This window comes from Homoserinimonas sp. A520 (assembly GCF_054489245.1).
Map to the genome: position 1 here is coordinate 1 of NZ_JBTMWX010000008.1, position 57671 is coordinate 57671.

At 65.3% G+C, this 57671-nt stretch carries 46 protein-coding genes and 1 tRNA gene (1 of these 47 running past the window's edge); 37 read left to right on the forward strand and 10 right to left on the reverse strand.

Going from position 1 to position 57671, the window contains the following annotated elements; genetic code table 11:
- Nucleotides 1-429: 429 nt before the first annotated feature.
- The gene (locus ACX3PH_RS14940) at nucleotides 430-972 is read right to left on the reverse strand and encodes a hypothetical protein (protein WP_459093489.1); all 543 of its coding nucleotides are present in this window, start codon (nucleotides 970-972) and stop codon (nucleotides 430-432) included.
- A 203-nt stretch (nucleotides 973-1175) separates the two neighbouring features.
- Here ACX3PH_RS14940 and ACX3PH_RS14945 point away from each other — a divergent pair, with 203 nt between their 5' ends.
- Complete coding sequence (locus tag ACX3PH_RS14945; protein ID WP_459093490.1) at nucleotides 1176-1592, forward strand: hypothetical protein; 417 nt, start codon at nucleotides 1176-1178, stop codon at nucleotides 1590-1592.
- Between the two features lie 813 nt (nucleotides 1593-2405).
- On the opposite strand, the gene ACX3PH_RS14950 is transcribed toward ACX3PH_RS14945, so the two are convergent.
- A tRNA-Arg gene (locus ACX3PH_RS14950) sits at nucleotides 2406-2478 on the reverse strand.
- A gap of 81 nt (nucleotides 2479-2559) precedes the next feature.
- On the opposite strand from ACX3PH_RS14950, the gene mgtE reads away from it, so the two are divergent.
- The gene (mgtE, locus tag ACX3PH_RS14955) at nucleotides 2560-3897 is read left to right on the forward strand and encodes a magnesium transporter (RefSeq protein WP_459093491.1); all 1338 of its coding nucleotides are present in this window, start codon (nucleotides 2560-2562) and stop codon (nucleotides 3895-3897) included.
- Between the two features lie 3 nt (nucleotides 3898-3900).
- Here mgtE and ACX3PH_RS14960 read toward each other — a convergent pair whose 3' ends face one another.
- Nucleotides 3901-4503, reverse strand: a complete 603-nt coding sequence (locus tag ACX3PH_RS14960) for a hypothetical protein (RefSeq protein ID WP_459093492.1) — start codon at nucleotides 4501-4503, stop codon at nucleotides 3901-3903.
- Nucleotides 4504-4569: 66 nt separating this feature from the next.
- Here ACX3PH_RS14960 and argS point away from each other — a divergent pair, with 66 nt between their 5' ends.
- From argS to prmC, 9 genes are all read left to right on the forward strand, one after another.
- Nucleotides 4570-6219, forward strand: a complete 1650-nt coding sequence (gene argS / locus ACX3PH_RS14965) for an arginine--tRNA ligase (protein WP_459093493.1) — start codon at nucleotides 4570-4572, stop codon at nucleotides 6217-6219.
- A 2-nt stretch (nucleotides 6220-6221) separates the two neighbouring features.
- Complete coding sequence (locus ACX3PH_RS14970) at nucleotides 6222-6938, forward strand: LmeA family phospholipid-binding protein (protein WP_459093494.1); 717 nt, start codon at nucleotides 6222-6224, stop codon at nucleotides 6936-6938.
- Nucleotides 6939-7059: 121 nt separating this feature from the next.
- Nucleotides 7060-8490 carry a diaminopimelate decarboxylase gene (gene lysA, locus ACX3PH_RS14975; protein WP_459093609.1) on the forward strand — a complete coding sequence of 477 codons (1431 nt, stop codon included), beginning with the start codon at nucleotides 7060-7062 and terminating at the stop codon, nucleotides 8488-8490.
- Nucleotides 8487-9806, forward strand: coding sequence for a homoserine dehydrogenase (locus ACX3PH_RS14980; protein ID WP_459093495.1), 1320 nt, complete (start codon nucleotides 8487-8489; stop codon nucleotides 9804-9806). The genes lysA and ACX3PH_RS14980 overlap by 4 nt, the downstream gene beginning before the upstream one ends.
- Complete coding sequence (gene thrC, locus ACX3PH_RS14985; RefSeq protein ID WP_459093496.1) at nucleotides 9806-10888, forward strand: threonine synthase; 1083 nt, start codon at nucleotides 9806-9808, stop codon at nucleotides 10886-10888. The genes ACX3PH_RS14980 and thrC overlap by 1 nt, the downstream gene beginning before the upstream one ends.
- Nucleotides 10885-11832 carry a homoserine kinase gene (thrB, locus tag ACX3PH_RS14990; protein ID WP_459093497.1) on the forward strand — a complete coding sequence of 316 codons (948 nt, stop codon included), beginning with the start codon at nucleotides 10885-10887 and terminating at the stop codon, nucleotides 11830-11832. The genes thrC and thrB overlap by 4 nt, the downstream gene beginning before the upstream one ends.
- A gap of 213 nt (nucleotides 11833-12045) precedes the next feature.
- Nucleotides 12046-14247 (forward strand): transcription termination factor Rho, encoded by a 2202-nt coding sequence (gene rho, locus ACX3PH_RS14995; protein WP_459093610.1) that lies wholly within the window; start codon nucleotides 12046-12048, stop codon nucleotides 14245-14247.
- Between the two features lie 2 nt (nucleotides 14248-14249).
- Nucleotides 14250-15329, forward strand: coding sequence for a peptide chain release factor 1 (gene prfA, locus ACX3PH_RS15000; RefSeq protein ID WP_459093498.1), 1080 nt, complete (start codon nucleotides 14250-14252; stop codon nucleotides 15327-15329).
- An 85-nt stretch (nucleotides 15330-15414) separates the two neighbouring features.
- Nucleotides 15415-16299 (forward strand): peptide chain release factor N(5)-glutamine methyltransferase, encoded by an 885-nt coding sequence (prmC, locus tag ACX3PH_RS15005; protein ID WP_459093499.1) that lies wholly within the window; start codon nucleotides 15415-15417, stop codon nucleotides 16297-16299.
- Nucleotides 16300-16413: 114 nt separating this feature from the next.
- Here prmC and ACX3PH_RS15010 read toward each other — a convergent pair whose 3' ends face one another.
- A complete protein-coding gene (locus ACX3PH_RS15010; RefSeq protein WP_459093500.1) occupies nucleotides 16414-17790 on the reverse strand; it encodes an L-serine ammonia-lyase in 1377 nt (458 codons plus the stop codon).
- A 161-nt stretch (nucleotides 17791-17951) separates the two neighbouring features.
- Between ACX3PH_RS15010 and ACX3PH_RS15015 the strand changes: the two genes are divergently transcribed.
- The 12 genes from ACX3PH_RS15015 (at nucleotide 17952) to ACX3PH_RS15070 (ending at nucleotide 28093) form a co-directional block, all read left to right on the forward strand.
- Nucleotides 17952-18605: an L-threonylcarbamoyladenylate synthase gene (locus ACX3PH_RS15015; RefSeq protein ID WP_459093501.1), complete on the forward strand. Its 654-nt coding sequence runs from the start codon at nucleotides 17952-17954 to the stop codon at nucleotides 18603-18605.
- Nucleotides 18602-19831 (forward strand): MraY family glycosyltransferase, encoded by a 1230-nt coding sequence (locus ACX3PH_RS15020; protein WP_459093502.1) that lies wholly within the window; start codon nucleotides 18602-18604, stop codon nucleotides 19829-19831. Before ACX3PH_RS15015 ends, ACX3PH_RS15020 begins: the two co-directional genes overlap by 4 nt.
- Nucleotides 19828-20265 (forward strand): hypothetical protein, encoded by a 438-nt coding sequence (locus tag ACX3PH_RS15025; protein ID WP_459093503.1) that lies wholly within the window; start codon nucleotides 19828-19830, stop codon nucleotides 20263-20265. The genes ACX3PH_RS15020 and ACX3PH_RS15025 overlap by 4 nt, the downstream gene beginning before the upstream one ends.
- Before the next feature lie 94 nt (nucleotides 20266-20359).
- Nucleotides 20360-21190, forward strand: coding sequence for a F0F1 ATP synthase subunit A (gene atpB, locus ACX3PH_RS15030; RefSeq protein WP_459093611.1), 831 nt, complete (start codon nucleotides 20360-20362; stop codon nucleotides 21188-21190).
- Between the two features lie 46 nt (nucleotides 21191-21236).
- Nucleotides 21237-21470: an ATP synthase F0 subunit C gene (gene atpE / locus ACX3PH_RS15035; RefSeq protein WP_459093504.1), complete on the forward strand. Its 234-nt coding sequence runs from the start codon at nucleotides 21237-21239 to the stop codon at nucleotides 21468-21470.
- A 9-nt stretch (nucleotides 21471-21479) separates the two neighbouring features.
- The gene (locus ACX3PH_RS15040; RefSeq protein ID WP_459093505.1) at nucleotides 21480-22064 is read left to right on the forward strand and encodes a F0F1 ATP synthase subunit B; all 585 of its coding nucleotides are present in this window, start codon (nucleotides 21480-21482) and stop codon (nucleotides 22062-22064) included.
- Nucleotides 22065-22066: 2 nt separating this feature from the next.
- Nucleotides 22067-22864: a F0F1 ATP synthase subunit delta gene (locus ACX3PH_RS15045; protein WP_459093506.1), complete on the forward strand. Its 798-nt coding sequence runs from the start codon at nucleotides 22067-22069 to the stop codon at nucleotides 22862-22864.
- Between the two features lie 52 nt (nucleotides 22865-22916).
- Entirely contained in the window at nucleotides 22917-24554 is a 1638-nt protein-coding gene (gene atpA, locus ACX3PH_RS15050) for a F0F1 ATP synthase subunit alpha (protein WP_459093507.1), read from the forward strand.
- A gap of 34 nt (nucleotides 24555-24588) precedes the next feature.
- The gene (locus tag ACX3PH_RS15055; protein WP_459093508.1) at nucleotides 24589-25488 is read left to right on the forward strand and encodes a F0F1 ATP synthase subunit gamma; all 900 of its coding nucleotides are present in this window, start codon (nucleotides 24589-24591) and stop codon (nucleotides 25486-25488) included.
- 25 nt (nucleotides 25489-25513) lie between these two features.
- Nucleotides 25514-27022: a F0F1 ATP synthase subunit beta gene (atpD, locus tag ACX3PH_RS15060; RefSeq protein ID WP_459093509.1), complete on the forward strand. Its 1509-nt coding sequence runs from the start codon at nucleotides 25514-25516 to the stop codon at nucleotides 27020-27022.
- Nucleotides 27023-27024: 2 nt separating this feature from the next.
- Complete coding sequence (locus ACX3PH_RS15065; RefSeq protein WP_459093510.1) at nucleotides 27025-27291, forward strand: F0F1 ATP synthase subunit epsilon; 267 nt, start codon at nucleotides 27025-27027, stop codon at nucleotides 27289-27291.
- A gap of 37 nt (nucleotides 27292-27328) precedes the next feature.
- Nucleotides 27329-28093 carry a YaaA family protein gene (locus ACX3PH_RS15070; protein WP_459093511.1) on the forward strand — a complete coding sequence of 255 codons (765 nt, stop codon included), beginning with the start codon at nucleotides 27329-27331 and terminating at the stop codon, nucleotides 28091-28093.
- Nucleotides 28094-28181: 88 nt separating this feature from the next.
- Here ACX3PH_RS15070 and ACX3PH_RS15075 read toward each other — a convergent pair whose 3' ends face one another.
- Nucleotides 28182-28685, reverse strand: a complete 504-nt coding sequence (locus ACX3PH_RS15075) for a methylated-DNA--[protein]-cysteine S-methyltransferase (RefSeq protein WP_459093512.1) — start codon at nucleotides 28683-28685, stop codon at nucleotides 28182-28184.
- A gap of 156 nt (nucleotides 28686-28841) precedes the next feature.
- On the opposite strand from ACX3PH_RS15075, the gene ACX3PH_RS15080 reads away from it, so the two are divergent.
- Nucleotides 28842-29816 (forward strand): aldo/keto reductase, encoded by a 975-nt coding sequence (locus ACX3PH_RS15080; RefSeq protein ID WP_459093513.1) that lies wholly within the window; start codon nucleotides 28842-28844, stop codon nucleotides 29814-29816.
- Nucleotides 29817-29847: 31 nt separating this feature from the next.
- Here ACX3PH_RS15080 and ACX3PH_RS15085 read toward each other — a convergent pair whose 3' ends face one another.
- Nucleotides 29848-30747: an NADP-dependent oxidoreductase gene (locus ACX3PH_RS15085; RefSeq protein ID WP_459093514.1), complete on the reverse strand. Its 900-nt coding sequence runs from the start codon at nucleotides 30745-30747 to the stop codon at nucleotides 29848-29850.
- Nucleotides 30748-30843: 96 nt separating this feature from the next.
- Here ACX3PH_RS15085 and ACX3PH_RS15090 point away from each other — a divergent pair, with 96 nt between their 5' ends.
- From ACX3PH_RS15090 to ACX3PH_RS15100, 3 genes are read left to right on the forward strand one after another with little or no spacing between them, the layout of a single operon-like run.
- On the forward strand, nucleotides 30844-31449 hold the full coding sequence (locus ACX3PH_RS15090; protein ID WP_459093515.1) for a TetR/AcrR family transcriptional regulator: 606 nt from the start codon (nucleotides 30844-30846) through the stop codon (nucleotides 31447-31449).
- A complete protein-coding gene (locus ACX3PH_RS15095) occupies nucleotides 31449-33182 on the forward strand; it encodes an ABC transporter ATP-binding protein (protein WP_459093516.1) in 1734 nt (577 codons plus the stop codon). The genes ACX3PH_RS15090 and ACX3PH_RS15095 overlap by 1 nt, the downstream gene beginning before the upstream one ends.
- Nucleotides 33179-35176: an ABC transporter ATP-binding protein gene (locus ACX3PH_RS15100; protein WP_459093517.1), complete on the forward strand. Its 1998-nt coding sequence runs from the start codon at nucleotides 33179-33181 to the stop codon at nucleotides 35174-35176. The genes ACX3PH_RS15095 and ACX3PH_RS15100 overlap by 4 nt, the downstream gene beginning before the upstream one ends.
- A 187-nt stretch (nucleotides 35177-35363) precedes the next feature.
- On the opposite strand, the gene ACX3PH_RS15105 is transcribed toward ACX3PH_RS15100, so the two are convergent.
- From ACX3PH_RS15105 to ACX3PH_RS15120, 4 genes are all read right to left on the reverse strand, one after another.
- Nucleotides 35364-36428: a hypothetical protein gene (locus ACX3PH_RS15105; RefSeq protein WP_459093518.1), complete on the reverse strand. Its 1065-nt coding sequence runs from the start codon at nucleotides 36426-36428 to the stop codon at nucleotides 35364-35366.
- A gap of 74 nt (nucleotides 36429-36502) precedes the next feature.
- Nucleotides 36503-37840 (reverse strand): NAD(P)/FAD-dependent oxidoreductase, encoded by a 1338-nt coding sequence (locus ACX3PH_RS15110; protein ID WP_459093519.1) that lies wholly within the window; start codon nucleotides 37838-37840, stop codon nucleotides 36503-36505.
- Nucleotides 37841-37854: 14 nt separating this feature from the next.
- The gene (locus tag ACX3PH_RS15115; RefSeq protein ID WP_459093520.1) at nucleotides 37855-39285 is read right to left on the reverse strand and encodes an aspartate aminotransferase family protein; all 1431 of its coding nucleotides are present in this window, start codon (nucleotides 39283-39285) and stop codon (nucleotides 37855-37857) included.
- Nucleotides 39286-39287: 2 nt separating this feature from the next.
- Complete coding sequence (locus ACX3PH_RS15120) at nucleotides 39288-39761, reverse strand: Lrp/AsnC family transcriptional regulator (protein WP_459093521.1); 474 nt, start codon at nucleotides 39759-39761, stop codon at nucleotides 39288-39290.
- A gap of 121 nt (nucleotides 39762-39882) precedes the next feature.
- Here ACX3PH_RS15120 and ACX3PH_RS15125 point away from each other — a divergent pair, with 121 nt between their 5' ends.
- The 10 genes from ACX3PH_RS15125 to ACX3PH_RS15170 all read left to right on the forward strand — a co-directional run.
- Entirely contained in the window at nucleotides 39883-41319 is a 1437-nt protein-coding gene (locus ACX3PH_RS15125) for a gamma-aminobutyraldehyde dehydrogenase (RefSeq protein WP_459093522.1), read from the forward strand.
- Between the two features lie 39 nt (nucleotides 41320-41358).
- Complete coding sequence (locus tag ACX3PH_RS15130; protein WP_459093523.1) at nucleotides 41359-41898, forward strand: FHA domain-containing protein; 540 nt, start codon at nucleotides 41359-41361, stop codon at nucleotides 41896-41898.
- A gap of 2 nt (nucleotides 41899-41900) precedes the next feature.
- Nucleotides 41901-42692 (forward strand): PP2C family protein-serine/threonine phosphatase, encoded by a 792-nt coding sequence (locus ACX3PH_RS15135; RefSeq protein ID WP_459093524.1) that lies wholly within the window; start codon nucleotides 41901-41903, stop codon nucleotides 42690-42692.
- Nucleotides 42693-42887: 195 nt separating this feature from the next.
- Nucleotides 42888-44306 carry a serine/threonine-protein kinase gene (locus ACX3PH_RS15140; RefSeq protein WP_459093525.1) on the forward strand — a complete coding sequence of 473 codons (1419 nt, stop codon included), beginning with the start codon at nucleotides 42888-42890 and terminating at the stop codon, nucleotides 44304-44306.
- 6 nt (nucleotides 44307-44312) lie between these two features.
- Nucleotides 44313-50180, forward strand: coding sequence for an Ig-like domain-containing protein (locus tag ACX3PH_RS15145; RefSeq protein ID WP_459093526.1), 5868 nt, complete (start codon nucleotides 44313-44315; stop codon nucleotides 50178-50180).
- 28 nt (nucleotides 50181-50208) lie between these two features.
- Nucleotides 50209-51180, forward strand: a complete 972-nt coding sequence (locus tag ACX3PH_RS15150) for an AAA family ATPase (RefSeq protein WP_459093527.1) — start codon at nucleotides 50209-50211, stop codon at nucleotides 51178-51180.
- Nucleotides 51181-51239: 59 nt separating this feature from the next.
- Nucleotides 51240-52592 (forward strand): DUF58 domain-containing protein, encoded by a 1353-nt coding sequence (locus ACX3PH_RS15155; protein ID WP_459093528.1) that lies wholly within the window; start codon nucleotides 51240-51242, stop codon nucleotides 52590-52592.
- Nucleotides 52592-54937, forward strand: coding sequence for a transglutaminase domain-containing protein (locus ACX3PH_RS15160; protein WP_459093529.1), 2346 nt, complete (start codon nucleotides 52592-52594; stop codon nucleotides 54935-54937). The genes ACX3PH_RS15155 and ACX3PH_RS15160 overlap by 1 nt, the downstream gene beginning before the upstream one ends.
- Complete coding sequence (locus ACX3PH_RS15165) at nucleotides 54934-56040, forward strand: double zinc ribbon domain-containing protein (protein ID WP_459093530.1); 1107 nt, start codon at nucleotides 54934-54936, stop codon at nucleotides 56038-56040. Before ACX3PH_RS15160 ends, ACX3PH_RS15165 begins: the two co-directional genes overlap by 4 nt.
- Nucleotides 56041-56133: 93 nt before the next feature.
- Nucleotides 56134-57671, forward strand: the 5' portion of a protein-coding gene (locus ACX3PH_RS15170; RefSeq protein WP_459093531.1) for an FtsK/SpoIIIE domain-containing protein. It continues 1399 nt past the right edge of the window; only the first 1538 of its 2937 coding nucleotides appear in the window; it begins with the start codon at nucleotides 56134-56136; its stop codon lies off the right edge, out of view.

Consider the following 57671-nt stretch of genomic DNA (forward strand, 5'->3'; position numbering starts at 1 on the left):
GCCATCCTGGTTCGGGACAACCTCTCCGAACTCGACGGGCTTGAACCACGACAGCCGATGAGGGCTGGTTGTCCGAACTACAAGGCAGAAGTCCGGAATAGCGGGTCACGCGACACAAGGTGTCGCGTGACCCGCGGGGTTCGGACAATTTGCCAATCTCGGACAACTGAAGAACCGGGGATTTGAAGCATCGCCCCTCTCGGAATCTTGCCAACCTACTTCGGACAAGGTCTTCCTAAGACTAGACAGCCTGCTTCTAGCGGCTTCGCTCGTCCCCCAGAACTGCATGAGAGCACTGATAGACGTTAAATCCGACTCAGACTTCTTCACCATCGCGGTGCAGGAACATCTGGATCTATCGACATGACCAATCAGAATTGCAGGCGACAAGGTCGTTCCTCCAGCGAGGTGGACCTACAGCGCAGAGCGTTACTTCCCCAGCATTCTGAGGATCAAGTCCTGCAGCCATGCAGGTTCAGGTTTTTCTCCTTCGAAAATATTCATAGTGGCCGCGTAGAGCGTGCCTAAGGGGTTGGCAGGCCAATCCGGATCCTCAAGTACTAGCAGCGTTTTGCCGTTGCGGTAGTCTCGCGCTTCCCCTTGATAGATGGCCCAGCGGGCATGGGGAGACTCGCTCAGAAGAACATCGGCCATGTAGGCGTGTACTTCGTCGATCAGCCGCAGCTGCTGTGCTGTGAACGGACCGTCCCCATCGGAGCCGGTACCGGCGGGCGGGAACTGAGGGTCCCACCAGACCGGCACGTCATTGTGGCCATCTTCCTTGCTTGCGAGCAACTGATCAACGAACCATTCGCCAAGCGGCTTGAGGCTTGCCAAGCTTCCATCGAGCCGTACCTCGGGCCGATTGCCTATTTTCTCCCGCAACCGATCGAGCGCGATTGGTAACTGCTGAAGGTAGCTTCGGTTGTACTCATCGATCTCCTCCGAGGAGGCGTACGTCAGGTACTTCATTTGCTCACGGTACAGCGTTGAGCAAAACTTTGAACGATGGATCAACGGTCACGCGTTGATCCCGTAGCGCGAATCTCGCTTCCACGCCTCGGCCCCTGAACGGTTGTAACGATCGGTTCTCCCACTTGTGTGAGCGGCTGTCATTGTTCAATGTAGGCGGAAGCGCCACACTTGCCGTATCGAGCGAAAGGCTGGTAGGTGAAATGGCACAGCAGTTTTCAGTGCTTCGAGGCCCATTCCATCGGTTTTTTGAAGGAGATCTCAGCAAGATTCCGGCCCTGAACGAGCGTCAGCTGAACAGACTTGCGTCCGAACTGGGGGTCCGTCTGTACGACTCCCAGGGCGACGAGGGCATCATGGATAGGGCCTCCGTATTTTGGGACTTCACAATCATGCGCACCGAGGACGGCAAGGCCCGCGTGCTGACCGGAGACTTACACATCCAATCTAATGCTGGCGCAGAACAGATCCGGGAAATCCTGAGCGATCTTGTGCGCTTGGCTCACAATCTAAAAGCCCGGTTGTGGCACGGCTTCGGAGCAGACGACGACGAATACGGAATCGTCACTCCGGAATACATCCAACTGCACGCTGCCGGCGACCCTCGGGCCACTTCGTAGGGCGGGCAAGCGGGTCCCCATGCTGCGCTGCATTGGTTCTCCGACCTCTTGCGGGACGGTGAAGCACGCACGTTCCACCTCGGCTTTGCCAGAGAGGCAGCGCCGTGATCGAATCCGCAACCTTCGTGATTAGTGCATGGCACCATGTCGTTGACTTCGTCATAGCGCCCTTTCCTCCGGCAGACCCGGTAGCTGCCCTGCAGGCGTCGATACGCGGCGACATGCACGAGTCTGCGCTGATGGTGCCGTTGGTTTTCACGGGCGTATATTCAGGTCCCATCTATTTGACTGTCGAGGTCCTCGACGCGAGGCCGGAGGCAACCGCGCCAGAGTGGGAAGACATCCACGAGTTGTCGCTGATGCTTCCGGAGGGACGTGCCTACTTCAACCGGTCGGCAAGCTTCGAGAGGAAGGACGTCGGGACCATCATGGGTGATGAGAAGGGCAGCTATCGTGCGCGACTCCACGCCAGCGGCCGGGACGTAGCATGGGACGGGGTTGTGGAATCGCCCGTTGAGCGGGCACCTCGTCCAGTTCTGGAAAGAACCGCAAGCACCCGTGTCAGTTCTTTCCTCGCAATCACAAAGCGGGAAAAGCCTGCCCCGGTTCATCGAGATGTGGCAGGAACCTGCCGCCGACATGAGTCCCACCGAACCTCGTCCCAAAACTCGCGAGCCTCGCGTTGTTCCAGTACTGCCCAGTGATCGACTCATGGACGCCCGCAACCGCGAACTTCCGTTGAGCGACGGATGAACGCCCAATTGTCCGAACTAGGTGGCAAAAGTCCAAACTAGGCGGTCACGTGACACAAGGTGCCCCCAGCAGGATTTGAACCTGCGGCCTTCTGCTCCGGAGGCAGACGCTCTATCCCCTGAGCTATGGGGGCCAGGAGTGCCTGAACAGGTTACCAGCACTGACCCGGCACAGTGGCCATTCACCCGGCTACCCTGTCACAGGGGAGGCTGCCATGGTCGCGGATGACGCACTCAAGATTCTCAGCGACAACTCCGGGCGCGATCTGCTCGCGCAGTCCCGGGCGCTGGAAGAACTTCGCACCAGCGAGATCGTGTCGCTGCTGGGGCGGGTGTCCGCCAAACGACGCGCGCTGCTCTTCCGGCTGTTGCCGAAGGCGCGGGCCTTTGCGGTCTTCGAGTCACTGGACGCCCGGCTCGCCTCCGCGCTCCTCACCGAACTCAAGGACGAACGGGTCGGCCAGCTGATCGAGCGCCTCGATCCGGATGATCGCGTGCTCCTGCTGGACGAGCTGCCCGCGAACGTGGCCGGCAGGCTCCTGCTGGGGCTCTCACCCCGAGAGCACGAGCTCACCGCTGCCCTGCTCGGGTACCCGGTCGGAAGCGTCGGGAGGCGCATGAGCCAGGAGTACGTCAAGGTGCTGGAGTCGATGACCGCCGGTGAGGCGCTCGACCACATTAGGGCGACCGGCGCTGAAGCGGAGACTATCTACTTCCTTCCGGTCGCCGGGGACAACCGGCAGGTGGTCGGCGCCATCGAGTTGCGGGATCTTCTCCTCGCCGAGCCGGCTGCCATCGTCGGCGACCTCATGCACGAGCCCATCCTGATCCGTGCCGACGACCCGGAAGAGGATGCCGCGCGCCTGGTCATCGAGGCGAACGTCATCGCCACCGCAGTAGTCGACTCTGAGGGCCTGCTGGTCGGCCTGTTCACTTTCGATGACGCGGCTGCGATCCTGGGGCGCGCCGAAGCTGAGGACGCCGCTCGCACCGGCGCATCCGAACCGCTGCGTCGTCCCTACCTGGCCGCACGAGTGCTGGACCTGGTGCGCTCCCGAGCTGTGTGGCTGCTGGTCCTGGTGGCGACGTCGACCCTCACTGTCGCGGTGCAGGACGTGTTCGCCCCCACACTGGAGAAGTCGCTCGCGCTCGCGTTGTTCATCCCGATGCTGATCGGCACCGGCGGGAACATCGGCTCTCAGGCAGCAACAACACTCACGCGGGCGCTCGCCCTCCACGAAGTACGGCCGCGGGATCTGGCACGCGTGGCATTCCGGGAACTCCGGGTTGGAGTGCTGCTCGGCGCCACCCTGGGACTCCTCGGCTGCATCCCGGCCGCAATCCTGGTCGGGCCGGAGATCGCGCTGGTGCTGCTCTTGACGGTGACGTGCATCGGCGCCGTGGCCGCCACAGCCGGTGGTGCTATCCCGCTTGCAGCACGCGCCGCGGGGGTGGACCCGGCGATCGTGTCCGCACCGTTCATCAGCACGCTGGTCGACGCATCCGGCCTGGTGATCTACTTCCTGATCGCGCGGGCCGTGCTCGGCATCTGACCGCTAGCCCGCCAATGCAGCCAATGCGGCTTCCACCAGCGGCTTCGGCTCGGCTACCTCGTAGAACGCGGCGGACGTAGCGACCACCCAATACGGCCCGTCGAAGACCTGGGCCACGCCGACACCACCGGATGTCGTGAAATAGGCGGCGTCGCCGATCCCCGAGACAGCGGTACTCCCAGCAGCCACGTCTGCCTCGACGGTTGCCAGGTCATCTGCCGCCAGTTGGGCGACCGCGACGACGAAGGTCACCCCACTCGTCTGGTTCACCCAGTTGCAGGCAACACCCTGGTTCGCCACGATGGTGGCGACATCCGTATTGGCGGGCGCCGTGAACGCCGGCTGGTGACCGTAGTTCGGGTTGTAGTCGTACACGGCCTGCGGCGACACCAGCTCGTTGCAGTCGATCGTCACCGGCGTAGAGCTGAAGCCATCCGCCGGCACCTCGGTTACCGCCGGTTCTGGTGTATCCGCTGGTGGCGTGGGCCGCTCGTACTCGGCCGGACCAGAGGAATCAACGGGTTCCGGCGCTCCCTGCGGGACGCACCCCGAGAGCCCCAGGACCAGGACGGCGGCAACGGTGAGGGTGGCGGGGAGTGAACGCATGGGGTCCATCCTTGCCGATTATCGGCAGGGTCCGGATGCCGAAACGCCTCCCGGTAGAATTCTGAAGTGACTCCAGCCGAACTTTCCGCCGCAATCCTCCGCATCGTGGCCCCCGCGGTCGCAGCCCGTGACGACTCGATCACCATAGCCATCGACGACGTGCTGCTGGAGCGGCCCAAGAACCGCGACCACGGCGACTGGGCCTCCAACATCGCGATGAAGCTTGCCGGTCGCCTCGGGATCAACCCGCGCGAGCTCGCCGCTGAGTTCGCTGAAGGCATCCGCACCATCGATGCCGTCGCATCCGTCGACGTCGCGGGCCCCGGTTTCATCAACATCACGCTGGATGCCGCTGCGGCAGGTGCCGTCGCGAAGGCGATCGTGGAGGCTGGCGACAGCTACGGCAACAACGACGCACTCGCCGGCCAGACCATCAACCTCGAGTTCGTGTCCGCGAACCCGACCGGGCCGCTGCACATCGGGCACACCCGCTGGGCCGCCCTCGGCGATTCGATCGCCCGCGTGCTGACCGCATCCGGTGCCCGCATGGTCAGCGAGTTCTACATCAACGACGCCGGCAACCAGATGGACAACTTCGGAGCATCCATCACCGCGGCGCTGAAGGGGGAGCCGACCCCCGAGAACGGCTACCCGGGCCAGTACATCGCCGACCTGGCCGCGAAGGTCAGCGAACTGCACCCGAACATCCTGGAACTGCCGGCGGATGACGCACTCGCCATCGCGCGCGAAACCGGCTACCAGCTTCAACTGGCCGAGATCCGTGAATCCCTTGAGCGGTTCAACGTGAACTTCCACGTCTGGTTCAGCGAGCGCAGCCTGCACGAAGGCGATCCCAGCCCGGTGCAGTCCGCCGTCAAACGGTTGCGTGCACAGGGCCACGTCTACGACAAGGACGGTGCGGTCTGGGTTCGCACCACCGAATTCGGCGACGACAAAGACCGGGTGATCCGCCGCGCCAACGGCGTCTACACCTACTTCGCCTCGGACGCCGCCTATTACCTGGACAAGGGCGACCGCGGCTTCGCGCACAAGATCTACCTGCTCGGCGCCGACCACCACGGCTACGTGCACCGCCTCAAGGCGCTCGCCGGTGCTGCCGGGGATGACCCGGAAACCGACGTCGAGATTCTCATCGGGCAGCTGGTGAGCATCAACGGGGCGCGCCTGTCGAAGCGCGCCGGAAACGTCATCGAGCTGAACGACCTGCGGGAGTGGCTGGGCACGGATGCCCTGCGCTACTCGCTCGGACGCTACCCGGCGGACTCTCCCCTCACCCTCGACCCCGAACTGCTGCGCAAGCGCACCAACGACAACCCGGTCTTCTACGTGCAGTACGCTCACGCGCGCACCCATTCGGTCTCGAAGAATGCGGCGTCGCTCGGCGTTGACCGTTCGGTGTTCGTCCCTGAACAGCTCACCCACGAGACCGAGAACAACCTGGTAGGCATCCTGGCCGGGTTCCCGCGCGTCGTCGCCCAGGCGGCGGAGCTGCGCGAACCGCATCGGATCGCCCGTTACAGCGAAGAGCTCGCTGCCGCCTACCACCGCTGGTACGACGTCTGCCGCGTTACGCCACTGGGTGACGAGGCGGTCAGCGACCTGCACCGCACCCGACTGTGGGTCAACGACGCCACCGGTCAGGTGCTGAGGAACGGTCTCCGCCTGCTCGGCGTCAGTGCACCGGAGCGGATGTGACTGTGAGCGAAAGGGCCGGCGGCAGAAGCGGCAGTGCTGTCGACGACGGTGACTTCGGCGGACTGTTCGTCGAGTCGGACGTGCGAGTGTCGCGCAAGCGACGTGGTGTGACCGCGATAGTCGTCGTCGTGATCCTCGCCATCCTGGCGGGTATAGCGGTCTGGGCGGACGGTGCGGCCAGGGCTGCTGCGGAAGACGTGGTCGCATCGGAGCTTGCAGACCGTCTTCCGGCTAGCGCCGGGCCCACGCAGGCGACGATCGGCGGATTTGCCTTCTTACCGCAGTTCTTCTCCGGCACCCTGGACGAACTCGACGTATCGTTCTCGCTCGACGCGGAATCCATCCTCGCGCTCGCCGGCGGAACTGACGCGGCGTCAGGGTTGCAGTTCGCCGACGGTGTCATGACCAAGGTGGGCACGGTTGCGTTCCTCGGACTCGAGATCGGGTACACGGTCACACTGGAACCCAGCGTCGAGGGAGGAGCGATCGTGCTGACACCGACCGCGGTCGAAGCGAACGCCGATAACGCCTCAGTCGACCTCAGCCAGCTCATCGACCTGAGTGCGCTCACCGTCCGTGCCTGTGCCGCCAGCCGCCTGCCGGAAAGCCTGGACCTGACCAGCGTCGAGGTTGTCGGCTCCGAGCTGCACTTCGCGGTGTCCGGCCAGGAGGTTCCGGTCAACCTGTCCGAGCTGCGCACGCGCGGCAGCTGCGAATAACCCCGCCCCAGCTAACCCGGGCACGGCTCCAGCCCATACAATTCATAGGGTCAGGAACCACGCCCGGTTCACCACAACAAACCGCGACAGCTTCGAGGTTCCCCTTTTGTCCGAAGACTTGCTGCACGGCAACCCCCTTGCCCCCCAGTGGCTTCAGGTTCCGTCGGACCCGAACGCGTTGGCACCGGCTGTGTGGTCACGGAACGCCGCCCGCAACGGGGTGGGCGCGATCGACGTCGCCGGCGTTTCGGCAGTCGAGCTGGCCAGGCAGTTCGGCACGCCGCTCTACGTCATCGACGAAGCGGATGCCCGTGCCCGCGCCCTTCACGCTCGCACCGCGTTCGACCGGGAGTTCGCCCGCGTCGGCAGCGCCGCCCGCGTCTACTACGCGGGTAAGGCGTTCCTCTCATCCGAGGTCGCCCGCTGGGTGACTGAGGCGGGACTGCACCTGGATGTCGCCAGCGGGGGAGAGCTGGCCGTCGCCCTGGCCGCCGGTGTGGACCCGAGCCTGATCGGGCTTCACGGCAACAACAAGTCGGTCGCCGAGATCGACCGCGCCGTGGCATCCGGTGTCGGCGTGATCATCATCGACAGCCTCATCGAGATCGAGCGGATCGCGGATGCCGCACGGCACCATGGCAGGCACCAGCCCGTTCGCCTCCGGGTCAACAGCGGCGTGCACGCCCACACCCACGAATACCTGGCCACCGCGCGGGAAGACCAGAAGTTCGGGATCGCGCTGACGGATGCCCCGGATGCGGTGGCGATCATCCGCGCCCACAGCGAACTGGAATTCCTCGGGCTCCACTGCCACATCGGCTCCCAGATCTTCGAGACCGACGGATTCGCCGAGTCGGCCAGGCGGCTCATGGCCGTGCACGCCCAACTTCTGCAGGACGGGCCGGTTCCGGAGCTCAACCTGGGCGGTGGTTTCGGTATCGCCTACACGAACTCTGATGCGGCCCTGTCTTTCGACGAGATCGCCGCAGCCCTGGCGAACATGGTCGCGGCCGAGGCCGAGCGCCTCGGCGTGCCGGTGCCGGTCGTCGCCGTGGAACCCGGCCGGGCGATCATCGGCCCCGCCGGTTTCACGCTGTACGAAGTCGGCACCATCAAGGACGTGCTCGTCGATGGCTCGGCCGTCAGGCGGTATGTCAGCATCGACGGCGGCATGAGCGACAACGCCCGAACCGCCCTCTACGGCGCCGACTACTCGGCGCGCATCGCCAACCGGGTGTCGGATGCCGCACCTGCCTTGTCGCGCGTGGTCGGCAAGCACTGCGAGAGCGGCGACATTGTGGTCGACGCCGAGTACCTGCCGGCCGACGTCACACCAGGCGACCTGCTGGCAGTCCCGGCGACCGGTGCGTACTGCTTCTCCCTGGCGAGCAACTACAACTACCTCACCCGGCCCGCGGTCGTCGCGGTCCGCGACGGATCCGCTCGCGTGATCGTGCGCGGCGAGACCGAATCCGACCTGCTGGCCCGCGACGCCGGCATCCAGCTGGTCGAGCTTGTCGAGACCCCAACCCCGAACGGAATGACCACATGATCGAGTACCGGAACCTGCGAATCGCCGTCTTGGGAGCAGGTGCGGTCGGCGCTCAGGTGGTGCGCCTGCTGCTCGAGCAGGGTGACGACCTTGCCGGTCGCGCCGGTGCCGGGCTGGAGCTGGTCGGCGTCGCGGTGCGCAACCTCGACGCGCCCCGCACCGCGGACATCCCGCGCGACCTGCTGACCACCGACGCCGAGTCGCTGATCCTCGGAGCCGACGTGGTCATCGAACTGATGGGCGGCATCGAGCCGGCCCGCAGCCACATCCTGCAGGCGCTCAACTCCGGGGCGGATGTCATCACCGCCAACAAGGCGCTCATCGCCACCCACGGCCCTGAACTGTTCGCGGCCGCCGAGCAGGTCGGCGCGCAGATCTACTACGAGGCAGCAGTTGCCGGTGCCATTCCGATCATCCGCCCGCTGCGTGACAGCCTGGCCGGCGACCGGGTCAAGCGCATCCTCGGCATCGTCAACGGCACGACCAACTTCATTCTTGACCGGATGGACTCGGAGGGCGACAGCATGGAGGCCGCACTGGCTGCTGCGACCGAGCTCGGCTATGCCGAGGCCGACCCGACCGCAGACGTGGAGGGCTATGACGCCGCGCAGAAGGCGGCCATCCTCGCCAGTCTGGCGTTCCACACGACCGTGCCGATCGAGAGCGTCCACCGGGAGGGAATCACCTCGGTGACGGCCGACCAGGTCGCGGCCGCCCGCAGCGCCGGTTACGTCATCAAGCTCCTCGCCATCTGCGAGCGGCTGACGGATGCGAGCGGCACCGAGGGCGTGAGCGCGCGGGTGTACCCGGCGCTGGTTCCCCGCTCCCACCCGCTCGGCAACGTGCGTGAGGCGAAGAATGCGGTGTTCATCGAGGCGGAATCGGCTGGCGACCTGATGTTCTACGGCGCGGGCGCCGGCGGCAAGGAGACCGCATCCGCGGTTCTCGGCGACCTGGTCTCCGCCGCCCGTCGTCACGTGGTCGGTGGCCCAGGCGTCGCAGAGTCGACCCATGCCAACCTGGCAGTACTCCCGATCTCCAGCGTCACCACGCGCTACCAGATCACCCTCGAGGTGATCGACCAGCCCGGAGTGCTCTCCCGCATCGCCGCGCTGTTCAGCGACCATGGGGTCTCGGTGGAGACGGTGGCGCAATCGGTTCGCCCGGTCGGTCGTGGAGAGGCCGCGGCCACCGCTACCCTTGTAATCGGTACTCACGAGGCATCCGAAGCAGACCTGTCGGCCACAGTCGAAGGTCTCGAGCGCAACGACGTTGTCAGCTCTATCACTTCTGTTTTGCGAGTGGAAGGTTTGTAATGGCCCACCAGTGGCGCGGAGTCCTCCGCGAGTATGCCGATCGTCTCGATGTGACGGATGCCACGCCGATCGTCTCGCTGGGGGAGGGCGGCACACCGCTCATCCCGGCACCCGCGCTGTCCGCGCGCACCGGCGCGAAGGTCTTCGTCAAGTACGAGGGCATGAACCCGACCGGGTCGTTCAAGGATCGTGGCATGACCATGGCGGTGTCGAAAGCCGTAGAGGCCGGTGCCCGCGCGGTCATCTGCGCGTCGACCGGAAACACCTCGGCATCGGCCGCCGCCTACGCCACCCACGCCGGCATCACTTCTGCCGTCCTGGTGCCGGAAGGCAAGATCGCGATGGGCAAGCTGGCTCAGGCCATCGCCCACAACGCACAATTGCTGCAGGTGCAGGGCAACTTCGACGACTGCCTCGAGATCGCCCGCGAGCTGGCGGACAACTACCCGGTGCACCTGGTCAACTCGGTCAACAATGACCGCATCGAGGGGCAGAAGACGGCGGCATTCGAGGTCGTCGAAGTGTTGGATGACGCACCGGACTTCCACATCGTGCCGGTCGGGAACGCGGGCAACTACAGCGCATACTTCCGCGGTTACAGCGAAGAACTCGAGCGCGGACGCACCACCAGGCTGCCACGGATGTTCGGATTCCAGGCCGAGGGCAGCGCACCGATCGTACTGGGCCACATCGTCACCGAGCCCGACACCATCGCCAGCGCCATCCGCATCGGAAACCCGGCATCCTGGCAGTTGGCGATCCAGGCACATGAGACCAGCAATGGCTACTTCGGCGCCATCTCCGACAAGCTGATCCTGGAAGCACACCGCATCCTCTCCGCCGAGGTCGGCATCTTCGTGGAGCCGGCCTCCGCGATCAGCGTCGCCGGCCTCCTGGAGCGGTCGGCTGCAGGCGAGATTCCGCAGGGAGCGACCGTCGTGCTCACCGTCACCGGGCACGGGTTGAAAGACCCGCAGTGGGCGTTGCGTACAGCAGACGGCTCCGACGTCACGCCGACGATCGTGCCGGTCGACACGGACGAGATCGCCGGCGTGCTCGGCTTGGCGAAGAACAGCGCATGACCACCACCGTTTCGTCGCTCATTGGGCGAACGGTCACGGTGAAAGTCCCGGCAACCACAGCCAACCTCGGTCCAGGGTTCGACACCCTAGGCCTCGCGCTCTCCTTGTACGACGAGCTGACCGTGACGGTTCGCGAACAGCCGGGCGTCCTGGTTCGGGTGAGCGGTGTCGGCGAGGGTGAGGTGCCGACCGACGAGACCAACCTCGTCGTGCAGTCGATCGGAGCCACACTGGCCAGGTTCGGCCAGGAGCTCCCCGGCCTCGACGTCGTGGCCACCAATTCGATTCCGCATGGGCGGGGACTCGGGTCATCCGGTGCCGCCATCGTCTCCGGCGTCATGGCGGCCAAGGGCCTCCTCGACGGCATCGTGGAGTTGGATGCCGAAACGCTGCTCGCGATCGCCAGCGAACTCGAGGGGCATCCAGACAACGTCGCCCCGGCCCTGTTCGGTGGGCTCACCATCGTGTGGACAGCGGATGATCGGCCACAGCACAAGAAGCTGATGGTGCACCGTGGTGTCTCACCACTGATCTGCGTGCCGGAGAGCACGATGTCGACCGCTCTCGCCAGGAGCCTGCGCCCGGCATCCGTCCCGCACGAGGATGCGATCTTCAATGTCTCGCGCTCGGCACTGCTGATAGCGGCACTCATCCAGAGCCCGGAACTGCTGCACGCGGCGACCGAGGACAAACTGCACCAGAGCTACCGGGCCAGCGCCATGCCCGATACGGCTGCCCTGATCGACGAGTTGCGGTCGGCCGGTCACGCCGCGGTGGTTTCCGGCTCAGGGCCGTCCATCCTGGTGCTGTGCAGCGACCCTGCCCAGCGCCTGCAGGCGGCCGAAATGGTGCGGCAACACACCGCAGCGCGCTGGCAACCGCTCATGCTGGCCGTCGACTTCAAAGGTGCTACAGTGAATTTGCACCCAGCCGAATCCGGCTAGTCGCGGCCAGCGGGCAACAGCCAACTGGCCAGGCCCAGGGTTGCACAATCACTAGCATCGCCTCATCTGTCGCTTACCCTGCGCATCCGCACAGACCAGTAGCCGCGATGGGCGTCTAGCTCTCCGACAAATCCCCCCGCGCGTTCATTGTTCACGCTGGCGGAAAGCTCGGAGAAAGGAATCCTCTTAGTGACTGATCCCACTGCTCGTGCCATGAGGCCGAGTTCACGCGCCGAACTGGCTGCCCTGCGCCTTCCTGAGCTTCAGGCTCTGGCTGCAGAACGCGGTATCACCGGCGCATCCAAACTTCGTAAAGGAGACCTCGTGAACGCAATCGACGAGAACCAGAACACCCCGACGGATGGCGCAGCAAGCGCCGCCGATTCAGCAGGCACCACCACCACTGCAGACCCGCAGCAGGCTCCGGCAGCATCCGCTGCGCCGGCCACGAAGCGTGCACCGCGCCGCGCCACGGCGACCGCTGGTGTCGTGACCACGACAGTGCAGCCGACGAAGGCCCAGCCTGCCGAGTCGGCACAGCCTGTCGAGTCAGCGCAGCCGTCCGAGGCGGCTCAGTCGCCTGCACCGGCACAGGCGCCGGCCGGCGACGAGCCGGCAGCGACCGATACCGCCGACGCTGCGCCCAAGCGCACCCGCAAGGTCGCGCCGAAGCGGGCCGCAGAGCACGCCAACGGTGGCGAGACCGCCGCCCCGACCCCGGTTGCCGCCAGCGGCTCGGAGTCTGCCGACGACACAGCCGGCCAGGCAGCGTCGTTGAACGAAGCCAAGCACGACGACGCCAAGCAGGGCATCAAGCAGGGCACCAAGCAGGGGGCCGGCCAGGACAAGCGCGATTCGGCGAAGAAAGACTCGAAGCAGGCCAAGCACGACGACCAGGTCTCCGATGAGGCCGGCTCGCGCGACTTGTCCGAAGATGACGGTGCTAACCAGAACGGCGACAGCCACGGCGATGAGGACGGTTCCGATCGTCCTTCGCGCAACTCCCGTGGACGCGGCCGTGGCCGCAACGGTGGCGACCGCCAGAAGTCGGATGGCGACGACCAGCAGGGCGAGGGCGGCCGTCAGCGTCGTCAGCAGGGTGACCGTCAGCAGGCTGATCGCCAGCAGGGTGACCGTGACCGCCAGGGTGACCGTGACCGCCAGGATGGCGACGAGCGCGGAGGCCGCGGACGCTACCGCGACCGCAAGCGGCGCGGCCAGGGCGGCGGCGACGAGTTCGAGCCGGAGATCACCGAAGATGACGTGCTCATCCCGGTGGCCGGCATCCTCGACGTCCTCGACAACTACGCCTTCGTGCGCACCAGTGGCTACCTGCCCGGAAACAACGATGTCTACGTCTCGCTCGGCCAGGTCAAGAAGTACAACCTGCGCAAGGGTGACGCCGTCGTCGGCGCCATCCGCCAGCCGCGCGACAACGAGAACAGCGGTCGCCAGAAGTACAACGCGATCGTCAAGATCGACTCGATCAACGGACTCCCAATCGAGCAGGCCGGTGAGCGGGTCGAATTCGGCAAGCTCACACCGCTCTACCCGTCGGAGCGCCTGCGCCTCGAGACCGAGCACCAGAAGCTGACCACCCGCATCATCGACCTGGTGTCGCCGATCGGCAAGGGCCAGCGCGGACTCATCGTGTCGCCCCCGAAGGCGGGCAAGACGCTCGTGCTGCAGGCGATCGCCAACGCCATCGCCAAGAACAACCCCGAGGTGCACCTCATGGTCGTGCTGGTGGATGAGCGTCCAGAAGAAGTCACGGACATGCAGCGCACCGTCAAGGGTGAGGTCATCGCATCCACCTTCGACCGTCCGGCAGAAGACCACACCATGGTCGCCGAGCTCGCCATCGAGCGTGCCAAGCGCCTCGTCGAGCTCGGCCACGACGTTGTCGTGCTGCTCGACTCGATCACCCGACTGGGGCGTGCATACAACCTGGTCGCGCCGGCATCCGGTCGCATCCTCTCCGGTGGCGTCGACTCTGCGGCCCTCTACCCGCCGAAGCGTTTCTTCGGTGCCGCGCGCAACATCGAAGACGGTGGCTCGCTCACCATCCTCGCCACCGCGCTGGTCGAGACCGGCTCCAAGATGGACGAGGTCATCTTCGAGGAGTTCAAGGGCACCGGCAACATGGAGCTACGCCTGTCGCGCCAGCTGGCCGACAAGCGCATCTTCCCTGCCGTGGACGTGAACGCATCCGGAACCCGCCGCGAGGAGATGCTCATGGGCGTCGACGAGGTCAAGGTCACCTGGAAGCTGCGGCGCGCACTTGCCGGCCTCGAGCAGCAGCAGGCGCTCGAGATCGTTCTCGGCAAGCTCAAGGAGACCAACTCCAACGTCGAGTTCCTCATGCAGATCCAGAAGTCCCTCCCGGGCGCCGCGAGCGCGGGCAAGGACGACTAACCGTGTTCGAGTCAGTAGCGGTGCTGCTGGCCGAGCATGAGGATCTGCAGACGCAGCTGTCGGATCCCGCCGTTCACGCGGACGCGGCCAGGGCCAAGAAGATCAACCGGCGGTATGCCGAACTGAGCCAGATCAAGGCAGCGCACGAGCATTGGCTGCAGGCGGCCGACGACCTCGCGGCAGCGCGGGAACTGGCGAAGGAGGACGACGCTTTCGCCGCCGAGATCCCGGCCATGGAAGAGTTGCTGGTGACTACGCAGGAGAAACTGCGCCGCCTGCTCATCCCGCGTGACCCAGACGACGGTCGCGACGTGATCATGGAGATCAAGGGTGGCGAGGGCGGCGCCGAGAGTGCGTTGTTCGCCGCCGACCTGCTGCGCATGTACCTGCACTACGCGGAGTCGAAGGGGTGGAAGACGGAACTGCTGGAGCGCACCGAGAGTGACCTCGGTGGCTACAAGGATGTTCAGGTCGCGATCAAGTCGAACGCCTCTGACCCCTCGCAGGGCGTGTGGGCGCACCTCAAGTACGAGGGCGGCGTTCACCGTGTGCAACGGGTGCCTGCCACGGAGTCGCAGGGGCGTATCCACACCTCCACCACTGGCGTTCTGGTGTTTCCCGAAGTGGACGCCCCGGAGGAGGTCGAGATCAGTCAGAACGACCTGAAGATCGACGTCTACCGCTCCAGCGGTCCCGGTGGGCAATCAGTCAACACCACGGACTCCGCCGTGCGGATCACCCACCTTCCGACCGGCATCGTCGTCGCCATGCAGAACGAGAAGAGCCAGCTGCAGAACCGTGAAGCCGGCATGCGGGTCCTCCGTGCGCGCATCCTGGCCAAGCAGCAGGAAGACCAGGCGGCCCTCGACAGCGTCGCGCGCAAGAGCCAGATCCGCACCATGGACCGGTCCGAGCGCATCCGCACCTACAACTTCCCGGAGAACCGCATCGCGGACCACCGCACCGGGTACAAGGCGTACAACCTCGACACCGTGATGGACGGCGCTCTTGAGCCGGTCATCCAGTCGTGTATCCAGTTCGATGAGGAAGCACGCCTGGCCGACATCGGCGATCAGTCCTGACCGAGCATCGGTCAGGCAACTCAGGCTGGTCGATCCGAAAGGCTGGTCGAGCTTGTCGAGACCCGCGGCCAAGGAGAATCAGCCTGTGACTACCACCATCGCCGTACTCCGCACCGAGGCGCTCGAGCAGCTCGCCATCGCCGGCATCGAATCCGCTGACGTTGATGCCGAGCTGCTGATCGGCCACGCGCTGGGCGTCAGTCGCGGCGAGGTGCAGGCGAAAGCGGTGACCGGGGCGGCCGTCTCCGCTGAGGACGCAGCGAACATCCGGATGCTGGTGGCCCGTCGCGAGGCACGCGAACCGCTGCAGCACATCACCGGGCGTGCGCCGTTCCGCAACCTCGAACTGGCGGTCGGTCCCGGCGTCTTCGTGCCCCGGCCCGAGACCGAGCAGGTCGTGCAGTTCGCGATCGATGCGCTGTGGGCGATCCCGTCCGAGCATCCGATCGCTGTCGACCTCGGTTCTGGCAGCGGGGCGATCGCGTTGGCCATGGCGACGGAGGTTCCGCACTCCGTTGTCTACGCAGCGGAGAACTCCCCGGAGGCGTTCCCGTGGACGTCCAGAAACTTCGAGGAGACCGGCGCAGTGAACGCACACCTCGTGTTCGCCGACCTTGCGGATGCCTTCCCAGAACTCGATGGAACCGTCGACGTTGTCATCTCCAACCCTCCCTACATTCCGGCGGAGGCGATTCCGCGCGACCCGGAGGTTCGACTGTTCGATCCGGAGCACGCCCTCTACGGGGGAGCCGATGGTCTGGATGCTGTGCGCAAGGTGTCACAGACCGGACTCCGACTCCTGCACAGCGGTGGCACCCTGGTGATCGAGCATGGCGAGCTTCAGGCCGCGGAAATCGCCGCACTGCTGCGCGCCGACGGCTGGGCTGCCGTCGCTTCACACCGCGACCTGCTCGGTCGCGACCGCGCAACGACCGCCCTCCGCCGAGCCGCGACTCCCTCGCAGCGTTGAGTCGATCTGCCGCTCGTGCCAAGGAGGGAAAACGTCACCGACCTGGGAAAAAGTTCCCTCTTTCGCTGAGGTCTTCGCAAAAGAGCCCTCAATTGCGCCAGGCGAAAGAGCGACTCAGCACTCGACGACGTTGACGGCGAGTCCGCCCTCGCTGGTCTCCTTGTATTTGGTCATCATGTCCACCCCGGTCTGGCGCATGGTCTCGATGACCATATCGAGGGAGACGATGTGGGTCCCGTCGCCGTGCAGTGCGAGCCTTGCCGCCGATACCGCAGTGGAGGATGCGATCGCGTTCCGTTCGATGCAGGGGATCTGGACGAGTCCGCTGACCGGGTCGCAGGTCAGCCCCAGGTGGTGCTCCATGGCGATTTCGGCGGCATTCTCGACCTGCTCAGGCGTTCCGCCGAGCACCGCACAGAGGCCGGCGGATGCCATCGCGCAGGCGGAGCCGACCTCGGCCTGACATCCGCCCTCCGCACCGGAAATCGAGGCGTTCGCCTTGGCCAGCGACCCGATTGCAACAGCGGTGAGCAGGTAGTTGCGGATGCCTTCCGCGTCTGCCCCTGGAACGAACCGAAGGTAATAGTGGCCGACAGCGGGGATGATCCCGGCGGCCCCATTGGTGGGTGCGGTGACGACTCGCCCGCCCGCGGCGTTTTCCTCATTGACCGCCAGCGCGAACGCGTGGAGCCACTCGGTGGAAGTGTCCCGTTCGCGCTGCGGCAGCTTGTCGTAGAGGTCCAGGGTGGCGCGCACCGCGCCGGCCCGCCGTTTAACCCCGAGTCCGCCCGGGAGTGTGCCGTCGGCATTCAGCCCGGTCTCGACACAGGTGTGCATGGCCGCCCAGATGGCGTCCAGCCCGGCGTTCAGCTTCTCGGCGCCGTGGACGGCTTCCTCGTTCGCCCTGGCGATACCGCTGATGCTCAGTCCGGTCTCGCGGCAGAGCGCGAGCAGTTCGGCACCGGAAGAATAGGGGTAGGGCTGGGAGATGGGCGACTCGGTGGTGGTGGGGTCCCCGTCGCGGCGGATGAAGCCGCCTCCGATGGAGTAATAGGTCTCCTCGTAGATGGGGAGCGCATCCGACTCGCTCCAGGCCGACAAGGTCAGGGCGTTGGGGTGGCCCGGCAGCCGGGTGCGCGGGACGAGCGACACGTCGTCCTTGCTGATGGCGATTTCGTGGACTCCGGCGATCTTGAGGGTGGCGCCCTCCGCGAGGTTCACCCACGCTCCTCGCACGTCATCCGGTTCGCAACTTTCGGGGCGGAATCCGGCGAGGCCGGCCAGCACGGCATCCGGGGTGCCATGCCCCAGCCCGGTCGCGCCCAGGGAACCGTAGAGGGAGCAGGTGACTCGCGTTACGGACTGGAGGTTGCCGGTGGCGACCAGGTTCTCGGCAAACGCTCGCGCCGCCCTCATCGGGCCCACCGTGTGGGAGCTGGATGGACCGATCCCGATGGAGAACAGGTCGAGGGCAGAGACATACGCGGTCATGGCTGTATCGTACGGCGGCTGCCATTGCGGTTTTCTTGCTGGGATGGCGGTTTCTTGCGTGACGACCGATTTTCCGCCGTTTATCGTCCGTGCCTTCGACACTGGCAACGCCCGCGGGCTCAGGGTCGCGTTCTCGGCGGCCAAGTAGGATGGCTACCGACATGGCGACCATTCACGACTGCTCGAACCCCGACGAGCTCCTCACCGGCATGCGGCTCGCCAGAGTGGCGATCGGTCGCGGGGAGCTCGTGGTACTGCCGACCGACACGGTCTACGGTGTTGCAGCCGACGCCTTCAACCCGGCCGCTGTCCAGCGCCTTCTCGACGCGAAGGGGCGCACCAGGCAGTCCCCGCCGCCGGTGCTGATTCCGGGCATTCCGACCCTGGATGCCCTGGCCAGCGAGGTGCCGGACCAGGTGCGTGCCCTGGTTGCCGCGTTCTGGCCGGGCGGCCTGACGGTCATCCTCCCCGCCAGGGACTCGTTGCAATGGGACCTCGGCGAGACCGGTGGCACGGTGGCGTTGCGGATGCCCGACAATCGTGTCGCGCTCGAACTGCTCTCGGAGACCGGCCCGCTCGCCGTCTCCTCCGCCAACCTCACCGGCGAGCTGGCTGCAACGACCGCCGCAGCGGCGCAGGCGATGCTGGGCGACTCCGTCGCCGTCTACCTCGACGGCGGTGCCGGGGGAGCGGCCGGCTCGACCATCATCGACGCGACCGGCCTGCTCAAGGAGGGTGGCGAGCTGACGATCGTGCGCCACGGCGTCATCTCGGACGAAGCCATTTCGGAGGTCATCGGCAGGGCGGACGAATGAGAATCGTCTTCTACGCGCTCGCCGGCGGAATCTCCGCCATCGTGACCTTCAGCCTTGCCATCGCCATCTACAAGCTGAGCAACCGGTACCGCCTCTACCCCAAGATCCGGGAACGCGACGTCCACACCAGCCCGACTCCGAGGCTGGGTGGAGTGGCGATGTTCCTCGGCATCCTGGTCGCGTTCGGTGTGGCGTCCCAGCTCCCGCAATTCCAAGTGGTCTTCGCCAACCCTGGTCCGGTCCTGGCCATCCTGGCTTCCGCGGCACTGATCGTGATCATCGGTGTGGCCGACGACCTCTGGGACCTCGACTGGCTCACCAAGCTCACCGGCCAGATTCTCGCTGCGGGCATCCTCGCCTGGCAGGGCGTTCAGCTCGTGACGGTGCCCATCGGCGGAGTCACCGTGGTGCCCCCGGTGATCGGCCTCGTGGTGACGGTGTTCGCGGTCGTGCTGGTGATGAACGCGGTCAACTTCATCGACGGCCTCGACGGCCTCGTCGCCGGTGTCGCGATCATCGCCAACATCGTGTTCTTCGTCTACTGCTACATCCTCACCACCAGCATCGGCGAGTCGGAGTACTTCAACATCGCATCCCTGATCACCGCGGTCCTGATTGGTGCGTGCGTCGGCTTCCTGCCGCTCAACTGGCATCCGGCGAAGATCTTCATGGGGGACGCCGGCGCCCTACTCGTCGGGCTCATGATGGCAGCGTCGGCGATCTCGGTGACCGGGTCAGTCGACCCATTCACCCTCGTCTCTTCGCGGCAGCTGCTTCCCGCGTTCATCCCGATCCTCCTGCCACTGGCGATCCTGGTGATGCCGCTGCTCGACTTCTCCCTGGCGGTCAGCCGCCGACTGCGTGCAGGCAAGTCGCCGTTCTCCGCCGACCGCAAGCACCTCCACCATCGCCTGCTTGACATGGGCCACACCCACTTCCAGGCGGTACTCATCTTCTATAGCTGGACGGCCGTCTTCGCTATCGGCACCCTGCTGTTCGTGTTCGTCCCGAACGTCCACAACGGGGTGGCGATCGGCTTCATCGCCGTCGGGTTCATTGTCAGTGCCTGGTTCACCGTCGCACCGATGACCAAGCGCAAACGGCAGGAACTCGACGTCCAGTCGATGAGTGCCGACCAGCCTGGTTCGATGATCGCCGCCCAGCTCGACCCACTGGATGCCGCATCCGCGAATTCCCCAACACCTTCCCACAAGGAGAGCCCATGACCGCCGCCCCCATCCTGAAGAAGGTGCTCCTCTACGGCGCCATCCTCGCCGTCGCCATTGCCGTGATCGGTTCGATCGTCGGCTACGTGACCGTCGGACCGGTCGGGATCTCCAGCGCATTGATCGGCACCGTGATGGCGGTCGTCTTCCTCGCCATCACCGCGCTGAGCATCCTGGTGGCGGGGAAGTACAGCCTGGGGGCCTTCTTCGGCATCGTCATGGGTGCCTGGTTGCTCAAGTTCGTGCTGTTCCTCGTGCTCATCTTCATCCTCAAAGACCAGCCGTGGCTCAACGCCCAGGTCATGTTCCTGAGCATCGTCGCAGCAGTCGTCGGGACGCTCGTCGTTGACGTCGTGGTCGTGGCCAGGTCGCGGATGTCGTACGTCAGCGACATCGAACTGCCGGGCGACGACAAGCCGGCCCAGCGGGGCTGACGACCGTTCATGGGCGCCGAAATCTCTTGATAGAGTTTCTAACGGACATCCCACCCATTCTCTCGCCGCGTGGTTGCACGCCCCGATCTTGGAGATAGAGCTGCTAGTAAACGCTCTCACCGCATTGATCCCGTTCGCCACCGATGGCGGTCACGAGGATGGTGGCTTCCACCCACCCACGATCATGGAGTTCTTCCCCGACGTGGTGCTCTTCGACGGCACGATCTTCGCCATGAACCGCATCATGATGATGCGCTTGCTGGTCGCCGTCCTCATCTGCGTGCTCTTCTGGCTCGGCACCCGCAAGATGACCCTGGTGCCCGGCCGCGGCCAGTCTCTGGTGGAGATGGGGCTCTCCTTCGTGCGCAAGAGCATCGCTCACGACCTGCTGGGTGAAAAAACCGGCGACCGCTTCCTGCCGGTCCTGACGACCATTTTCTTCATGGTACTTGGGATGAACCTCACCGGAATCATCCCGGGATTGAACATTGCCGGTACATCCGTCATCGGCATTCCCCTGCTCCTGGCCGTGATCGCCTATGGCGTGTTCATCTACGCGGGCCTCAAGCAGAACCCGAAGGCGTTCATCCGCAACTCCCTGGTCCCGCCCGGGGTTCCCAAAGCCCTGATGCCGCTGATCGCCGTGATCGAATTCATCTCGACCTTCATCCTGCGACCGATTACGCTCACCCTTCGACTTTTGATGAACATGGTGGTCGGACACCTCCTGCTGGTGCTGTTCTTCGCTGCCACGCAGTTCTTCATCTTCACAGCGGGGGGCTGGTATTCCCTCTTCGGCATCGGCACCTTCGCCTTCGGCCTGGCATTCACGTTGTTCGAGATCCTGATCATCGTGCTGCAGGCATACATCTTCACCCTTCTCACTGCCGTCTACATTCAGTTGGCAGTGCTCGAAGAACACTAGATCCGGCACCCGTCGAATCTGCTCATTACGGAAGGAAACACCCAACGTGGATGTAACTAACATCGCTGAACTGTCCGGCAATATCGCGACGGTCGGTTACGGTCTCGCCGCTGTCGGCCCCGGTATCGGTATCGGCATCGTCGTCGGCAAGACCATCGAGTCCGTCGCACGCCAGCCAGAACTGCAGGGTCGCCTCACGGTGCTCATGTACATCGGTATCGCCTTTACCGAGGCGCTGGCGTTCATCGGCATCGCGACGTACTTCATCTTCACCAACTAAGGAATCTCTATGCTTCACGCACTGATTCACGCCGCAGCCGAAGGGGAGGCGGCGCCCAACCCGCTGTTCCCTGCGGCCTATGACATCTTCTGGTCGGCGATCTGCTTCCTGCTGATCCTCGGCGTCTTCTGGTGGAAGGTGCTGCCGGCGCTGAAGAAGCTGCTGGATGAGCGTGCCGAGGTCATCGAGGGCGGCATCGCCAGGGCTGAGAACGCCCAGGCCGAGGCCGCCGAGCAACTGGAGAAGTACAACGAACTCCTCAAGGAAGCTCGCTCCGAAGCAGGCAAGATCCGCGAGCAGGCGCGCCTTGACGGCACCAAGATCCTGAGCGAACTGAAAGAGCAGGCATCCGCTGAGGCTGCCCGCATCACCTCGTCAGCAGTTGCGCAGATCGAGGCGGAACGTCAGGCAGCCCTCGTCTCCCTCCGAGCCGAAGTGGGCAGTCTTGCTCTCGACCTCGCCTCCGGCGTGATCGGGCAGAGCCTGTCCGACGACAAGAAGGCATCGAAGCTCGTTGACAGCTTCCTGGCCGACCTTGAGTCGTCCGACAGGCGTGCAGTGAGTTCATCCTCGACGAGCAAGGTGAGCAAGTAGTAATGGGATCAACGACCAGGGACGCTCTTGCCGCGTCGAAAGCGGCTCTGGCCGCGATCAGCGGCACGGTAGATCTGGCCATCGCGGAACAACTCCTGTCCGCCGGTCGCATCATCGGGGACTCCAGCCAGCTCCAATCGGTCCTGAGCGACCCGGCCACCGAGCCAGACACGAAGGTCGCTGCGTTGAAGGCCGTCTTCGGATCGTCCATCAGCTCACCGGTTTTCGGGATTCTCGGCACGGTGGCGGCAAACCGCTGGTCGTCAGAGGATGACCTGCTGGCCGGCATCGAGGAACTCGGACTGCGTGCGGCGGCGGACTCCGCCGAGGCGGGCACCGACATCGAGGGCGAGCTCTTCGCGTTCGGCAAGACGGTCGCCTCCAGCGCGGAACTCGAGTTGGCCATCAGCAGCAAGCTCGGCGACGCGACCTCCAAGGTCACGTTGATCGACCGCTTGCTCTCGGGCAAGGTGTCCCCGCAGTCGTTGACCATCCTGCGCCACCTGGTACGCCAGCCCCGAGGCCGTCGCATCAACTCGCTGGTGCGCAACGCAGCGGCAATCGTGGCGGACCAGACCGGTCACGCCATCGCCACCGTCACCACGGCAACGCCCATTGCTGCAGATCAGCTCGCACGGCTGCAGTCCGGCCTCTCGGCCAGCTACGGCCGTCAGCTGAGGGTCAACCTGGTCGTGGACCCGTCCCTGGTCGGCGGCGTCCGTGTGCAGATCGGTGACGACGTCATCGACGGCAGCGTCGCATCCAGGCTCAAGGAACTCAGACTTCAACTCGCTGGCTAACAGCGCCACATCCGTCGGTGCTGGATTGCACCGCGAAGACAAGGAAACGCAAATGGCAGACGTAACGATCAGCCCGGACGAGATCCGCGATGCTCTGAAGGACTTCGTCAAGTCCTACGACCCCACCAAGGCAACCAAGACCGAGGTCGGGTATGTGGTGGATGCCGCGGACGGCATCGCCCACGTCGAGGGCCTTCCCGGCGTGATGGCCAACGAGCTCATCAAGTTCGCCGACGGCACGCTGGGCCTCGCCCTGAGCCTCGACGAGAGCGAGATCGGTGTCGTCATCCTCGGTGAGTTCAGCGGCGTCGAGGCCGGCCAGGAAGTCACCCGCACCGGTGAGGTTCTCTCCGTGCCGGTCGGCGACAGCTACCTGGGCCGCGTGGTCGACCCGCTCGGCAACCCGATCGACGGCCTCGGCGAGATCAAGACCACCGAGCGCCGTGCGCTCGAGCTCCAGGCCCCGGGCGTCATGGCCCGCAAGTCGGTGCACGAGCCGATGCAGACCGGCATCAAGGCGATCGACGCGATGATCCCGATCGGCCGCGGACAGCGCCAGCTGATCATCGGTGACCGCCAGACCGGAAAGACCGCCCTGGCGATCGACACGATCATCAACCAGAAGGCCAACTGGGAGTCAGGCGACACCAACAAGCAGGTTCGCTGCATCTACGTCGCCATCGGCCAGAAGGGCTCGACGATCGCCGCCGTCCGCGGTGCGCTCGAGGCCGCAGGCGCCATGGAGTACACCACAATCGTCGCCTCGCCGGCCTCCGACCCGGCCGGCTTCAAGTACCTCGCTCCGTACACCGGTTCGGCCATCGGCCAGCACTGGATGTACGACAGCAAGCACGTGCTCATCGTCTTCGATGACCTGTCCAAGCAGGCCGAGGCCTACCGTGCCGTGTCGTTGCTGCTGCGTCGTCCGCCGGGCCGTGAAGCCTACCCGGGTGACGTCTTCTACCTGCACTCCCGCCTGCTCGAGCGTTGCGCCAAGCTGTCCGACGAGCTCGGTGCCGGGTCGATGACCGGCCTGCCGCTCATCGAGACCAAGGCGAACGACGTGTCCGCCTACATCCCGACCAACGTGATCTCGATCACCGACGGCCAGATCTTCCTCCAGTCCGACCTGTTCAACGCCAACCAGCGTCCAGCGGTCGACGTGGGAATCTCGGTTTCCCGTGTCGGTGGTGACGCGCAGGTGAAGTCGATCAAGAAGGTCTCCGGAACCCTGAAGCTCGAGTTGGCCCAGTATCGCTCGCTGCAGGCGTTCGCGCTGTTCGCGTCCGACCTGGATGCGGCCAGCCGCCGCCAGCTTGCACGCGGTGAGCGACTCACCGAGCTGCTCCGCCAGCCGCAGTACTCGCCGTATCCGGTCGAAGACCAGGTCGTCGCCATCTGGGCCGGCACCAACGGCAAGCTGGATGAGGTTCCGGTGGAAGACATCCTGCGTTTCGAGCGCGAGCTGCTCGACTACCTGGGTCGCAACACCAAGGTGCTCGACACGCTGCGTGAGACGAACGTCCTCACCGACGAGACCGTCGCCGACCTGGATGCCGCCGTCGACAAGTTCAAGCTGGAGTTCCAGACCGGTGAGGGCAAGCCGCTTGCCTCAGCCGGCAAGGAGGTCTTCGAAGAGCTTGAAGAAGAAGACGTCAACCAGGAGCGCATCGTCAAGGGCAAGCGCTAAGCGCTGACCGCAGAACCAGGACAGAGAGAGAAACATGGGATCGCAACTTCGGGTCTACCGGCAGAAGATTCGTTCTGCCCAGACGACCAAGAAGATCACCCGAGCCATGGAGTTGATCGCAGCATCGCGCATCAACAAGGCGAAGGCCCGGATGGCAGCATCCGCTCCATATTCGCGCGCCATCACGCGCGCGGTATCCGCTGTCGCCACCTTCTCGAACGTCGACCACGTGCTCACCACCGAGCCGGAAACGGTCGAACGGGCAGCTGTCGTCATCTTCTCGTCCGACCGCGGACTGGCCGGCGCGTTCAACGCGAACGTGCTGCGTGAGGCTGAGGAGCTATCGACACTGCTGCGCAGCCAGGGCAAAGACGTCGTCTACTACCTGGTCGGGCGCAAGGCGGTCGGGTACTTCAACTTCCGCAAGCGCGCATCGGTCGACAACTGGGTCGGTGGAACAGACAACCCGGAGTTCGATACGGCGAAGGAGATCGGTGACGCCCTGGTGTCGTCCTTCGTGACTCCGGCGGCCGAGGGTGGTGTCGACGAGATCCATATCGTCTACAACCGCTTCGTCAGCATGCTCACGCAGACGCCGGAAGTCGTGCGGCTGCTTCCGCTCGAAGTGGTCGAGGGGATCGAGGAGCCTGAAGGCAACGAGATCTTCCCGCTGTACGAGTTCGAACCGGAGGTCGGCGATGTGCTCGACGCACTCCTGCCGGTGTACATCGAGAGCCGTATCTTCAACGCCATGCTGCAGTCGGCGACGGCCAAGCACGCCGCCACCCAGAAGGCGATGAAGTCGGCCAGCGACAATGCTGACAAGCTCATCACGGACTACACGCGCCTCGGAAACAACGCCCGCCAGTCCGAGATCACGCAGCAGATTTCAGAAATCGTGGGCGGAGCAGACGCCCTTTCAAGCTCGAAGTAAGTATCAGGAGAAACAGGGAAGCCCTATGACTACTACAACCCCAGCTTCAAAGAAGCCGGCAACCCGCAAGGCGCCGGCCAAAAAGGCCGCTGTGCCCGCGAAGCCGGTTGCCCCGGCCGCAATCGGTCGCGTCGCCCGAGTCAACGGCCCGGTCGTCGACATCGAGTTCGCACACGATGAGATCCCCGGTATCTACAACGCGCTGAAGTTGACGATCACCATCGCCGGCGAATCGCACGAGATCACCCTCGAGGTCGCACAGCACCTCGGTGACGACCTGGTTCGTGCCATCGCACTGAACCCGACCGACGGCGTCGTCCGTGGCCAGGAAGTGCGCGACACCGGCGAGCAGATCACCGTCCCGGTCGGTGATGTCACCAAGGGCAAGGTATTCAACGTCATCGGCGAGATCCTGAACGCTAAGCCCGGCGAGAAGATCGAGATCACCGAGCGCTGGCCGATCCACCGCAAGCCCCCGGCGTTCGACCAGCTCGAGTCGAAGACCGAACTGTTCGAGACCGGCATCAAGGTCATCGACCTCCTCACCCCGTACGTGCAGGGTGGAAAGATCGGCCTGTTCGGTGGTGCAGGTGTCGGCAAGACCGTGCTCATCCAGGAGATGATCCAGCGCGTCGCCCAGAACCACGGTGGTGTGTCGGTGTTCGCCGGTGTCGGTGAGCGTACCCGTGAGGGCAACGACCTCATCCACGAGATGGAAGAGGCGGGTGTCTTCGACAAGACAGCCCTCGTGTTCGGCCAGATGGACGAGCCGCCGGGAACGCGTCTTCGCGTCGCCCTGTCTGCACTGACCATGGCTGAGTACTTCCGTGACGTGCAGAAGCAGGACGTCCTGCTCTTCATCGACAACATCTTCCGCTTCACGCAGGCCGGCTCCGAAGTGTCGACCCTGCTGGGCCGCATGCCTTCTGCTGTTGGTTATCAGCCGAACCTGGCGGATGAGATGGGTATCCTCCAGGAGCGCATCACCTCGACGCGTGGTCACTCGATCACTTCGCTGCAGGCGATCTACGTTCCTGCTGACGACTACACCGACCCGGCCCCGGCGACCACCTTCGCCCACCTCGACGCCACGACTGAGCTCAGCCGTGAGATCGCGTCGAAGGGCCTGTACCCGGCCGTCGACCCGTTGACCTCGACTTCGCGCATCCTCGACCCGCGCTACCTGGGTGAGGACCACTACCGTGTGGCGACCAACGTCAAGCAGATCCTGCAGAAGAACAAGGAACTTCAGGAGATCATCGCCATCCTCGGTGTCGATGAGCTTTCCGAGGAAGACAAGATCACGGTTGCCCGTGCACGTCGCATCCAGCAGTTCCTGTCGCAGAACACCTACATGGCGAAGAAGTTCACCGGTGTCGAGGGTTCGACCGTTCCGCTCAAGGACACCATCGAGTCGTTCGACGCGATCACCCGTGGTGACTTCGACACCGTCGCAGAGCAGGCATTCTTCAACGTCGGTTCCATCTCCGACGTCGAAGAGAAGTGGGCCCAGATCCAGAAGGAGAACGGCTAGCAATGGCCGGTCTCAACGTCAGTCTCGTCTCGGCCGACCACGAAGTGTGGTCGGGCGAGGTGAAGATGGTCGTCGCCCGTACCACTGAGGGCGAGATCGGGATCCTTCCCGGCCACGAACCGATGCTGGGCATCCTGTCGACCGGTGAGGTCCGCCTGACCCTGGGCGATGGCACGACCGTGACGGCTAACGCCGATGACGGCTTCCTGTCGGTGGAGCACGACACCGTCACCATTGTGGCGCGTCACGCTGCACTGGTAGAGGGCTAAGCGCCTCCGGCGGCTTTCCGCCTTCTCTGCACGACTGATGCTTATTCTGCTGCCCCCGTCCGAGACCAAGAGGGACGGGGGAGTGGAAGGCACCGCTCTTGAGCTGGCGTCCCTGCGCTTTCCTGAGCTCGGGGCTGCTCGTCGGGCGGTCAGTGTCGAGCTGCGCAAGCTATCGGGCAACCTGACCACGATGGCGGCGGCGCTGAAGGTGGGCGCTGGCCAGCGTGATGAGCTTCTGCGCAATCGCGTGGTGCGCACGTCGCCGACCATGCCGGCGATCGATCGCTACACCGGTGTGCTCTACGACGCTCTGGGCGCCTCATCGTTGCCGGCGGATGCCCGGGACTTCGCGAGCGGTCATGTCGCCATCCACTCCGCCCTGTTCGGGCTGGTTGCCGCTGACGACCCGATACCCGCGTACCGGTTGTCCCACGACTCGCGCATGCCGACATTGTCGTTGAAAAAGGTGTGGCGTGAGCCGGTGTCCCGGGTGCTGGACGGCTACGAGGGCTTGATTCTCGACCTGCGGTCTGAGGCCTACGTGGCGCTCGGGCCGGCACCGTCCGGGCCACGCTCCTTCTACCTGCGGGTGGTCGCTGAGGGGAGCGACGGCGCCAAGCGGTCGCTCAACCATTTCAACAAGAAGGGCAAGGGCGAGTTTGTCCGCTCCGTGCTGCTGTCCGGTGTCGATCATCCGCACGTCGATTCGCTCCTCGACTGGGCGACGTCCTCCGGCCACGCTCTGGGCCCCGGCAAACCCGGCGAACTGCAGCTCGAAGTCGTGAACTCGCTGGCCGGTTGAGCCCGGTCCGAACAGGCCTGCACCACGCGTTCCCATTCCTGTTGCGCCTGGGCTGGTTTCCGGGCGGTTGCCCTGTCTGCGTGCGGGCCTAAGACCGGTGGACGATGCCCTCGTGGTCGAGGAGCCAAACCTTGGTCGGCACACCGTTCCCTCCGCTGTAGCCGGTGATCTTCCCGTTCGACGCGAGTACGCGATGGCAGGGCACGATGATCGGCAACGGGTTCGCGCCGACAGCGCCACCGACGGCGCGGCCGGCCGTCGCCCTCCCGGTTGCGGCACCCAGTTGGCCATAGGTGGTGGCCTCACCCCAGGGGACCTCTGTCAGCCCACTCCAGATCTGGCGCTGGAAGTCCGTGCCACCCGGAGCTGTCGGCAAGGCAAAGGTGCGACGCTTACCGGCGAAGTACTGCGACAACTGCTTCACCGCGCGATCGAGCACGCCGTTGCTGTTCTCGTCGAGCTCTTCCAGCGGAAGGTGGCCTTTCCGCTCGATGGTCAGCGAGGTAATCGACTTGCCGTCGCTGGTGAGTTCAAGGCGCCCGATCGGGCTGTCGACTCGACGGATGTACGTGGGGGAGGTGAGCTGTGCCATGGCTCGAGGCTAACGCCGGCAGCAGCCGGCGATTCGCCGGAGCGGTGCGGCCGGGGAGAGAGTTTCCGGTGGCGACAGTGGGGAGGAGGGGTGCGACAGTGGAGCGCGTCGGCGGGGGGCAGGTAGTGGATGCTTCGGGCGGAATAGAGTGGGTTCATGGCTGATATGGCGTACCGCAGACTCGGAAACTCAGGGCTCGTCGTGTCGACGATCGGGCTGGGATGCAACAACTTCGGTCGCGCGAAGACGCGAACCGAGACCCAGGAGGGAACGGATGAGGTGATCAGCGCCGCCATCGACGCCGGCGTGACCTTCTTCGATACGGCGGACATCTATGGCGCCGAACGCGGGCTCAGCGAAACGCTCATGGGCAACTCCCTGGCCGGCAGGCGGGATGACGTGGTGCTGGCCACCAAGTTCGGCATGGAGATGGACGGGCTCGCCGGCCCGGAATGGGAGGCGCGCGGCTCCCGCCGGTACATCCGGCGTGCCGTTGAGGCTTCCCTGCGGCGGCTCCAGACCGACTGGATCGACCTGTACCAACTGCATCAGCCCGACCCGCTCACCCCGATCGAAGAGACCCTGGCGACACTCGACGACCTCATCACCGAGGGGAAGGTCCGCTACATCGGCCACTCCAATCTCGCCGGCTGGCAGGTTGCAGAGGCCGAGTTCACCGCCCAGCTGAACGGGCATCCGAAGTTCATCTCCGCCCAGAACGAGTACAGCCTGATCGTCCGGGATGCGGAACTCGACCTGCTACCGGCCGTTCGCGCGTACGGGCTCGGCTTCCTGCCGTTCTTCCCCCTCTACAATGGATTGCTCACCGGCAAGTACCGGCGTGACTCCCAGCCGGCGGATGCTCGCATCACCGCTCAGAAGGCCCACCTCCTGGAAGATGCCCCCTGGGACGCACTGGAGGCCTACGAGGCCTTCTGCGCGGAGCGGGGAATCACGATGGTCGAGGCGACCTTCGCCTGGCTGCTCGCCCAGCCGAACCTCACCAGCGTGATCGCCGGTGCGACCAGCCGCGAGCAGGTCACCCAGAATGCGGCAGCCGGGACCGCGTGGACACCCGACGCCGGTGAGGTCGAGCAGATCGGCGGCTTCTTCGACGCGGCGGCCGATTAGCGAACTCGCGTAGCCGAGGCCAGAGTGCGGGTTATGGGACGGTGAGAACGATCTTCCCCAGACCGTGGCCGGTTTCGAGCAGCCGGTAGGCATCCTGCACCTCGGAGAGCGGGAACGTTGCGAGGATGGGGAATTGCAGTTCACCGCTTGCCGCACTGTTCGCCAGCCAGGCGAGTTCCTCTGCAGTTTTCCCGCCGCCCCCCACCGTCTGGATGCCTAGTTCACCAGAATCAGCGATCGAGTTGATGCGCTCCGGGCGGATGCCCAACTCGAGACCGAGAAGCACACTGCTGCGCCCGTGGTTGTCGAGCATGGCGGTGTAACCGTGCGGCGAGGCATCACGAAGGCGCTGCAGCTCGCCCTCACCATAGGCGACCGGAATGGCGCCGATGCTTCGGAGGAACTCATGGTTCGAGGGACTGGCCGTGGCGATCACGGTTGCCCCGGTGGCCTTGGCGAACTGCACGGCAAGCAAGCCGACGCCCCCGGCTGCAGCCGAGATGAGAACCGTGTCTTTCGGACCGAGGCCGAGGGAGTGGCTGGAGCGCAGTGCAGTATTGCCGACCAGGCCGATCCCACCGGCGACTGCCCAATCGAGCGTTGCCGGCTTGGGGGCGACCCTCTCGCCCTTGACGACGACGTACTCGGCCTGGGCCGCGAAGGAGGTCCAGCCCAGTACTTCATCACCCACCGAAACGCCCGTCACATCGTCGTCGACCTGGTCGACGATTCCGGAGAACTCTGCCCCCTGTCCACTGGGCAGTTTTCGCTCCCCATAGACCGCGCGACGGGCTTTGGAATCGTAGGGGTTGAGGCCGGCTGCCTTGACGGCGACCCGGACCTGTCCGGCATCCGCTTGCGGTTCCGGGACATCGACGACCTGGAGCACCCCGACATCGCCATGCTCGGCATACTTGACGGCTAACGACATCCTGCGACCCCCACTGTTCGGTACTGAAACACCAGTTTACCGGCGCCGCAGAGGGCTCGACTTGGGAGTGAGCGCTCACTCAGTTAGACTCGGCGGGTGAACCTTGCGACGTCGATGGCACCCTCGGGCAGGGCCCGCCCGCTTCCGGTCGATGAACGCAGGGCGATGATCATTCACGCGATCACGCCGTTGCTGCTGACGCACGGACGTGACGTGACCTCCCGCCAGTTGGCCGAAGCCGCCGGTATTGCCGAGGGCACGATCTACCGGGCGTTCGGCGACAAGGAATCGCTTATCGAGGCGGCGATCGCGCACTACCTCGACCCGGAGCCGATGCGGTTCTCGTTGCGCGCGATCGACCCGGACCTGCCGCTGGAGACCAAGATCTTCGCCATCGTCCACGTGCTGCGAGAGCGATTCAACCTGGTGTTCCGCATCATGGCGGTCCTGGGTGCGGAGCGGCCGCCGATGCCAAGCCAGCGAAAGGTCTACTCCGAGATCATCGGGCAATGCCTCGCCCCGGACCTTGCCCGGCTGAACTGGCCGCCAGAACAGGTGGGCCACGTCATCCGCCTCATCACCTTCTCCGCCGCGTTCCCACAACTCAACGACGGGGTGGAGTTCACGACGGAGCAACTCAGCGCGATCGTCTTGTACGGCGTCGCCGGAAGCGCGCCCTGCGCCCACACAGAAAGCAACTGATGCTCCTTCGCATACTCCGCAACCACCTGAAGCCCTATGGGCAGTTGCTCGTCGCGGTCGGGGTGCTGCAGCTGGCACAGTCGCTGGCCTCGCTCTACCTGCCCAGCCTGAACGCCGACGTGATCGACCAGGGTGTCGCCAAGGGCGATATCGGCTACATCATCGCCGTCGGCGGCATGATGCTCGGAGTCACGCTGCTGCAGGTGGCCTGTGCCATCGCCGCCGTCTATTTCGGCGCGCGGGTTGCCATGCTGCTGGGGCGTGACCTGCGGTCGTCGGTGTTCGCGAGAGTAAGCGAATTCTCCGAGCGTGAGGTGTCGCTGTTCGGGGCGCCATCGCTCATCACCCGCACCACCAACGACGTGCAGCAGGTGCAGATGGTCGTCTTGATGACCTGCACGCTCTTCGTTTCCGCGCCGATCCTGGCGATCGGCGGGGTGATCATGGCGCTTCAGCAGGATGTCGGCCTGTCCTGGCTGATGGCCGTCAGTATTCCGGTGCTGTTGCTCTCGATCGGGGGCATCATCATCCGCATGGTGCCGATGTTCCGCATCATGCAGGAGCGCATCGACACGGTGAACCGGGTGCTGCGGGAGCAACTCATCGGCATTCGCGTTGTGCGGGCGTTCGTCCGGGAGAAGCACGAGACGGCACGGTTCGCCACCGCGAACCGCGAATTGACGGATGTCGCCCTCGGGGTCGGGAAGCTGTTCGCGCTGATGTTCCCGGTGGTGATGCTGGTGATGAATGTGTCCAGCGTGGCCGTCATCTGGTTCGGCGGCCTTCGCGTCGCCGAAGGCGACATCGAGGTGGGGACGCTGATGGCCTTCCTGCAATACCTGATGCAGATCCTGATGGCGGTCATGATGGCCACCTTCATGGCCGTGATGCTCCCGCGCGCTGCGGTGAGCGCCGAGCGTATCGGCGAAGTGCTGGAGACCGAGACCTCGGTCGTTCCGCCGGCGAACCCGGTGACGGAGCTGGTCGAACACGGGACTGTTGAGTTGGTGGGGGCATCGTTCGCCTACCCCGGCGCAGAAAAGCCGGTGCTGCACGACCTGAACCTCAAGGTGGACAGCGGTCAGACGGTTGCCATCATCGGCAGCACCGGCGCCGGTAAGACCTCCCTGGTGAACCTCTTGCCACGGCTGTTCGATGCAACCGGCGGGCAGGTACTGGTGGACGGTGTCGACGTGCGCGACCTGGACCCCGACCTGCTGTGGAGCCGGATCGGTCTGGTACCGCAGAAGCCTTACCTCTTCTCCGGCACGGTTGCGACCAACCTCCGCTACGGGAATCCGGATGCCACGGACGACGAGCTCTGGGAGGCCCTCGAGATCGCGCAGGCGAGAAGCTTCGTCGGGGCCATGGACGGCGGACTTGACGCTGCCATTGCCCAGGGCGGAACCAACGTCTCCGGCGGGCAGCGCCAGCGCCTGGCGATAGCACGCGCGCTGGTGAAACGCGCAGAGATCTATGTCTTCGATGATTCGTTCTCGGCGCTGGATTCGGCGACGGATGCCCGGCTCAGGCAGGCCCTGCGCGTCAACGTTGCCGATGCCACCATGATCATCGTCGCGCAGCGCGTGTCAACCATCGTGGACGCGGACCAGATCGTGGTGCTCGACGATGGTGCGATCGTCGGTCGCGGAACCCATCAGGAGCTGCTTGATGGCAATGAAACCTATGCGGAGATCGTGTCGTCGCAACTGAGCGCCGAGGAAGCCCTATGAGCCAGACAGCTGTAGAAGAAACTCCTTCCGGGAAAGAGCCGGAGGCCGACGTTTCGAGCACTCGTGGCCCGGCTGTGGCCCGCGGGCAGGGACCGCACGGGATGCTCCCGCCGGAGAAGCCGCTGAACTTCTGGCCGTCGGCGAAGAGGCTGCTCTCCAAGCTGGCGCCCGAGTGGCTCTCACTGGCCTGGGTGTTCCTGCTCACGGTCGCCAGCGTGGTGTTCACGGTTATCGGCCCGAAGCTCCTCGGCGAGGGGACCACGCTCATCTTCGAGGGCGCGATTTCTGCCGGTCTGCCGGATGGCCTGAGCCAGCAGCAGATCGTGGAGGGCCTGCGCGCCCAGGGCGACAATCAGATGGCCGACCTGCTGGCTGGGATGGAGCTCACGCCCGGCGTTGGGATCGACTTCATGGCGCTCAGCACCGTGCTCTTCTGGGTGCTCGCCCTCTACATCCTGGCGTCCGTTTTCGGTTGGCTGCAGGCGTACGTCCTCAACTTCGTGGTTCAGCGGACCGTGTATCGACTGCGTGAAGACATCGAGGCGAAGATCAACCGGCTGCCGCTCGGCTACTTCGACCGGATGCAGCGGGGTGAGCTGCTGAGCCGGGTCACCAACGACATCGACAACGTCGCCCAGAGCCTGCAGCAGACACTGAGTCAGATGCTGACGTCGCTGCTGACGGTGATCGGTGTCATCGTGATGATGTTCATCGTGTCTCCATTGCTGACGGTGATCGCCCTGGTCACGATTCCGCTCACCGTGCTCATCACCGGGCTGATCGCCAAGCGTTCGCAGAAACTGTTCGTGGCGCAGTGGAAGCACACCGGCGAACTGAACTCGCAGATCGAGGAGAATTTCACCGGGCACGCCCTGGTGAAGGTGTTCGGTCGCCAGCGGGAAGTGTCGAAGGTGTTCGCGGACAAGAACGAGGAACTCTTCGCGGCCAGTTTCGGTGCCCAGTTCGTGTCCGGCATCATCATGCCGGCGATGATGTTCGTCGGAAACCTGGTTTACGTTGCGATTGCCGTGGTCGGCGGCCTGCAGGTCGCGAATGGTTCGATGCGGCTCGGTGACGTGCAGGCGTTCATCCAGTACTCCCGGCAGTTCACGCAGCCGCTCACCCAGCTGGGAAGCATGGCCAACCTGGTGCAGTCAGGTGTCGCATCCGCTGAGCGTGTCTTCGACCTGATGGATGCCGAGGAGCAGTCACCGGATGTCTCGCCCGCCCAGTCAGTCGGCGTGACGCGCGGACGGCTGGTCTTCGAGGACGTGTCGTTCCGGTACCAGCCGGATGTCCCGTTGATCGAGTCGGTGAACCTGGTGGCGGAGCCCGGTCAGACCATCGCCATCGTCGGTCCGACCGGCGCGGGCAAGACCACGCTGGTGAACCTGATGATGCGCTTCTACGAGCTCGACTCCGGGCGCATCACCCTCGATGGCGTCGACGTGGCGTCGATGACCCGTGACGACCTGCGGTCGCGCATGGGAATGGTGCTGCAGGACACCTGGCTGTTCGGTGGGACGATCAGGGACAACATCGCCTACGGTCGCACGGATGCCACGGAGGAGGAGATTCTGGACGCGGCGAGGGCCACCTATGTCGACCGGTTCGTGCACTCCCTGCCGGACGGCTACGACACGGTGCTCGACGAGGAGGCCTCGAATGTGAGCGCCGGCGAGAAGCAGTTGCTCACGATTGCGCGGGCGTTCCTGGCGAAGCCGAGTGTGCTCATCCTGGATGAGGCGACCAGTTCGGTGGACACCCGCACCGAGGTGCTGGTGCAGCGGGCCATGTCGGCGCTGAGGTCCGATCGCACCAGTTTCGTCATCGCTCACCGGTTGTCGACTATTCGTGACTCGGACCTGATCCTGGTGATGGAGGCCGGGCAGATCGTCGAGCAGGGCACCCACACGGAACTGCTGGAGGCGGATGGCGCGTACGCACGCCTCTACGAGGCCCAGTTCGCGGGGCCGGTGACCGACGAGGTGTAGCTGTTTTCAGGGGAGGCTCAGCGGTTGCTGGTGCGCACGCATCGCTGGCGCGCGTACGGATCCGCGGCGCGTGGAAAGCGGCGCGGTCCGATCCGCGGGGCGCCGGTGCATATCTGCTAGCGGCCCACCGATCGGTGCGCACCCTGCGCGAGCGGATGCGACGCGCCGCTTTCGGGGCGGGCGCGCCCTAACCGGCCTCTTCCACGCTGGCCTCGCCGCCGATGTTGAGGCCCCGCTGCAGGTCGGCGCTCACCTCGTTCAAGCCCTCAAGTTCGATCATCATGGCGTCGAACCGGTCGGAGCGTTCCTGCACGGAGGCGTAAAGGCTGTCCAGCTCGGCTTTCCGGCGCATCAACTCCTCGCGCTCTGCCTGCAACTGCCGGAACTCTTCCGGGCTGTTCGCCCGCGTGCGCGAGTTGAAATCCTCCACGTCCCGGTTCAGCGCATCGGTGCCGGCTGTATACCTGGCGTAGTCGGCCTCGATTTCGGCGCGGAGTGCATCCATTTCGGCGACCAGCTGGTCGGTGCGCGCCTTCAGCTCGACGAATACCGCATTGGCCGACGCGTGCAGCGCGGTCACGGCTGCGCGGTCGGTGAAGTACTGGGCGTAGTACTCCTCCAACTCAGTTCCGAGCTCGGCGACTTCCGTTCCCAGGATGGAATGCAACTCGTTGGCGTGCTCTCCCGGCTCGATCCGCGCGTAGATGGCCATCCGCTCGCTGAAGGCCGCATCGCTGCTGTGCTTCTCATACTCCGCCTCGAGGAGTGCCCCGAGCCGTGCTCGTTCGTCGGCTCCCATCCGGTCCCAGGCGGCATGGAGCATCTCGTGCGCTGCAGTGATCTCCTCCGTACCGTCCAGTCGCTCATCGGTGACGTCGTAGAGGTAGATGGTCTTGTTCGACGGCAGGTAGCAGCCGAGAATGCCGAAACCGTCTTCGCCCTCGTGCGTTGGGCAGGACTCGGCGAACGCCATCGATGACTCGATGCTCGGCCTGCTGGCGTAGTAGAGGAATGTGCCGTGCTCAGTGAGTCCGAGGCGCTCGACGTGCCCTTCGACGACCGGGGTCGGCTCATACTGCCAGACGGTCACCTGATCGATGATGGGTTGCGGATGCTGCACCAGGTAGATTCCGCCGAACACCGCAGCGATCGCCAGTACGGTGGAGAGCCCGCTGGCGACCATGGCACGCCGGGCACGCTTGCGGCGACCTTTCCGCACAGGAAGCAACGGCTCGGACTCGAACAGTGTCACCGGTGCCCCTCGCCTCTACGCCGATTTACAGGATACCAAGCCGCACCGACGCCCGACGCGCACGACGGGCGCGCTCAATGCCCGGTGAGAGGCGCCATGACCATCGCGGCGATGGATGGCCGCCTGGTCAGCTTCTCTTCGGTGTCGGCGATGGTCATGGCGAGCAGGCCGAGGTTGGAGCCGATGAAGCGCAGCGGCTCCGGTTCCCACGCTGGTGAGTTGTGGCCGACCCAGGGCAGTCGGGTGAGGTCGGACTCTGTTTCGGTGATGAGGTCTGCCAGGGTGCGCCCGGCCAGGTTCGTGGTGCTGAGCCCGTCCCCGACGTAGCCGCCCGCCCAGGCGAGTCCCCGTTCCGGCTCGTAGCCGACGGTGGCATGCCAGTCACGTGGTACTCCCAGGGGGCCGCCCCAGGTGTGGGTGATCGCAGCATCCGCCGTCTGCGGGAAGAACTCGATAAGCGTCTTCCGCAGGTGTTCGAAGACCCGGAGTGCCCGGTCGTATTCCGGGCGGATGCTGCTGCCCCAGTGGTACCGGGCACCCCTCCCACCGAAGGCGAACCGGTTGTCGGCCGTGCGCTGCCCGTAGACCAGCAGGTGCCGATAGTCGGCGAAGGTCTGGCCGTGTTCGATTCCGATCTCAGACCAGGCCTCGTCGGTCAGGGGTTCAGTCGCGATCATCAGCGAGTAGAGCGGCAGTACCCGTCGGTGTGTCTTGGGAAGGGAGGCGCCGTAGCCTTCGGTTGCGATCACGACCGTAGTGCAGCGAACAGTTCCCCGGGTGGTGACCACCGCGTGCGGTGAGTAGTCGAGTACTTCGGTCTGCTCGTAGATGGTCACGCCGAGCCGTTCGACCACGCTCGCGAGGCCGCGGACGAGTTTGGCGGGGTGCAGGCGTGCACAGGCTGGGTCGAGCACGTAGTCGCGGTTTTCGGACCAGCTGAGCAGGTCGACGCCATACGCAGATGCTTCCGCGATGTCGGCCTCGGCGCGGGTGCGCTGGGCGTCCGAGTGCACGAAGGTCAGCGTGCCACCTCGGGCGAAGTCGCAGTCGATGCCGTTCTCGGCGGTGACCCGGCCGACCTCATCGACCGTCTCCACCATCGCCCGCCGCATCCGGATGGCAGCGTCTCGGCCGTGGCGGCGTTCCAGTCCCGTTGTCGAGGTCGGGAACAGCGCGGAACACCAACCGCCGTTGCGGCCGGACGCCCCGAAACCGGCGATCTCCTTCTCCAGGATGACGATGTTCAGCGATGGGTCACGCCTGGCCAGGTAGTAGGCGGTCCACAGCCCGGTGAGCCCACCGCCGACGATCGCTATGTCGGCGGTGAGGTCACCAGGTAACGGGGTGCGCGGCGACAGGTCGCCCGGCACGGTGTCATGCCAATACGACAGTGACCGGTACTGGTCACCCACGCTGCGTGCCTCGGTCAGAGCCGGGACCACGCCTCGGTCAGCACACCGCGCAGGATGCCTTCGATCTCGTCGAATTCGGCCGGCCCGATGGTCAGTGGTGGCGCCAGCTGGATCACGGGGTCTCCACGGTCATCCGCCCGGCAGTACAGGCCGGCGTCGTAGAGGGCCTTCGACAGGAAGCCGCGGAGCAGGCGCTCCGATTCCTCGTCGGTGAAGGTCTCCTTGGTCGCCTTGTCCTTGACGAGTTCGATACCGAAGAAGTAACCGTCACCGCGCACGTCTCCGACGATCGGCAGGTCGAGCAGCTTCTCGAGGGTCGCCCGGAAGATCGGCGAGTTCTCGCGAACCCGTTCGTTCAGCTTTTCCTCGGCCATGATGTCGAGGTTCTCGAGCGCGACGGCAGACGACACCGGATGCCCGCCCCAGGTGTAGCCGTGGTAGAACGTCGTGTCGCCGTGCTTGAACGGCTCGTAGATCCGCTCATTGATGATGGTCGCGCCGGCGGGGGAGTAGCCGCTGGTGAGTCCCTTCGCGCAGGTGATCATGTCCGGAACGAACCCGTAGGTCGTCGACGCGAACGTGTTGCCGATGCGGCCGAACCCGGTGATGACCTCGTCAGCGACGAGCAGTACGTCGTACTTGTCGCAGATCTCGCGAACGCGCTGGAAGTAGCCGGGGGGCGGTGGGAAGCATCCGCCGCTGTTCTGCACCGGCTCCAGGAACACCGCGGCGACCGTCTCCGGGCCTTCGAACAGGATCATCTCTTCGATGCGGTTGGCCGCCCACAGCCCGAAGTGCTCGAGCGAGCCCTTGTCACTCGAGGTGTCGAACCCCATCTCGGCGGCGCGGTAGTAGTTCGTGTTCGGCACCCGGAAGCCTCCGGGGGTAACTGGTTCGAACATCTCCTTCATCCCGGGAATGCCGGTGATCGCCAGCGCTCCCTGTGGCGTGCCGTGATAGGCGATCGCGCGGGAGATGACCTTGTGCTTGGTGGGCCTGCCCTGGAGCTTCCAGAAGTACTTCGCCAGCTTGAACGCGGTCTCGTTGGCTTCACCGCCGCCCGAGGAGAAGAACACGCGGTTCAGGTCGCCGGGGGCCTCCGCGGCCAACCGGTCGGCGAGTTCGATGGCGGTCGGATGCGCGTACGACCAGGTGGGGAAGAACGCCAGCTGCTCCGCCTGCCTGGCTGCCGCCTCGGCGAGGCGTTTGCGGCCATGTCCCACGTTGACGACGAAGAGGCCGCTGAGCCCGTCGAAGTACTTCTTGCCCCGGCTGTCCCAGACGTGGTGGCCTTCACCGCGCACGATGATGGGAACGCCGTGGCCGTCTTCCATGACGGACTGCCTGGACATTGCCATCCAGAGGTGGTCTTTCGCCTTCTGCTGGAGTACCGCATCCGTGGCGTCGCTACCGGACGGGGTGACTGCTTGTTCTGTGATTGTCATGGTTATCGTGTTCCCCAGTTGTAGAACTGTTTCTCGAGTTTCAGGTAAACGAACGTTTCGGTCGATTGCACGCCCGGTATCCCGCGGATTTCCTTGTTGAGCAGGTCAATGAGGTGCTCGTCGTCTTCGCACACCACCTCGGCGAGGACGTCGAAGTTGCCTGCCGTCATCACCAGGTAGTCCACCGCCGGGATGCGTGCCAGGCGTTCGATGACGTCGGTCGTGTCTCCGGATACGCGGATACCGACCATCGCCTGTCGATAGAAGCCCAGCTGCATCGGGTCGGTTACCGCGACCACCTGCATGACCCCGGATTCGGTGAGTCGCTGCACGCGTTGGCGTACTGCGGCTTCGCTCAGCCCGACCGCCTTGCCGATTTCGGCGTACGACCGTCGGCCATCCACCTGCAGCTGTTCGATGATCGCTTTCGAGATATCGTCCAGCTGATTGTGCTTGGCCTTGGGAACCGGTGTCATATTCCGATTCTGTCAGTGAAATGATATTCAGACAAGTGATTCCGCACGCTCACAGCTGATATTCAACGAAATCAGTGGTCGCGGTAGTGCGCCGCGAGTACAAGCTGGCTATCGTGGATGGATGAGCGAACGCGAACTCCAGAACTTCGTGGGCGGCGACTACGTCGATTCCACGTCCGATTCTTCTTTCCCCGTCATCGATCCGGCCACCGAGCAGGTCTATGCGTCCTCGCCGGTGTCGAATGCCGCCGACGTCGACAACGCCTACCGTGCCGCTGAGGCGGCATTCGACGGGTGGCGCGAGACCACGCCTTCCGAGCGCCAGCTCGCCCTGTTCCGGATAGCGGATGCGATCCAGGCCCGGGCAGAGGAATTCGCGGATGCCGAATCCCAGGACACCGGGAAGCCACGCGCCACCCTGGTCGACGACGAGATCATGCTGTCGGTCGACCAGATCCGCTTCTTCGCCGGGGCGGCGCGCAACCTCGAGGGCAAGTCCGCCGGTGAGTACCTGAAAGACCACACCTCCTTCATCCGGCGAGAACCGATCGGTGTTGTCGGGCAGGTGACCCCCTGGAACTATCCGCTGAACATGGCCGTATGGAAGTTCGCCCCCGCGCTCGCGGCCGGGAACACCACCGTGCTCAAGCCGAGCGACACCACCCCGCTGTCCACTCTGCTGCTCGCCGAGGTCGCCGCCGAGTTCCTGCCGCCAGGCGTGCTGAACGTGATCACCGGCGACCGCACGACCGGTGCCGCGATGATCGAGCACAAGACGCCGCAGCTGGTTTCGATCACGGGCTCCGTGCGAGCCGGCATGGAGGTGGCGAGGGCGGCGTCGGCCGATCTGAAAAGGGTGCATCTTGAGCTGGGAGGCAAGGCCCCGGTCATCGTCTTCGAGGATGCCGACATCCAGAAGGCTGTGGAAGGCATCACGGCGGCCGGATACTTCAACGCCGGACAGGACTGCACCGCGGCAACCCGGCTGCTCGTGCAGGAGGGCATCCACGACGAGTTCGTGGCGGCGCTCGCTGCCTACGCGCGTGACAACGCGAAGACCGGGGCGCCCGGCGACTCCGGCATTCTGTTCGGTCCACTCAACAATGCCGGGCAATTCGAGCGTGTCTCCGGAATGATCGACGCCCTTCCCGACCACGCCAACCTGGAGCTGGGCGGAAAACGACAGGGCACGAACGGGTACTACCTGGAGGCCACCATCGTCTCCAACCTGCGGCAGGACGACAACGCAGTGCAGAACGAGATCTTCGGGCCGGTGATCACCGTGCAGAAGTTCAGCGACGAAGCACAAGCGCTCGCCTGGGCGAACGACGTTCAATACGGATTGGCGTCGTCGGTCTGGACCCGCGACCACGGTCGTGCCATGCGCTGCGCCAAGAACCTGGACTTCGGATGCGTGTGGATCAACACCCATATCCCCATCGTTGCCGAAATGCCCCACGGTGGGTTCAAGCATTCGGGTTACGGCAAGGACCTGTCCCAATACGGCTTCGAGGACTACACCCGCATCAAGCACGTCATGTCGTTCATCGGGGCATAATCCGGCCGGATACTCCGGCACTGTCGCTAGGCTTGCCCTGTGGAGCAAGATCTTGATGACACCGTCATCAAGCCACCGCGCCCGCTGGACCATCGCCTTCCCGACGAGAGCGACACCTTTGTGCGGATGCGACATCCCGCCCAGGAGGGGGTCGACCGATCCTCGTCTCTCGGCTCAGAGCCACGGCACGGTTCGGCCGATTACGGCTTCGTCGTCAATTCGCACCAGCCGATCGGACTCGACCGGCCGGCGTACCTTGGCCGCAAGCCGAGCGCTCCGCGGATCACGACCGGCAGCACTCCGCGCCTGGTGCGCGTCCCGTCACCGCTCGGCGAGGTTTCCAGCACCCACCTCGAACTGCGCCAGGTGGGTACCGTGGTGATCGCGACCGACCTGGGGTCGACGAACGGAACCCAGGTGCGGCAGCCGGGCTCAGCACCGATCCGGTTACGCCAAAGCGAATCCGTCGTCGTCACTCCGGGGTCCGTGATAGAAATCGGCGATGGCAACGTGATCGAAATCCATTCACTGAGGCGGTCCTACCCGCCCGATCCCCACCCTGGAGCAACACACTCGTGACCGTGATCGGACAGAGTACGACCAACCACACCGTCAAGGTGCCGGGTGCAGAGCGTCCGGCGGTGCTGTCCTGGGGGCTCGACACCCACACCGGCTACCGGCGCAGGCACAACGAGGACAGCCTGGTGGCGAAGCCGCCGATCTTCGCCGTCGCCGACGGTATGGGGGGCCACTCAGCCGGAGACGTGGCAAGCAAGGCGGTTGTCACGCGGCTCGGCGAGGCTGCGGAGGGTGAGGTCACCACCGCAGAGATCATCGACGCTGCGCTGAAAGCCGCCACCGGCGACATCTCCCTCGCAGCCGATCATTCGCACCTCGGCGTTGGCACGACAGTGACCGGCGCGGCGCTGATGGCGAAGGGGGGAGTGCCGCACTGGGCCATCTTCAACGTCGGCGACTCCCGGGTCTATCTCAGTGAGAACCGGAAGTTGAACCAGGTGACCGTGGATCACTCGGTCGTCCAGGAACTCGTCGATGCGGGCATGATCAGCGCGGGCGAGGCTGAACAGCATCCCGACAGCAACATCATCACGCGTGCGGTCGGGTTCAACGCCGATCCGGTCACCGATTACTGGCTGATCCCGCTGCGCAAGGGCATGCGGTTGCTTCTGTGCTCCGACGGCTTGACCAAAGAGGTTGCCTTCGAGCAATTGGAACAGCACCTGGCGGCTGGACACCCCCCGGACCGGACCGCGTCGCTGCTCGTCGACGCCGCCCTGGCCGCCGGCGGTCGCGATAATGTGACGGTGCTCATCGTCGATGTGGTCGAAGGTCCGACCGGCGACGACGAGTGACCCACTCTTTGCTGGCATGATTCCGGCTGTCCATGTCCCCAGATTGGGGGGTGAGGGATACCCTGCGGTGTTGGTGAACATCCGCTATATGGCGATGCGCGATGCTTAGAATGAAGGGCGACGGGGGCGATTGCACAGCGTCAATCGCGCTGTCTGTTGAGGCGGCCGGAACGAGAGAGTAACTCTGGGGGGAACATGGTCAGAAGACTGCCGTCGCAGCCTCCCGTGTTGCCCGGGTTCTCGCACATCCACATTCTCGGATCCGGCGGATTCGCCGACGTCTTCCTGTACGAGCAGAACATGCCCAGGCGCCAGGTGGCAGTCAAGGTGATGCTCAGCGAGATCGTCAACGACCAGGTGCGCCAGATGTTCCAGGCCGAAGCGAACCTGATGGCCCAGTTGAGCGCTCATCCCTCCATCCTCACGGTGTACCAGGCGAGCGTCTCATCGGACGGACGCCCGTACCTGGTGATGGAGATGTGCTCTTCCGCCCTGAGCGAGCGCTATCGCCGAGAGCGGGTTCCGGTTCCCGAAGTGCTGAAGATCGCGGTCAAGATCGGAAGCGCGGTCGAGACCGCTCATCGCGCCGGGGTGCTCCATCGCGACATCAAGCCGTCCAATATTCTCCTGACCGCCTACGGGCATCCGGTGTTGTCCGACTTCGGCATCGCAGCGACGCTGAGCGAGGCCGAGAACCAGGAGTCGGTGGGGATGTCCATACCGTGGACCGCCCCCGAGGTGCTGCTGGATGAGACGCCCGGAACGGTGCAGAGCGAAGTCTGGTCGTTCGCGGCGACCGTGTACTCGTTGCTGGCCGGCAGATCGCCGTTCGAGGTGCCGGGGTCGCCGAACAAGTCCACCGACCTCATCAACCGGATCAGCCAGGCGAAAATGCAACCGATCGGCCGGCCGGATGTTCCTGCCAGCATCGAGCGCATCCTCAAGAGGGCCATGTCGCGGAACCCGGCCTCCCGGCCGGACAGCGTGCTCGAGGTGGTGCGCGAGTTGCAGTCGATCGAGACGGAACTCGGGCTCGCGCAGACACCGATCGAGGTCGCGATGGATGATTGGGCGCTCGCGACCGTCGCCGATCTTGAAGACCGCACTCGGGTTCGCGGGGTTGCCGGCGCGGTGACCGGAAGCGGCAAGCGCCGACGTCGTCGATCGCGCCAGGATGCGAGCTTCGCACCCATCGGAACCGTTCACCGTCCGACGGAGGGCGGGGCAAGCACCGTATCCCGCATCGTCACGCACCCTAAGGGCATCAAGCTCCTGGCCTGGGGCATGGTGGTCATCGCACTCCTGGTGCTCGCTCTCGGCATCACGGCGACGTTCGTGCTCATCCAGTCCGGGACCTCGACGATTCCGACTGTCCAGGGCATTCAGGCCAGTCAGTCCGAGGACTCGATCGAGTTCAGCTGGGAGGACCCGGGAATCGCCGCGGACGACCTGTACCAGATCACGACGCCGGATGGGACGCTCAGTCCGCAGAAGGCGCCATCCTTCGTGGTCGACGCGCAGCCGGGAGACCGTGTCTGCATCACCGTCAGCGTCAACCGTTCCGGTACGACGGGTCCCGCGAGCAGCCAAAAATGCGTCGTCTTCTCGGAGTGATCGACGATGTTTAGAAGGTGGGCCGCACGGCACAAGTCACTGGTGTCCACGGTGGCCAGCGGGTTCGTGATCGCATCGCTGATCGCGACCATCGCGGTGATCTCCACCGGCTATGCGTCGCAGCGCATGGACCTGAACGACTCGTCGGTGTGGGTCGCGAACGGCACGGAGCAGGTGATCGGTCGCGCCAACACCGCGGTGCTGGAACTCAACACCGTCGTGCAGGCCGCCGGCGACGAGATCGAGGTGGTGCAGCGCGGCACCGAGGTGCTGCTCTTCGACCGCGAGAACAACACCGTGGACATTGTCGACCCTGCAACCTCCACGATTGAAGACAGTGCGCCGATGCCGGCCGATTCTCCCGAGGTCCACCTGGCCGGCGACAACGTCGTCATCCACGCCACCAGGACGGGAGCGGTCTGGATTCTCCCGTACACAGAGTTGGCCAACTTCGACGCCGCAACGGAGCCGACCCTGAACTTCGGTGAAGACTCCATCGCCACGGTGTCCGACCAGGGTGTGGTCTTCGCATTCTCGGCAGACACCCGCAAGGTCTACCGGGTCGACGCGACCTCGCCCGCCGCCGTCAGCCAGAGCCAGGATGTCGATGTTTCCGCGCCGGGGGACGACTTCGAGATCACCGCGGTCGGGGATGCCTGGGTGCTGTTCAACCAGACCACCCGCGAATTGGTGACCCAGGAACGAACCATCGACCTTGCCGACGCCGCCCCGAGCACAGAAGATGCTGCCCTCCAACGCCCGTCGGCAACCGACGACTCCGTTCTGGTGGCGACGGGGCCGGCCCTGTTGTCCGTACCCCTGAACGGTGGAACGATTCGCGAGCTCGTCTCCGGGCAGTCCGGCAACGCCATTGCGCCGGTCATCGTCGACGGTTGCAACTTCGCAGCCTGGACCGGCGGGAACGCGTGGCGCCAGTGCGCCGGCATGGAAGGAACGACCCTGGCCCTGACCGGGCTGGAAGCGGGAAGCCAGCGGACGACGTTCGCGGTCAACGGTGATCGCGTCGTGCTGAGCGATCCGGCCAGCGGCAACGCCTGGGCGGTGCAGCAGGGCGGTGAACTCATCGCCAACTGGGACGAACTGATCCTCGCGGAGGAGGACCAGCGCGAGGTGGAAGAGATCGAGGAGGACACCCCGCCGGAATTCGAGAAGGACCAGGTACCACCCGTCGCCATCGACGACGCATTCGGCGCCCGCCCCGGCCGGACCAGCGTGCTTCCGCTGCTGCTCAACGACTACGACCCGAACGGCGACGTGCTGGTGATCACCGAGGTCGTCCCCATCGATCCGAACGTCGGTCGCATCGACGTGATCAACAACGCTCAGCAGGCACAGCTCAGCCTCGCCCCCGGTGCGAGCGGGGAGATCTCGTTCGGCTACACGATCAGCGACGGGCGCGGTGGTGTCGCCCAGGCCACAGTCACCATCACCACCCGCAGCCCTGAAGAGAATTCGCCGCCCGTCCAGCTCCGGCCGACGAAGGCATCCGTCGCCCAGAACGGGAGGGTGTCCACCCCCGTGCTCGGCGATTGGGTCGACCCGGACGGCGATGCGTTCTACCTGGCCGACGCGGGTGGATCCCTTCCTGACCAGGTCAGCCACAAGCCGGAAGGAACCGTCGTCTTCCAGGAGGGCGGTGCGGCGGGTCAGCTTCGCTCCATCGCGCTGACGGTGTCGGACGGGTCGGCGCTGGGCTCCGGGTCGATGTCGGTCACCGTTCGCGCCGCCGGCGATGTGCCGATCATCGCCGACCCCTTCGTAGTCCAGACCTACGCGGGCCGAGAAGCCACGGTAGAACCGCTGAACCATGTGCGCGGCGGAACCGGCGTCATCCGGCTGAGCGGCGTGCCTGCGAAGACCGGGGCGACCATCGAATCGAGTGTCGAGACTGGCACGTTCCGATTCACCAGCGAACAGATCCGCACGCACTACATCGAATACGTGGTGACGGATGGCGACCAGACGGCGACCGGCCTGGTGCGCATCGATGTGGCCGCCCCACCGGACGCCAATTCGAAGCCGATCACCATCCCGAAGACGATTTTCGTGAAGACGCTGAGCAGTGAGACCATCCGCGTGGCTGCTACCGACATCGATCCGGCCGGCGGCGTGCTCATGGTGACCGGTGTCGACGACCTGGGCGTGGCATCCGGAGTGCGGGCGGAGGTGCTCGAGCAGCGGGCGATCCGGGTGACCCTGACCGCGCCGCTCGACGCGGGCACGCTGAGTTTCGGATACCGGGTCAGCAACGGCCTCGCCGAGTCTGAGGGTGTGGTCACCGTGGTTGAGCTGCCACGGCCGGCGCGGACGCAAGCGCCGGTGGCGACGGATGACACCGTCTCCGTGCGGCTGGGTGACGCGATCGACATCCCAGTGCTGGCCAACGACGTGCATCCGGATGGCGAAGACCTGACGCTCAACCCGGAACTGGTCTCCGGACTGAAGCAGGGTTCTGGCCTGCTGTTCGCATCCGGGAACAAGTTGCGTTACCTGGCACCGAAACAGACCGGCAACTTCACCGCCGTCTACGAAGTCGCGGGCCCAGACGGCCAGGTGGCACAGGCGCAGGTGCGTATCGCCGTGCGGGAAGCCATTGAGGCAACCAACACTGCACCGGTCCCGCAGGTGGTAACGGCGCGGGTGCTGGCAGGGGAGAAGGTCAGCATCCGGATCCCGCTCACCGGGATCGACCCGGACGGGGACTCCGTCCAGCTGCTGGGGCAGGAATCCAACCCGGAGAAGGGCGCGGTCAGCCAGGTCGGGGCCGACTTCATCGAGTACGAGGCCGGTGGGTACTCGGCAGGAACCGACACCTTCACGTACACCGTGATGGATGGGCTGGGTGCTCGGTCGATCGGAACCGTACGAGTCGGAATCAGCCCGGTCACCACGGGAGCCCGCAACCCGGTTGCGAACCCCGACGTGGTGCGGGTGCGGCCAGGGGGCACCGTGTCGGTGCTGGTGCTCGCCAATGATTCAGACCCAGGGGGTTCGCCGCTGACGGTGACCGGTGTCGAGCCGAACTCGCCAGACATCGTTGCCGTGATAGAAGACGACATCATCACCATCACGCCGCCCGAGGAGCCGGACCGCTACGGCCTCGTCTACACCATCGAGAATGAGTTCGGCGGCACCAGCTCCAACTTCATCACCGTCGAGGTCGACCCGGTAGCGCCATTGGCGTACCCGGTCGCGCTGGACACCGTGCTCACCCTCACCGACATCCTCGACCGTGAAGTCATCGATGTGGACGTCCTGCGCAATGTCTTCTTCGCGGATGGCGATTCCTCGGCACTCCGCCTCGGGCTGCTCGCTGGTTACCGGAGTTCCGCGGTCATCACAGACGACAAGCGTGTGCAGGTCACGGTGGAGAATTCCAGCCAGATCATCCCGTTCTCGGTCGCGCACCCGGACGACCCCGACATCGTCTCCTATGCCTTCGTGTGGGTGCCTGGCTACGATGACGCGCTGCCCCAACTCGACCGTCGTGCCAATCCGCTCACGGTGGAAAGCGAATCCGAGCTGATCATCGAGCTTGGCAAGCGCGTGATCACCATCGGCGGGCAAGCCGTGCGCCTGACTGACAGCGCGACCGTGCGGGCCACCCACTCCGACGGTAGCGACCTGGTCGTCGATGACAACACTCTGCGGTTCACGTCGGCAGACAAGTATTTCGGGCCGGCGTCCATCTCTTTCGAGGTGACGGACGGCACATCCGCTTCCGACCCGAATGGGCGGAAGGCGACGCTGGTGCTGCCGATCACCGTAACTCCGCGTGAGAACCAGCCGCCGGTGTTCACCGGTGGCGTCATCGACTTCGAGCCCGCAGAAGAGAAGGTGCTCGACCTGCTCAAGCTGACCAACTATCCGTACCCGGACGACATCGACGAACTCGCCTATACGGTCATCGAGCCCCTCCCGGTCGGCTTCAGCTATTCACTGAGCGAGAACACGCTGACGCTGCGCGCGAATGCCGACGCCAGCAAGGGAGCGAGTACCGGGCTCACCCTGGGAGTTCGGGACGACCTGAGCGTTGGCCAGCCGGGCCGGATCCAGCTGAACGTGGTGGCGTCGAGCCGGCCCCTCGCTTCACCGGCGCCGGATACGGCGATCGTGAAGCGTGGAGAGACCACCGTCGTCAACGTGCTGGCGAACGACGAAGCGACCAACCCGTTCCCCGGCCGGCCACTGAAGGTGGTCGACATCCGTGGGCTGGGCGGTGGAAGCCTGCCTGACGGTGTCACGGTCGTGCCGAGTGCAGATCGGAGCCGTCTGACGGTCACGGTCTCGGAAGGTGCCCTCCCTATCGACACCTCGTTGCAGTACCAGGTCGCAGACGCCACCAGCGATCCGGACCGCCGCGTCTGGGGGACGGTCACCCTGTCAGTGCAGGATGTGCCCGACGCACCGATTGCGCCGACCCGCGCGGTCGCGGAATATGTCGGAGGCGTCGTCACCCTGAGGATCACGGCTCCCGCATTCAACAACTCCCCGATCACCGGCTATCGCGTCGTCAGCACCAACAATGGCGGCTACAGCAAGGATTGCGGGCTGCAACTGCGCTGTGACCTGACCGACCTCACGATCGGTGCGATGTACGAGTTCCGCGTGATCGCCACCAACGGGATCGGCGACTCTGAGCCGAGCCCGGCGAGTACCCCGGTCAGCGCCGATTACCTGCCTGCCCCGGTGGGCGGCATCACCGCTGTTGCCACGAACGCCGCTCCCGCAGGCGGGGCGATCACCATCAACTGGAACCGGGTGGCCGATCCCAGCCCCGGAACCGCGGTCTCCGGCTACACCGTCAGGATCACCGGAAGTAACGTCGACGCGGCCATCAACGTCGGACCGGGCGCCAACTCGCTGGTCGACACCACGGCGGGCGGCGCGCTTGTCGCGAATCAGCAGTATTCGGTGACCGTCTATGCGCGAAACAGCGCGCAGGCTTCTGATGCCCAGTGGAACCGTAATCCGGCGGTCACCGTCACGACGGTCGGCCCCCCTTCGGCTGTGCCAGGGCTGGCTGCCGTCGTGCACGACACCTCGGGCAACATCAGGGTGGAGTGGGCGCCGGCTTCCTGGAACGGGGCTGTCTCAGGTACCTACTCGATCGGGAGGGTCGATGTCGGCGACCAGGTTCCCTCCAGGTGTGACGGCACCGGTCTCAACAAGGGCGTTAGCCCGGCTTCCAGCGGTTGGGTGGACACGCACGTCAACGACGGTAACCAATACATCTACATCGTCTATGCGGACAATGGGCTGTACTGCACTCCCACAGTCTCCGGCGCGGTCGAGAGCAAGCGTCCGCCCGGACAGGCAAGCGGGAGCATCGAAGTCGCGCATAGTGGTGCAGGATTCCATGATGTTGCAATCACATCGCTCTCAGTGGCATCCGGGAACGCTCTTCGGTACGAGTATTCGCTGGGTGACGGCGTGTGGCGCACTGCCACCGTTGGCGCATTCATCTCCGTTCCCGGGTCTCTGTACGGGTCAACGGTGAACGTGCAATTCAGAGGTTGCCGCGATGCGTCGGCAAGCTACTGCGGAGCATCATCGAGTGTGTATTCCGCGATGCCCATGGCAACGCGGGCGGATGTCGCGAGCTGTGCCCCTGGATCCCCGCTTGAGGGAATCGTCATCCTTCCGCTCAACCCCGGGGCGAGCACCAGCACAGTGACATACCAAGTGTCCTATGAGAGCCTCGGACTGATCTGGGGGGCCTTCCGAACTCCTGACCCAGGCGAAACAGTGCCAGGGGGTGCAACGGGAATCCGCGTCAAGGCGACCGTCACCATTGACGGAACCACTCGCACCGACCCCGAGTTCGACGAGGCGCGATGCCAGACCCCATGACACCGACAAGCGCCGGAAAGGCAACACAATGAGCATGACCCCTGAGCAGGCCAGCTGGTTCGCTGACATCTTCAACCGCTTGGTAGCCAACGTCGACCAGGTCCTCCTGGGCAAGACGTTCGTCATCCGGCTGTCGTTCACCGCGCTGCTCAGCGAGGGCCACCTGCTGCTGGAGGACTTTCCGGGCACTGGCAAGACGTCACTGGCCCGGGCGATCGCCGAGAGCGTTGAAGGCTCGTCCAGCCGCATCCAGTTCACCCCCGACCTGCTGCCCGGCGACATCACCGGTGTAAGCGTGTACGACCAGAAGTCGGCGTCCTTCGAGTTCCACGCCGGGCCGGTCTTCGCGAACATCGTGCTGGCCGACGAAATCAACCGGGCGAGCCCGAAGACCCAGGCCGCGCTGCTGGAGGTCATGGAGGAGGGTCAGGTCACCGTCGACGGCGTCACACACCCGGCCGGGGTGCCTTTCATGGTGATCGCCACCCAGAACCCGATCGAGCAGGCTGGAACCTATCGTCTCCCCGAGGCGCAGCTCGATCGGTTCATCATGAAGGCATCGATCGGCTACCCCGATCACGCGTCAACACTGCGCATCCTCGAGGGTGCCGGAGTGCGAGCGCACGAGACCGAATTGGCGCCGATCATCACCGCGGAGGTCGTCACCGAGATGGCGGCGATCGCGCGCACAGTTCACGTCGACCCCACCATCAACGACTACGTCTCCCGGCTGGTTGAGTCCACCAGGAGCGCAACCGAGGTGCGCCTCGGCGTCAGCGTGCGAGGGGCGCTCGCCCTGATTCGCACGGCGAAGACACTCGCTGCTGCCAGCGGCAGGCACTACGTCGTGCCGGACGACGTCAAGGCCCTCGCCGAGCCGGTGCTTGCCCACCGCCTGGTGCTCGACCCTGAAGCAGAGTTCGACGGTGTCACCTCGTCGAGCATCATTGCGCAGATCCTGATGGAGACCTCCCCGCCCAGCGAGAGGCAGGCGGTTTGACACCGAACACAGGATCGCCACAGGCGCGACAGGCCCTATCCGCTCACAGCCGAACGGCTTTGACCGGGCGAGCGGAACACACCAGCACCGAGACTCGCGGCCTCACCAACGCGCGCACCCGTATCGTGGGCTATCGCGAGGGCATCCTTGCCGATGCCATCGTGTCCTTGGTGCGGTTCACGCGCACCGCCGGAGCCCGCGTCGCAATCTGGACCGGGCGCATGGCCACCGTCATCACGCCTCTCGGCTGGGCGATGCTGGTTATCGTGCCGGTGAGCCTGCTGGCGGGTTACCGGTTCGGATGGACAGAGCTGGTTGCCGTCGGATTTGCCGGCGGTGTCATGATCCTGATCGCCGCCGTCTACCTGATCGGTCGCAGTTCCTTCACCCTCACCCTCGACCTTCCCCACCGACGCGTGGTGATCGGCGACGACGCGAGTGGGATCGTCTCGGTGGTGAACCCAACCAGGAGACGGGTTCTCGGTGTGAAGGTCGAGATCCCGGTGGGACGGGGCCTGACTGAAATCGTCCTGCCGAGCGTGGCGCGCGGCTCCTCCTTCGAGCAGGAATTCTCGGTGCCGACGACCAGGCGAGGGGTCTACCAGGTCGGTCCGGTACGAACCGTGCGTGCAGACCCGATCGGCCTGGTGCGACGCGAACTCGTCTGGACCGACGTTGCAGAACTCGTCGTCCACCCGCGAACGATAGCGATCCCGAGCACCAGCACTGGGCTCATTCGCGACCTGGAGGGAAACGCCACCCGCGACCTGACGAACAGCGATGTTGCATTCCACGCACTCCGTGAGTACATGCCGGGGGATGAACGTCGTTACATCCACTGGAAAAGCACGGCCAAGACCGGTACGTACATGGTGCGCCAATTCGAGGAGACCAGGCGCAGCCACCTGGTCGTCGCGCTCAGCCTCGCGTCGGGCGACTACGCGGGCGACGAGGAGTTCGAGCTTGCGGTCAGCGTCGCCGGGTCCCTCGGCGTGCGCGCCATCCGGGATGTGAGAAACGTCTCTGTCGTCGCGAGCGCCGAGACTCCGGAATTCGCTAAGCGAAAGACCCTCGCGGTCCGGCAGCTCAGTACGCTCACCAGGGCGAGGCTGCTTGACGACCTGGCCGTCGTCGGGCACTCGCAGTCCGCGTTGGCCATAACGGATGTCGCGCGGGTGACGGCGGAGCAGGTCACCGGAATCTCGGTCGCCTTCCTGGTCTGCGGCTCACTTCCGACGCCTGGCCAGCTCCGTTCTGCATCGACCCAGTTCTCGGTGGGGGTCGAGGTCGTCGCCATCGTGTGCGATCCAGAGACAGTTCCGGGCCTCCGCCAGGTATCCGGCCTCAGCGTGCTGACCATCGGGTACCTCGAAGACCTCCAGAAGAGCCTCGCCAAGGCAGCAGCCGCCTGATGGCCAGGTCCACAGTTTCTCCCGGGTTCATCGCCATCAACACCGTGATGGTGTGGGCGACGTTCGCGGTCGCCGGAGCGACGCTGTGGCCCATCTACCAGTCTGAGCGCCTGATCATCCTGATCGCCGCCTCGCTCATTGCCGGGTCTGCGATTGCCATCCTCGGGGCCGTCTATCGCTGGTCGAGCATCGTGGTGATGCTGGTGGCCATCGCGTCCTACCTGCTTCTGGGGGTGCCACTCGCAGTGCCCGATCAGGCACTCTACGGCGTCCTTCCCAGCCTCGGTGGAATGGTCGACCTGCTCGCCGGGTCCGCGGTGGGCTGGAAGCAGCTGCTCACCATCACCCTGCCGGTCGGCAGTTTCGAAGCGCTCCTGGTCCCGGCTCTGCTGCTCATGCTCTTCGGCACGGTGATCGGACTGAGCATCGCCCTTCGCGCCCGGTACGGCGAGGTCGCGGTCATCGTTCCCGCCATCATCCTGGTTCTTGCCGTGACTTTCGGCCCCGAGTCGACCGACTGGCCGATGCCGCTGACGCTCGCGTTGCTCGTTCTCATCCTGGTCTGGCTGATCTGGGCCCGGTGGTATCGGAGGCGGGCGTCGATTCGCCTCCTGGTCGGACAGCCCGCCTCAGGTAAGGGGAGGGCCGTCGAGTCCCGGGACACCCGACTCGGCTTTCGCGCCCTTCTGGGTTCTGCCCTCACGATGACGCTGGCCGTTGGCATCGCACTCGGTGGCGTCTGGTTGTTCCCGGTCGACACCGGGCGGCAGGTGCTGCGTGCGGCCGTCGAGGAGCCGTTCGATCCCCGAGATCATGCCAGTCCGCTCAGCGGGTTCCGTGCCTACCACCAGGTGCAGTCGGCCAACCGGCCGATGTTCATGGTGGAGGGGCTTCCCGAGGGCGCAATGCTCCGGGTCGCGGCTCTCGACACCTATGACGGGATCGTCTACTCGGTCGGCAGCGACCAGGTGAGCAGCCTGTCCGGCTCGTTCGTCAGGGTTCCCACCACCTTCGACCAGTCAGGGGTTGCCGGCGATGAGATTTCGGTGCAGGTCACGGTCGACCAGTATCAGGGCATCTGGATGCCGTCCATCGGCAAGCTCGAGAGCGTCACCTTCGCAGGGCCGGACGCCGCCGACCTGCGCGGCTCATTCTTCTACAACGACAACAGCGGCACAGCGGTAGTCGTCGAAGGGCTCTCTGAAGGGGACTCCTACCGTTTCCAGGCAGTGGTACCGTCGTCGCCGACCCCCGGGCAGCTGGCCGCACTCGAACCGGGAAGTGCCACCGTTCCGCAGCCGGCACAATTGCCGGATGAGCTGGCACTGGCCCTCAGCGGCTACGTCGGCGAAGCCGAGACAGCCGGTGCCCGGCTCCAGGCCATGATCGACGGGTTGCGTGCCGACGGCTACATCAGTCACGGCGTCGATGAGGATGAGCCGGCCAGCAGGTCCGGTCATGCCGCCGACCGGATCACCCAGTTGCTGACCGGTCAGCGGATGATCGGCGATGCGGAGCAGTATGCGGTGACGGCAGCCCTGATGGCCGGCCAATTGGGTTTCCCCGCCCGGGTGGTGCTCGGGTTCGCTCCCGATCACCAGGACAGTGATTCTGTGGTGACGGTACTGGGCGAAGACGTGTCCGCATGGATCGAGGTCAACACCTCGAGGCATGGCTGGGTGGCGATCAACCCGAATCCGGATCCGCGGGAGATCCCGGAAGAGGAGCCGGAAGACCCGACCCAGGTCGCACGCCCGCAGTCGCCGGTGCAGCCACCGCCCACCGAGCCCGACTTCACCGTGGAGCAGGTGCAGCCGGACAGCTCGCAGGAGGACCCGGAGTTGCCGAACGAGGTCCTCGCGATCCTGCTGGCGATTGCGCAGGTCACCGGGATGGTCCTCCTCGGTGCCGCCATCCTGATGTCGCCGTTCCTGGCCGTGGCGGTGGCCAAGCTGCGCAGAAGGTCGTTGCGAAGGCGTGCGACGTCACCGATCACCCGGGTGGCCGGCGGATGGCAGGAGTTCGAGGACGCGGTTCTCGACCACGGCTACAACCCCCCGCCGATGCCCACCAGGGCCGAGGTCGCACGAACGGTGGGCGGAACCCGTTCCCTGGTGTTGGCATCCGTTGCGGATCGCGCCGTCTTCTCGCCGGATTCGACCGAGGACTCCGAGGCGGAGAAGGTGTGGCGGGCCGTCGATGAGCTGCGGCAGGCGCTCGGGCAGGGGCGCACCCGATGGCAGCGCATCAAGGCGCTCGTGTCGGTGCGATCACTGGGTGGATATAGTGTCAAGAGCCTGTTCAGGCGCAAGGATTCGCGGCTGAACGTCAGGGGGCGCAGGTGAATTGCACGCATTGCGGCACAACGCTGCCCCCCGGCGCGCTCTTTTGCGGAGAGTGCGGTCGGTCGGTCGCCAGTGCACCGAGAACCGCCGTGACGGATGCAGGCGGCCAGTCACATCCGGTGCTCAGGTCGGCTCCCGCGAATTCGGTCGAGCGGAGGTCAGCCGAGGTTCGGCAGACGACCCCGGCGCGCTGGGTTGAGGACCCGGTCACCGGCGACTCCTTGACGGATGACGCGGATGAGATCGATGTCGAGCTCTCGGCCGGCGACCTTCGCTGCGAGCAGTGCCAGAACGTCATGAGCAGCGACGACATCTTCTGTGGCGAATGCGGTTTCGTCTCACGATCGATCACCCGCGCGTTCTCGGTGTCGGACTTCACCGGCGAGACCCGGCAACTCGACCTGTCACCGATGACCCGTGAGCCCTCGATCGAGCGGGTGCGGGAGTTCCTTCCGGAGCCGGAGTCGGAGTCGGAGTCGGAGCTCGAGCCGGCGCCAGAACCAGAACCAGAACCAGCGGACCACGAGTCGGACCCTGGGCCTGAGCCGACACAGGAGGCCAAGCCAGAGCCGAGACCACTGTGGGCAGCCAGCCGGCCCGAGCTGGTCGTTCCGCCGGCGTCATTGCGGCCGGCTGCGCCCAGCACCCCGCCGGCGCCGACGGCACCACCCGCTCCGCCGGCGGCAGCGCGGCAGCGGTTCCGTGACACTGGCGAGTATGACGTCGCCGGCGAGTACGACGACCTCGAGGCCACCCGCATCGTCAGCCGGGTGTCCGGCGACCGTTTCGTGCTCCAGTTCAGCACGGGGGAGAGTTTCACCGTCCACGGCAGCGGCCTGATCGGACGCAACCCCCAGCCGGAACCGGGCGAATTCTTCGAGCATCTCGTTAGGGTGCTCGACACCGGCAAGTCCGTGTCCAAGACCCACCTCGAGTTCGGCCAGGAGGGGGGAGCCTTCTGGGTGAAAGACAGGTTCTCCGGTAACGGCACCATCATCCGGGAGCCCGACATCAGCGCCAGGAGGGCGGAGTCCGACCGTCGCTACCGCGTGATCCGGGGTACCAGGATCGACATCGGCGAACAATTCTTCGTGGTCAGCTGAGCACTCCTCCCCCCGACAGCGGGCCGCGCGCCACACTCCGCCATCTTCGTCGCGGCCGCGAAGCCGCCCCAGCGCTCCTGCTTGGCTGGCCGCATGGCTGCCCTGTACCACTCCTCCGGCTACAAGCCCGATCGCATCACCCTCCCAACCCCGCCCGAGAAGCGCCGCCGCCGGGAGTTTCCCCTGCTTGCCACCGCTGCACCGGTGGTGGGTTCCCTGGTGATGTGGGCGGTCACCGGGTCACCGTTCGCCCTGGTGTTCGCCTTTCTCGGGCCGGTGGTCGCCGTCGGCAGCCTGATCGACGATGGCCGGCAGTCCAGGCGCAACGCCAGGGCCGAGGGGGTTCGGTTCCGCGCTGACGTCGAGGCTGCGTTTCGCGCGATCGACGCCGCCCACCTGCGTGAGCGGGACGCGCTTTCCGAGGTGGCGCTGTCGCCGCACCAGCTCCAGGGGAGCTCCGCGAGGGACCCCGAGTGGTGGCGCCAGGACTGGAGCCTTCCTGTTCCCCTCTGCCTCGGGACCGGCGCCATTCCCAGCAGCGTGGAGCTGGAGGCGGCAGACGCGATTGCGGATCCGCTGGTTGCCGAGGCGTACGCCGGGCTGAGGGCTGCAGCCGGCACGCTGGTGGACGCACCGGTGTGCGTCGATGCGAGGGATGGCATTGGCATCATCGGGCCGCCGGTGACCGCCTTCGCGCTGGCACGGGCGATCGTCGCTCAGCTCGCCTTCCGGCTGTCCCCGGCGGACTCTGAAATCACTGCGGATGCTGGCGGGGGCCTTGACTGGGTACGCGGCCTTCCGCATCCGGTTGCCACCCGGGCCAGCGGAGGCCATCGCGTCGGATTCGCTCCGCTCAGCAGCGGATCGGAGCCGGCCCGCGTCGAGGCCAGCTGCGTCGTTGCGGATGATGACGGTGGGCTGCCGCGCGCCTGCAGGGTGGTCGTGCGCCTGTCCGCGAGCGGCTTCGCCTCGGTCGAGCGAAATCCCTCCGGTGTGCCGATCCCGGGATTTCGCCCCTGGTTCACCTCCGAACCCGAGGCCAGGGCGCTGGCTGCGCACGCGATGGCCTGCGCAGCATCCGCAGGCTTCACGACTGCCGATGCATTGCCGGCTTCGGTCGAATTCGCCGACCTCACCCCCGCAGCCGCAGCGGACGGTGCGCTCCCCGCCGTCTTCGGTATCGGGGCGGGCGGTGCGATGGCGATCGACATTGTGCGCGACGGCCCGCACGCCATCATCGGCGGAACGACCGGCAGCGGCAAGAGCGAACTGCTGGTGTCCTGGCTGCTGGCGTTGACGCGGGTCGCATCTCCGGCGGAGGTGAATTTCCTGCTCGTCGACTTCAAGGGGGGCTCGTCGTTTACGGCGGTCAGCCGACTCCCGCACACCGTCGGGCTGCTCACCGACCTCGACCAGGCTGCAGCCGAGCGTGCGCTGTCAAGTCTCCGGGCCGAACTTCGCCACCGCGAACGGGTGCTCGCAGCAGCAGGCGCCCGGTCGCTCGACGAGCTCACCGGTGACGAACGGATGCCACGGCTGGTCATCATGGTGGACGAGTTCGCCGTCGTGGTGAGCGAGTTTCCCGAGCTCCAGGCGCTCTTCGCCGATCTGGCCAGCCGGGGGCGCTCGCT

What these genes read in the sequence shown, in the direction of transcription:
- ACX3PH_RS14940 (WP_459093489.1), bottom strand. Translation starts at nt 972, where the DNA reads ATGAAGTACCTGACGTACGCCTCCTCGGAGGAGATCGATGAGTACAAC.
- ACX3PH_RS14945 (WP_459093490.1), top strand. Translation starts at nt 1,176, where the DNA reads ATGGCACAGCAGTTTTCAGTGCTTCGAGGCCCATTCCATCGGTTTTTT.
- mgtE (WP_459093491.1), top strand. Translation starts at nt 2,560, where the DNA reads ATGGTCGCGGATGACGCACTCAAGATTCTCAGCGACAACTCCGGGCGC.
- ACX3PH_RS14960 (WP_459093492.1), bottom strand. Translation starts at nt 4,503, where the DNA reads ATGCGTTCACTCCCCGCCACCCTCACCGTTGCCGCCGTCCTGGTCCTG.
- ACX3PH_RS14980 (WP_459093495.1), top strand. Translation starts at nt 8,487, where the DNA reads ATGATCGAGTACCGGAACCTGCGAATCGCCGTCTTGGGAGCAGGTGCG.
- thrC (WP_459093496.1), top strand. Translation starts at nt 9,806, where the DNA reads ATGGCCCACCAGTGGCGCGGAGTCCTCCGCGAGTATGCCGATCGTCTC.
- thrB (WP_459093497.1), top strand. Translation starts at nt 10,885, where the DNA reads ATGACCACCACCGTTTCGTCGCTCATTGGGCGAACGGTCACGGTGAAA.
- rho (WP_459093610.1), top strand. Translation starts at nt 12,046, where the DNA reads ATGAGGCCGAGTTCACGCGCCGAACTGGCTGCCCTGCGCCTTCCTGAG.
- ACX3PH_RS15010 (WP_459093500.1), bottom strand. Translation starts at nt 17,790, where the DNA reads ATGACCGCGTATGTCTCTGCCCTCGACCTGTTCTCCATCGGGATCGGT.
- ACX3PH_RS15015 (WP_459093501.1), top strand. Translation starts at nt 17,952, where the DNA reads ATGGCGACCATTCACGACTGCTCGAACCCCGACGAGCTCCTCACCGGC.
- ACX3PH_RS15020 (WP_459093502.1), top strand. Translation starts at nt 18,602, where the DNA reads ATGAGAATCGTCTTCTACGCGCTCGCCGGCGGAATCTCCGCCATCGTG.
- ACX3PH_RS15025 (WP_459093503.1), top strand. Translation starts at nt 19,828, where the DNA reads ATGACCGCCGCCCCCATCCTGAAGAAGGTGCTCCTCTACGGCGCCATC.
- ACX3PH_RS15040 (WP_459093505.1), top strand. Translation starts at nt 21,480, where the DNA reads ATGCTTCACGCACTGATTCACGCCGCAGCCGAAGGGGAGGCGGCGCCC.
- ACX3PH_RS15045 (WP_459093506.1), top strand. Translation starts at nt 22,067, where the DNA reads ATGGGATCAACGACCAGGGACGCTCTTGCCGCGTCGAAAGCGGCTCTG.
- atpA (WP_459093507.1), top strand. Translation starts at nt 22,917, where the DNA reads ATGGCAGACGTAACGATCAGCCCGGACGAGATCCGCGATGCTCTGAAG.
- ACX3PH_RS15055 (WP_459093508.1), top strand. Translation starts at nt 24,589, where the DNA reads ATGGGATCGCAACTTCGGGTCTACCGGCAGAAGATTCGTTCTGCCCAG.
- atpD (WP_459093509.1), top strand. Translation starts at nt 25,514, where the DNA reads ATGACTACTACAACCCCAGCTTCAAAGAAGCCGGCAACCCGCAAGGCG.
- ACX3PH_RS15065 (WP_459093510.1), top strand. Translation starts at nt 27,025, where the DNA reads ATGGCCGGTCTCAACGTCAGTCTCGTCTCGGCCGACCACGAAGTGTGG.
- ACX3PH_RS15070 (WP_459093511.1), top strand. Translation starts at nt 27,329, where the DNA reads ATGCTTATTCTGCTGCCCCCGTCCGAGACCAAGAGGGACGGGGGAGTG.
- ACX3PH_RS15075 (WP_459093512.1), bottom strand. Translation starts at nt 28,685, where the DNA reads ATGGCACAGCTCACCTCCCCCACGTACATCCGTCGAGTCGACAGCCCG.
- ACX3PH_RS15080 (WP_459093513.1), top strand. Translation starts at nt 28,842, where the DNA reads ATGGCTGATATGGCGTACCGCAGACTCGGAAACTCAGGGCTCGTCGTG.
- ACX3PH_RS15085 (WP_459093514.1), bottom strand. Translation starts at nt 30,747, where the DNA reads ATGTCGTTAGCCGTCAAGTATGCCGAGCATGGCGATGTCGGGGTGCTC.
- ACX3PH_RS15095 (WP_459093516.1), top strand. Translation starts at nt 31,449, where the DNA reads ATGCTCCTTCGCATACTCCGCAACCACCTGAAGCCCTATGGGCAGTTG.
- ACX3PH_RS15100 (WP_459093517.1), top strand. Translation starts at nt 33,179, where the DNA reads ATGAGCCAGACAGCTGTAGAAGAAACTCCTTCCGGGAAAGAGCCGGAG.
- ACX3PH_RS15115 (WP_459093520.1), bottom strand. Translation starts at nt 39,285, where the DNA reads ATGACAATCACAGAACAAGCAGTCACCCCGTCCGGTAGCGACGCCACG.
- ACX3PH_RS15120 (WP_459093521.1), bottom strand. Translation starts at nt 39,761, where the DNA reads ATGACACCGGTTCCCAAGGCCAAGCACAATCAGCTGGACGATATCTCG.
- ACX3PH_RS15125 (WP_459093522.1), top strand. Translation starts at nt 39,883, where the DNA reads ATGAGCGAACGCGAACTCCAGAACTTCGTGGGCGGCGACTACGTCGAT.
- ACX3PH_RS15140 (WP_459093525.1), top strand. Translation starts at nt 42,888, where the DNA reads ATGGTCAGAAGACTGCCGTCGCAGCCTCCCGTGTTGCCCGGGTTCTCG.
- ACX3PH_RS15145 (WP_459093526.1), top strand. Translation starts at nt 44,313, where the DNA reads ATGTTTAGAAGGTGGGCCGCACGGCACAAGTCACTGGTGTCCACGGTG.
- ACX3PH_RS15150 (WP_459093527.1), top strand. Translation starts at nt 50,209, where the DNA reads ATGAGCATGACCCCTGAGCAGGCCAGCTGGTTCGCTGACATCTTCAAC.
- ACX3PH_RS15160 (WP_459093529.1), top strand. Translation starts at nt 52,592, where the DNA reads ATGGCCAGGTCCACAGTTTCTCCCGGGTTCATCGCCATCAACACCGTG.